The 57,259-nt window shown below is 69.4% G+C and carries 53 protein-coding genes and 2 tRNA genes (1 of these 55 cut by a window edge); 21 read left to right on the forward strand and 34 right to left on the reverse strand.

Annotation, left to right across the window (positions count from 1 at the left end):
- From VH914_20055 to valS, 3 genes are all read right to left on the reverse strand, one after another.
- A partial coding sequence (locus tag VH914_20055) for a nucleoside-diphosphate kinase (GenBank protein HEX4493508.1) occupies window positions 1–321 on the reverse strand: 321 nt, incomplete at its 3' end.
- 235 nt (window positions 322–556) lie between these two features.
- Window positions 557–1,873, reverse strand: a complete 1,317-nt coding sequence (locus tag VH914_20060) for a Mur ligase family protein (protein HEX4493509.1) — start codon at window positions 1,871–1,873, stop codon at window positions 557–559.
- 7 nt (window positions 1,874–1,880) lie between these two features.
- Window positions 1,881–4,475, reverse strand: coding sequence for a valine--tRNA ligase (gene valS, locus VH914_20065; GenBank protein HEX4493510.1), 2,595 nt, complete (start codon window positions 4,473–4,475; stop codon window positions 1,881–1,883).
- 139 nt (window positions 4,476–4,614) lie between these two features.
- On the opposite strand from valS, the gene VH914_20070 reads away from it, so the two are divergent.
- From VH914_20070 to VH914_20085, 4 genes are all read left to right on the forward strand, one after another.
- Window positions 4,615–5,994, forward strand: a complete 1,380-nt coding sequence (locus VH914_20070) for a CAP domain-containing protein (protein HEX4493511.1) — start codon at window positions 4,615–4,617, stop codon at window positions 5,992–5,994.
- Between the two features lie 71 nt (window positions 5,995–6,065).
- Entirely contained in the window at window positions 6,066–6,305 is a 240-nt protein-coding gene (locus VH914_20075; GenBank protein HEX4493512.1) for a hypothetical protein, read from the forward strand.
- Window positions 6,287–7,141: a hypothetical protein gene (locus tag VH914_20080; GenBank protein ID HEX4493513.1), complete on the forward strand. Its 855-nt coding sequence runs from the start codon at window positions 6,287–6,289 to the stop codon at window positions 7,139–7,141. The genes VH914_20075 and VH914_20080 overlap by 19 nt, the downstream gene beginning before the upstream one ends.
- Before the next feature lie 72 nt (window positions 7,142–7,213).
- Complete coding sequence (locus tag VH914_20085; protein HEX4493514.1) at window positions 7,214–7,996, forward strand: ATP-binding cassette domain-containing protein; 783 nt, start codon at window positions 7,214–7,216, stop codon at window positions 7,994–7,996.
- A 114-nt stretch (window positions 7,997–8,110) separates the two neighbouring features.
- Here the strand turns inward: VH914_20085 and clpX are convergent, their stop codons facing one another.
- The 3 genes from clpX to tig are packed head-to-tail and all read right to left on the reverse strand — an operon-like array spanning window position 8,111 to window position 11,403.
- A complete protein-coding gene (clpX, locus tag VH914_20090; protein HEX4493515.1) occupies window positions 8,111–9,364 on the reverse strand; it encodes an ATP-dependent Clp protease ATP-binding subunit ClpX in 1,254 nt (417 codons plus the stop codon).
- 30 nt (window positions 9,365–9,394) lie between these two features.
- The gene (locus VH914_20095; protein ID HEX4493516.1) at window positions 9,395–10,012 is read right to left on the reverse strand and encodes an ATP-dependent Clp protease proteolytic subunit; all 618 of its coding nucleotides are present in this window, start codon (window positions 10,010–10,012) and stop codon (window positions 9,395–9,397) included.
- Window positions 10,013–10,023: 11 nt separating this feature from the next.
- Window positions 10,024–11,403, reverse strand: coding sequence for a trigger factor (tig, locus tag VH914_20100; protein HEX4493517.1), 1,380 nt, complete (start codon window positions 11,401–11,403; stop codon window positions 10,024–10,026).
- Window positions 11,404–11,471: 68 nt separating this feature from the next.
- On the opposite strand from tig, the gene VH914_20105 reads away from it, so the two are divergent.
- Window positions 11,472–12,482 (forward strand): SDR family NAD(P)-dependent oxidoreductase, encoded by a 1,011-nt coding sequence (locus VH914_20105; GenBank protein ID HEX4493518.1) that lies wholly within the window; start codon window positions 11,472–11,474, stop codon window positions 12,480–12,482.
- Between the two features lie 84 nt (window positions 12,483–12,566).
- Here the strand turns inward: VH914_20105 and VH914_20110 are convergent, their stop codons facing one another.
- From VH914_20110 to VH914_20120, 3 genes are read right to left on the reverse strand one after another with little or no spacing between them, the layout of a single operon-like run.
- The gene (locus VH914_20110) at window positions 12,567–14,003 is read right to left on the reverse strand and encodes a leucyl aminopeptidase family protein (GenBank protein HEX4493519.1); all 1,437 of its coding nucleotides are present in this window, start codon (window positions 14,001–14,003) and stop codon (window positions 12,567–12,569) included.
- A 20-nt stretch (window positions 14,004–14,023) separates the two neighbouring features.
- Window positions 14,024–15,538 (reverse strand): alpha/beta hydrolase domain-containing protein, encoded by a 1,515-nt coding sequence (locus tag VH914_20115; protein HEX4493520.1) that lies wholly within the window; start codon window positions 15,536–15,538, stop codon window positions 14,024–14,026.
- Between the two features lie 11 nt (window positions 15,539–15,549).
- Window positions 15,550–16,434: an SDR family NAD(P)-dependent oxidoreductase gene (locus VH914_20120; protein ID HEX4493521.1), complete on the reverse strand. Its 885-nt coding sequence runs from the start codon at window positions 16,432–16,434 to the stop codon at window positions 15,550–15,552.
- 66 nt (window positions 16,435–16,500) lie between these two features.
- On the opposite strand from VH914_20120, the gene VH914_20125 reads away from it, so the two are divergent.
- Window positions 16,501–17,280 (forward strand): acetoacetate decarboxylase family protein, encoded by a 780-nt coding sequence (locus tag VH914_20125; GenBank protein ID HEX4493522.1) that lies wholly within the window; start codon window positions 16,501–16,503, stop codon window positions 17,278–17,280.
- 6 nt (window positions 17,281–17,286) lie between these two features.
- On the forward strand, window positions 17,287–18,549 hold the full coding sequence (locus VH914_20130; GenBank protein ID HEX4493523.1) for an amidohydrolase family protein: 1,263 nt from the start codon (window positions 17,287–17,289) through the stop codon (window positions 18,547–18,549).
- Between the two features lie 31 nt (window positions 18,550–18,580).
- Here VH914_20130 and VH914_20135 read toward each other — a convergent pair whose 3' ends face one another.
- The gene (locus VH914_20135) at window positions 18,581–19,825 is read right to left on the reverse strand and encodes an amidohydrolase family protein (protein HEX4493524.1); all 1,245 of its coding nucleotides are present in this window, start codon (window positions 19,823–19,825) and stop codon (window positions 18,581–18,583) included.
- Window positions 19,825–21,765, reverse strand: a complete 1,941-nt coding sequence (locus VH914_20140) for an acyltransferase family protein (GenBank protein ID HEX4493525.1) — start codon at window positions 21,763–21,765, stop codon at window positions 19,825–19,827. Before VH914_20140 ends, VH914_20135 begins: the two co-directional genes overlap by 1 nt.
- A 61-nt stretch (window positions 21,766–21,826) precedes the next feature.
- On the opposite strand from VH914_20140, the gene VH914_20145 reads away from it, so the two are divergent.
- Window positions 21,827–21,903 (forward strand) — tRNA-Pro (locus VH914_20145).
- A gap of 42 nt (window positions 21,904–21,945) precedes the next feature.
- Entirely contained in the window at window positions 21,946–22,542 is a 597-nt protein-coding gene (locus tag VH914_20150) for a hypothetical protein (protein HEX4493526.1), read from the forward strand.
- 12 nt (window positions 22,543–22,554) lie between these two features.
- Here the strand turns inward: VH914_20150 and VH914_20155 are convergent, their stop codons facing one another.
- Window positions 22,555–23,424: a phosphotransferase gene (locus tag VH914_20155; protein ID HEX4493527.1), complete on the reverse strand. Its 870-nt coding sequence runs from the start codon at window positions 23,422–23,424 to the stop codon at window positions 22,555–22,557.
- Between the two features lie 54 nt (window positions 23,425–23,478).
- Window positions 23,479–23,724, reverse strand: a complete 246-nt coding sequence (locus tag VH914_20160; GenBank protein ID HEX4493528.1) for a hypothetical protein — start codon at window positions 23,722–23,724, stop codon at window positions 23,479–23,481.
- 227 nt (window positions 23,725–23,951) lie between these two features.
- On the opposite strand from VH914_20160, the gene VH914_20165 reads away from it, so the two are divergent.
- Window positions 23,952–24,653 (forward strand): MOSC domain-containing protein, encoded by a 702-nt coding sequence (locus VH914_20165; GenBank protein ID HEX4493529.1) that lies wholly within the window; start codon window positions 23,952–23,954, stop codon window positions 24,651–24,653.
- A 31-nt stretch (window positions 24,654–24,684) separates the two neighbouring features.
- On the opposite strand, the gene VH914_20170 is transcribed toward VH914_20165, so the two are convergent.
- Window positions 24,685–25,254, reverse strand: a complete 570-nt coding sequence (locus tag VH914_20170) for a hypothetical protein (GenBank protein HEX4493530.1) — start codon at window positions 25,252–25,254, stop codon at window positions 24,685–24,687.
- A gap of 71 nt (window positions 25,255–25,325) precedes the next feature.
- Window positions 25,326–25,478: a hypothetical protein gene (locus VH914_20175; GenBank protein ID HEX4493531.1), complete on the reverse strand. Its 153-nt coding sequence runs from the start codon at window positions 25,476–25,478 to the stop codon at window positions 25,326–25,328.
- 721 nt (window positions 25,479–26,199) lie between these two features.
- Between VH914_20175 and VH914_20180 the strand changes: the two genes are divergently transcribed.
- The gene (locus tag VH914_20180) at window positions 26,200–27,177 is read left to right on the forward strand and encodes a phosphotransferase (GenBank protein ID HEX4493532.1); all 978 of its coding nucleotides are present in this window, start codon (window positions 26,200–26,202) and stop codon (window positions 27,175–27,177) included.
- Window positions 27,178–27,388: 211 nt separating this feature from the next.
- Complete coding sequence (locus tag VH914_20185) at window positions 27,389–27,841, forward strand: DUF6174 domain-containing protein (GenBank protein ID HEX4493533.1); 453 nt, start codon at window positions 27,389–27,391, stop codon at window positions 27,839–27,841.
- Between the two features lie 160 nt (window positions 27,842–28,001).
- On the opposite strand, the gene VH914_20190 is transcribed toward VH914_20185, so the two are convergent.
- Window positions 28,002–29,093, reverse strand: coding sequence for a Gfo/Idh/MocA family oxidoreductase (locus tag VH914_20190; GenBank protein HEX4493534.1), 1,092 nt, complete (start codon window positions 29,091–29,093; stop codon window positions 28,002–28,004).
- 145 nt (window positions 29,094–29,238) lie between these two features.
- On the opposite strand from VH914_20190, the gene VH914_20195 reads away from it, so the two are divergent.
- The 3 genes from VH914_20195 (at window position 29,239) to VH914_20205 (ending at window position 33,089) form a co-directional block, all read left to right on the forward strand.
- Window positions 29,239–31,449 (forward strand): IPT/TIG domain-containing protein, encoded by a 2,211-nt coding sequence (locus tag VH914_20195; protein HEX4493535.1) that lies wholly within the window; start codon window positions 29,239–29,241, stop codon window positions 31,447–31,449.
- Window positions 31,450–31,522: 73 nt separating this feature from the next.
- Window positions 31,523–31,593 (forward strand) — tRNA-Gly (locus VH914_20200).
- Window positions 31,594–32,327: 734 nt separating this feature from the next.
- Window positions 32,328–33,089, forward strand: a complete 762-nt coding sequence (locus VH914_20205; protein HEX4493536.1) for a hypothetical protein — start codon at window positions 32,328–32,330, stop codon at window positions 33,087–33,089.
- A 165-nt stretch (window positions 33,090–33,254) separates the two neighbouring features.
- Here VH914_20205 and VH914_20210 read toward each other — a convergent pair whose 3' ends face one another.
- A complete protein-coding gene (locus VH914_20210; GenBank protein HEX4493537.1) occupies window positions 33,255–33,989 on the reverse strand; it encodes a hypothetical protein in 735 nt (244 codons plus the stop codon).
- Window positions 33,990–34,366: 377 nt separating this feature from the next.
- Between VH914_20210 and VH914_20215 the strand changes: the two genes are divergently transcribed.
- Window positions 34,367–34,828, forward strand: a complete 462-nt coding sequence (locus tag VH914_20215) for an N-acetyltransferase (GenBank protein ID HEX4493538.1) — start codon at window positions 34,367–34,369, stop codon at window positions 34,826–34,828.
- Between the two features lie 122 nt (window positions 34,829–34,950).
- Window positions 34,951–35,601, forward strand: coding sequence for a hypothetical protein (locus VH914_20220; protein ID HEX4493539.1), 651 nt, complete (start codon window positions 34,951–34,953; stop codon window positions 35,599–35,601).
- Between the two features lie 10 nt (window positions 35,602–35,611).
- Here VH914_20220 and VH914_20225 read toward each other — a convergent pair whose 3' ends face one another.
- The 12 genes from VH914_20225 to VH914_20280 form a co-directional block, all read right to left on the reverse strand.
- Window positions 35,612–36,910 (reverse strand): trypsin-like peptidase domain-containing protein, encoded by a 1,299-nt coding sequence (locus VH914_20225; protein ID HEX4493540.1) that lies wholly within the window; start codon window positions 36,908–36,910, stop codon window positions 35,612–35,614.
- Window positions 36,911–37,144: 234 nt separating this feature from the next.
- Entirely contained in the window at window positions 37,145–38,425 is a 1,281-nt protein-coding gene (locus VH914_20230; GenBank protein ID HEX4493541.1) for an amidohydrolase family protein, read from the reverse strand.
- A 128-nt stretch (window positions 38,426–38,553) separates the two neighbouring features.
- The gene (locus VH914_20235) at window positions 38,554–40,002 is read right to left on the reverse strand and encodes an FAD-dependent monooxygenase (GenBank protein ID HEX4493542.1); all 1,449 of its coding nucleotides are present in this window, start codon (window positions 40,000–40,002) and stop codon (window positions 38,554–38,556) included.
- Between the two features lie 116 nt (window positions 40,003–40,118).
- Window positions 40,119–40,652, reverse strand: coding sequence for an SRPBCC family protein (locus tag VH914_20240; protein ID HEX4493543.1), 534 nt, complete (start codon window positions 40,650–40,652; stop codon window positions 40,119–40,121).
- 45 nt (window positions 40,653–40,697) lie between these two features.
- Window positions 40,698–41,054: a YciI family protein gene (locus VH914_20245; protein HEX4493544.1), complete on the reverse strand. Its 357-nt coding sequence runs from the start codon at window positions 41,052–41,054 to the stop codon at window positions 40,698–40,700.
- 77 nt (window positions 41,055–41,131) lie between these two features.
- A complete protein-coding gene (locus VH914_20250) occupies window positions 41,132–42,160 on the reverse strand; it encodes a nucleoside hydrolase (protein ID HEX4493545.1) in 1,029 nt (342 codons plus the stop codon).
- A gap of 16 nt (window positions 42,161–42,176) precedes the next feature.
- Window positions 42,177–43,448 carry an ABC transporter substrate-binding protein gene (locus VH914_20255; protein HEX4493546.1) on the reverse strand — a complete coding sequence of 424 codons (1,272 nt, stop codon included), beginning with the start codon at window positions 43,446–43,448 and terminating at the stop codon, window positions 42,177–42,179.
- On the reverse strand, window positions 43,435–44,166 hold the full coding sequence (locus VH914_20260) for an ABC transporter ATP-binding protein (GenBank protein HEX4493547.1): 732 nt from the start codon (window positions 44,164–44,166) through the stop codon (window positions 43,435–43,437). Before VH914_20260 ends, VH914_20255 begins: the two co-directional genes overlap by 14 nt.
- Entirely contained in the window at window positions 44,163–46,949 is a 2,787-nt protein-coding gene (locus VH914_20265) for a branched-chain amino acid ABC transporter permease/ATP-binding protein (GenBank protein HEX4493548.1), read from the reverse strand. Before VH914_20265 ends, VH914_20260 begins: the two co-directional genes overlap by 4 nt.
- A gap of 115 nt (window positions 46,950–47,064) precedes the next feature.
- Entirely contained in the window at window positions 47,065–48,327 is a 1,263-nt protein-coding gene (locus VH914_20270) for a cytochrome P450 (protein HEX4493549.1), read from the reverse strand.
- Window positions 48,324–49,211 carry a thioesterase family protein gene (locus tag VH914_20275; GenBank protein HEX4493550.1) on the reverse strand — a complete coding sequence of 296 codons (888 nt, stop codon included), beginning with the start codon at window positions 49,209–49,211 and terminating at the stop codon, window positions 48,324–48,326. Before VH914_20275 ends, VH914_20270 begins: the two co-directional genes overlap by 4 nt.
- Before the next feature lie 76 nt (window positions 49,212–49,287).
- Window positions 49,288–50,133, reverse strand: coding sequence for a helix-turn-helix domain-containing protein (locus VH914_20280; protein ID HEX4493551.1), 846 nt, complete (start codon window positions 50,131–50,133; stop codon window positions 49,288–49,290).
- A 132-nt stretch (window positions 50,134–50,265) separates the two neighbouring features.
- Between VH914_20280 and VH914_20285 the strand changes: the two genes are divergently transcribed.
- On the forward strand, window positions 50,266–51,189 hold the full coding sequence (locus VH914_20285) for an NADP-dependent oxidoreductase (GenBank protein HEX4493552.1): 924 nt from the start codon (window positions 50,266–50,268) through the stop codon (window positions 51,187–51,189).
- Between the two features lie 68 nt (window positions 51,190–51,257).
- On the opposite strand, the gene VH914_20290 is transcribed toward VH914_20285, so the two are convergent.
- Entirely contained in the window at window positions 51,258–52,391 is a 1,134-nt protein-coding gene (locus tag VH914_20290; GenBank protein HEX4493553.1) for a hypothetical protein, read from the reverse strand.
- 149 nt (window positions 52,392–52,540) lie between these two features.
- Here VH914_20290 and VH914_20295 point away from each other — a divergent pair, with 149 nt between their 5' ends.
- Complete coding sequence (locus tag VH914_20295) at window positions 52,541–53,182, forward strand: RNA polymerase sigma factor (protein HEX4493554.1); 642 nt, start codon at window positions 52,541–52,543, stop codon at window positions 53,180–53,182.
- Window positions 53,179–53,436: a zf-HC2 domain-containing protein gene (locus tag VH914_20300; GenBank protein ID HEX4493555.1), complete on the forward strand. Its 258-nt coding sequence runs from the start codon at window positions 53,179–53,181 to the stop codon at window positions 53,434–53,436. Before VH914_20295 ends, VH914_20300 begins: the two co-directional genes overlap by 4 nt.
- A gap of 10 nt (window positions 53,437–53,446) precedes the next feature.
- Here the strand turns inward: VH914_20300 and VH914_20305 are convergent, their stop codons facing one another.
- From VH914_20305 to VH914_20320, 4 genes are all read right to left on the reverse strand, one after another.
- On the reverse strand, window positions 53,447–54,691 hold the full coding sequence (locus tag VH914_20305; GenBank protein ID HEX4493556.1) for a diguanylate cyclase: 1,245 nt from the start codon (window positions 54,689–54,691) through the stop codon (window positions 53,447–53,449).
- A gap of 37 nt (window positions 54,692–54,728) precedes the next feature.
- Window positions 54,729–54,926, reverse strand: a complete 198-nt coding sequence (locus VH914_20310; GenBank protein HEX4493557.1) for an amidohydrolase family protein — start codon at window positions 54,924–54,926, stop codon at window positions 54,729–54,731.
- A gap of 37 nt (window positions 54,927–54,963) precedes the next feature.
- The gene (locus tag VH914_20315) at window positions 54,964–55,722 is read right to left on the reverse strand and encodes an SDR family NAD(P)-dependent oxidoreductase (GenBank protein HEX4493558.1); all 759 of its coding nucleotides are present in this window, start codon (window positions 55,720–55,722) and stop codon (window positions 54,964–54,966) included.
- A gap of 112 nt (window positions 55,723–55,834) precedes the next feature.
- Window positions 55,835–56,671, reverse strand: coding sequence for an SDR family oxidoreductase (locus VH914_20320; protein HEX4493559.1), 837 nt, complete (start codon window positions 56,669–56,671; stop codon window positions 55,835–55,837).
- Window positions 56,672–56,829: 158 nt separating this feature from the next.
- Between VH914_20320 and VH914_20325 the strand changes: the two genes are divergently transcribed.
- Window positions 56,830–57,259 carry the 5' end (the start) of a PQQ-binding-like beta-propeller repeat protein gene (locus VH914_20325; GenBank protein HEX4493560.1) on the forward strand. The gene runs 1,127 nt beyond the window's last position, so the window shows 430 of its 1,557 coding nt (coding positions 1–430); its start codon is at window positions 56,830–56,832; the stop codon falls past the right edge of the window.

The raw sequence follows: 57,259 nt of genomic DNA on the forward strand, positions 1-57,259 counted from the left end.
ATCGCCGCGAATCGTGCCCGGCGCGGCCTCGCGGGGGTTCGTCGTGCCCATCAGCGTGCGCACGACCTTCCACGCCTCGGGTCCTTCGACCACCATCGCGACCAGCGGACCACCGGTGATGAACGACACGAGGTCGCCGAAGAACGGCTTGCCCTCATGTTCGGCGTAGTGCCGCTTCGCGGTCGCTTCGTCGAGCCGGCGCAGCTCGAGCGCGCGCAGCGTGAGACCCTTCGCCTCGATGCGGCGCACGATCTCGCCGACGAGACGGCGACGCACCGCGTCGGGCTTGCAGAGAACGAGTGTCTGTTCGGTGTCGCTCATGCTGCTTCGCTTGCTCCTTCGCCCGCTTCCCGGAAGCGGCGAGCGTACGCGCACGCTCGCGGGCGAACCTCGACGCTCGCTGCGCTCGCGCCTTCGGCCGCATGGGAATGAGGTCGGCCTCGGACCTCGATCGGACGCGGGAGGCTAGTGGCGGAGCCGGCGAGCGTTCAGATCGGAGACCGGGGCATCGCGCCGCGCCGCGACGGGCGAGCATGCGACCGTGTGATCGGGCGGTTCACGGCTTCACGAAAACGCCGCGTGCGGCGCCGACCGTGTACAGCGAGCCGGTGACCACGATCTGGCCGTCCTCGGGTGTGGCCACGATCGCGGCTCCGATCGCGTCGCGCACAGTTTCGTGGATCTCGATCTGCTCCTCGTCGAAACCCAGTTCCCGCGCGGCCGTGGCGACGATCTCAGGATCGAGCGCGCGCGGGCTCGGCGGCCGGCAGCACAGCAGGAGCGACGCGTCGTCGAGCCCGAGCGCGGCGAGCATCTCGTGCGGTTCCTTCTCTGCGAGCAAGCCGACGACGAGCGTGCGCGCGGAGGCCGCGAACTCTTCGTCGAGCGCGGTGCGCAGCGCGTTCGCGCCGGCGACGTTGTGCGCGCCGTCGAGCAGCACGAGTGGACGGCGCGCGACGACCTCGAGCCGTCCGGGTGAGCGCACCGCGGCGAAGCCGTCGGCGACGACCGTCGCAGGCAGGGGCGCGCCGACGAACGCTTCGGCCGCGGCAAGCGCGATCGCCGCGTTGTCGACCTGGTGGCGTCCGTGCAAGGGCAGGAACACCTCGGGGTAGCTGCCTTCGGGCGTCGAGAGGTCGACGAGGCGACCACCCATCGCGAGCTGTTGCGCGCGCACTCCGAAGTCTCGGTCGCGCAGGATGACGCGCGCGGGTTCGCGCGCGAGGAAGTACGGGGTGAGATCGGGATCGGTCTCGCCGAGCACGAGCATCGAGCCGGGTTCGATGATGCCGGCCTTCTCCTGCGCGATGAGCTCGCGCGTCGGGCCGAGATATTCGACGTGGTCGATCGCGATGTTCGTGACGACCGCGACGCGCCCCTGCACGAGGTTCGTCGCGTCCCACGTACCGCCGACACCGACTTCGACGACCGCGACATCGACCGCGAGGTCGGCGAACCAGCGCAGCGCGGCCGCGGTGAGGATCTCGAAGTAGCTCGGCGGGTCGGACATCGACGGCTCGACCAACGCGACGAGCCGCAACAGGTCGTCGAGGTCGGCATCGCCGATCATCTCGTCGTTCCAGACGAGCCGTTCGTTGATCCGTTCGAGGTTCGGGCTCGTGTACTGCCCGACCGAGAGCCCGAGCGCCCCGAGCAACGAGCTCACCATGCGCGTCGTCGAGGTCTTGCCGTTCGTGCCCGTGACGTGGATGACCGGCAGGTCGATCTCCGGCGAGCCCAGCAGCTCGAGCAGCGCGCGGATGCGATCGAGCGTCGGTGCCGTCGCGCGCCGCACCGATACGGGCCGGCCGACGCCGGCCTCGAGGTTGACGTGGCTCGCCAGCCAGTCGCGCGGGTCGTTCGGAACGGTCACCGACGGATCACGCAGTCGGTTCGAGCGGCGCGAGCTCCACCGCGACGCCGACATCGCCGTCGCTCGCGACCGCGGTGACGAGCTCGGCGATCTTCCCGGCCTCGCGCACGTCGGAAGCCGCGGAGTGGAGCGCGGCGAGGCGCTCGGCCGTGTCGGAGACGACCGCGCGCACGACCGGCGACGCGAGCGAGCGCTTCTGGCTCGACTTCTCCTTGCGCACGTCGGAGAGCACGGCCGCCGCGACCTCGTACACGAGCACGAGGTCGTCGGTCGCGGCCACACCGTCGGGGTCGGGCCAGCTCGCGAGGTGCACCGAGCCGTCGTGCCACCACGACCACGACTCCTCGGTCACGTACGGCACGAACGGCGCGAACAAGCGCAGCAACGCCGACAGCGCGTGTCGCAACGCGTACGCCGCCGACCGACCACCCGCGTCGTCGGAGCCGCGGTACGCGCGCGCCTTCACGAGCTCGACGTAGTCGTCGCAGAACATCCAGAAGAACCGTTCGGTGCGCTCGAGCGCGCGCGCGTAGTCGTACTGCTCGAACGCGGTCGTCGCCTCGACGACGAGCGCGTCGAGCGCGACCAGCAACGAGCGGTCGAGACGATCGTCGAGGTGCGCAGGGTCGTCGAGCTGCGCGTCACCCTCCGGCGCGCTGCCGCACGTCGTGAGCACGAACTTCGACACGTTGAGGATCTTCGTCGCGAGCTTGCGCCCGACCTTCAGCTGGTTCTCGTCGAACGTGGTGTCGGTACCCGGTCGGCCCGACGCGGCCCAGTAGCGCACGCCGTCGGCGCCGTACTTGTCGAGCCATTCCATCGGTGTGACGACATTGCCCTTCGACTTCGACATCTTCTTGCGATCGGGATCGAGCACCCATCCCGAGATCGCCGCGTTCTGCCACGGCAGGCAGCCGTGCTCGAGATGCGAGCGCACGACCGTCGAGAACAACCAGGTGCGGATGATGTCGTGCGCCTGCGGACGTAGGTCCATCGGGAAGGTGCGTGCGAAGAAGTCGTCGTCCTCGACCCAGCGACACGCGATCTGCGGCGTGAGCGAGCTCGTCGCCCACGTGTCGAGCACATCGGGGTCCGCGGTGAATCCACCGGGCCGATCGCGCTGGGTCGCGATGTAGCCGGCAGGAACGTCGACCGCGGGGTCGATGGGGAGAATGTCCTCCGGTGGGAGCAATGGGGCGTCGTAATTCGGACGAAGTTCCTCATCGAGCGAATACCACACCGGGAACGGCACCCCGAAATATCGCTGTCGCGAGACCAGCCAGTCGCCGTTCAGGCCTTCGATCCACGATTCGTAGCGCTGGCGCATGTAAGACGGGTACCAGTGCAGCTCCTTGCCCCGCTCGATGAGCGCGTCGCGCAATGCCGCATCTCGCCCTCCGTTGCGGATGTACCACTGGCGCGTCGTCACGATCTCCAACGGACGCGAACCACGCTCGTAGAACTTCACCGCGTGCGTGATCGCGCGCAGGTCGCCGTCGAGCTCACCGGAGTCGCGCAGCAGCTCCGCGATGCGATTTCGGGCCTGTTTCATGGTTTTTCCGGCGATCTCCGCGTACGCGCCCACGCCCGCGTCGCTCAGCCCCGTCGGTGCGTCCGCCTTCAACCGACCGTCGCGTTCGACGATCGCGCGCACCGGCAACTGCAGCTCGCGCCACCACGTCACGTCGGTCGTGTCGCCGAACGTGCAGATCATCGCGATGCCCGAGCCCTTGTCGGGTTCTGCCAGTCGATGCGCGAGCACCGGCACGCGCGCGCCGAACAACGGCGTGGTCACCTCGGCACCGAAGAGTGGTTGGTAGCGCGCGTCGTCGGGATGCGCGACGAGCGCGACGCACGCCGCGAGCAGCTCCGGTCGCGTCGTCTCGACCATCACATCGCCCTCACCGTCCGCGCGGTGAAACGCCAGACGGTGGTATGCGCCCTCGATCTCACGATCTTCGAGCTCCGCCTGCGCGACCGCGGTGCGATCGTCGACGTCCCAGAGCGTGGGCGCTTCCGCCATGTACGCCTCTCCTCGCGCGAGCTGCCGCAGGAACGCGCGCTGCGAAGCGCGTTGCGCGACGTCACCGATCGTGACGTACGGAGGTTCGTTCCAGTCGATCGACAACCCGAGCCGGCGCCACATCGCTTCGAACTTCTTCTCGTCCTCGACGACGAGGCGCGCGCAGAGCTCGACGAAATTACGCCGAGAAATGGGCATTTCTCGGCTGTTCTTGTTTCGCTCGCCACTCTCCGGGGGAGAGAAGCTCGGTTCGTATGGGAGCTGGGGGTCGCACCGAACGCCGAAGTAGTTCTGCACGCGTCGTTCCGTTGCGAGACCGTTGTCGTCCCAGCCCATCGGATAGAAGACCGACAGCCCGCGCATGCGCCGGTATCGAGCGACCGTGTCGGTGTGGGTGAACGAGAAAACGTGACCGACATGCAGCGACCCGCTCACGGTGAGCGGAGGGGTGTCGATCGAATACACGTGCTCGCGCGGACGCGTGCGGTCGAAGCGGTAGACGCGATCGACCTCCCACCGCTCCGACCAGCGGGCTTCGAGGCCCTCGAGGCCGGGACGTTCCGGGATGGCAGCAGGCATGACGCTTCAGTCTAGAAGTGCGACTTCTTCACAAGAGGTGGTGAACACGCTGGTCGGCGGTTCCGAATTGCACGCTCCGTGGTACACGACTAGACCGAAGGGCGCCTCGGGCGGAGTGGCCGGGGACGATTTTCTCCTGATGCGTTCCCCGACACCAGCCCGCCGGGCCCGCACGTCGTTCGTCATCGCGCTCGTCGCGGCGATGCTCGGCATCTTCGCCGTCGTGTCGACGTCGGCTTCTTCGTCGACCGCGAGCAGCGCGAGCTATCTCGGTTCGGTCGCGCTCTCGCCGATCCGTCGCCCGATCACGGGCATGACGTCGACGCCGTCGGGCCGTGGCTACTGGCTCGCCGCCGACGACGGTGGCGTGTTCAGCTTCGGCGACGCGCGCTTCCACGGATCGACCGGCGGCATCCGCCTGAACCAGCCCGTCGTCGACATCGCGTCGAGCGCGAGCGGTGGCGGCTACTGGTTGGTCGCCTCCGACGGTGGCGTCTTCAGCTTCGGCGACGCGCACTTCTACGGATCGACCGGCGCCATCCGCCTCTACCGCCCGATCGTCGGCATGGCCCGCACGCCGAGCGGTCACGGCTACTGGATGGTCGCCTCCGACGGCGGCATCTTCTCCTTCGGCGACGCGCACTTCTACGGATCGACGGGCGGGCTGAAGCTCTACCGGCCGATCGTCGGCATGGCCGCGACACCGAGTGGCCACGGCTACTGGTTGGTCGCCTCCGACGGCGGCATCTTCTCGTTCGGTGACGCACGCTTCTACGGATCGACCGGTGGGCGCGCGCTCGCGTCGCCGATCGTCGGCATCAACCGATCCGCGCACGGACGCGGGTACTGGTTGGTCGCGCACAACGGCAACGTGTTCGGCTTCGGCGACGCGCGCGTGCTCGGTCAGGGCGGCGGCTCGTCGATGCTCTCGCCGACGGTTGCGACCGCGGCGTCGCCGGGCGGCGGTTACTGGCTCGGCACCGAGGACGGCGGCGTGTACACCGCGACCGCCGCGGGTCAGTGGGTCGCCGATCCGCACGACGGCGGCACGCCCGCGCAGCGGATCTCGAAGGAGCTCTACTACCGCGCGAACGAAGAACGTCGTGCGCGCGGTCTCAACCCGTTGTCGTGGGACTCGCAGCTGTCGGGCCTCGCGACGAGCTGGTCGACGACGATGGCCGGCACCGGATCCTTCTCGCACCGCAACCTCAGCGCGCTGTTCGGCTCGCCGTCGTACGCCGACCGCTATCGCACGCTCGAAGAGAACATCTTCGAGGGCAACGGCTCGTTCGGCACCGCGGGCTCCGCGCACGTCGCGCTGATGAACTCGCCGCCGCACCGCGCCGCGCTGCTCAACCCCGGGCTCACGTCGCTCGGCGTGGGCGCGTACTGCAACAGCGGCACGCTCTACGTCACCGAGGACTTCGGCACCTGGGTCGGCCGGCCCGCGCCTCCCGCGGGCGCGATCCCGCCGCTCGAGCCGTTCGTGCGCGACGACCACGCCGGGGTGCCGTGCTGAGGCGGTTCCCGCCTCGACCTGGCTCCTGATCCAGCCTCACCCCGGCTCCTCGTCGTACGTTTGCTTCGCATATGCGGCGGACGCATGACCAGGGCGGGGTGGGCGGGCGTTCGCGTGCAGATCTGAATGCCGCGCTCGCCGCGCTCGCCGCGCTCGCCGCGCTCGCGGTGCTCGCCGCGGGTTGCACGTCGCACGCGCACGCGACACCGCGCGCGGACGCGGCGCGGTTCGAGATCGCGCCGGTCACGCGCGTGACCAACCCCCGTGCCACGCACCCCAGGTGTACTCCGGCATGGAGCAGAAGTGCCTGACTCTGAGCGCGGCGATCGCGCGCACCACGGATGTCGTCGACGCGACGGTGATGTACGACTCCAGCCAAGCGAGCTGGTTCGTCGCGGTCACGCTCGACGCCGCCGCGAACGCGAGGATCGCGGCGCGGTCGCAGTCGGCGAGCGCGTCTCCGCAGTTCGCCGAGATCGCGACCCTCGTCGACGCCCGGGTCGTGCAAGTGAGCCCCCTCGTCGCGAGCGGGCAGCGTCTGCTCATCGCGTCGACGAACCGCGCCGACGCGATCGCGCGGGCGCAGCGGATCACCGGGCGCACACCGACGGTGCAGGGCGGGCCGCACGATGCCGAGCTCACGCTCGGCGATCACTGGCACGTCGCGCTCGGCGTCGACGACTGCGGCGCGTGGGTCCCGAATTGGAGCTGGGCGCCCGGGAACGTCACGAACGGGTCGGCGGTCGGCGCGGGCGCGCCCGCGCGCGCGGGCTCGAACGGCCAGGTCTACGCGGGATTGCACAGCCACGGCGACGGGCTCATCCACCTCGAGCCTTCGACGACCCAGGAGACGGGCGCGCACGCGACCCTCGGTCTCTACTTCCGCTACGGCGGCTGGCAGGTGAGTGAGGGCGCGATCGACTTCGTGAACGTGCACGAGCAGAACGGCAACTCGTGCGACGGGAAGCCCGGTGTGCTGCGGTGGTCCGTGAACGGCGTCGAGCAGCACGGCGATCCCGCGAGCTACCGGCTCCACGACGGCGACACCATCGCGCTCGTGTTCAACACGGCCGACGCCGCGCTGCCGCCGAAGTCGGCCGTGCCGTCGTACGCGACGCTGCGGCAGATCCTCGGCCTCGCGCCGTAGGACCGCGGATCGTCACGAGGCGCCGACGCGAGAGGCGGTCGCGCGATGCGCGTCGGGCAGAATGCCGGGGCGATGGACGTGGCACTGCGGCTCGACGACGTGCACCTGACGATCGGCGACACGACCGTGCTGCGCGGCGTGAGCCTCGTCGTCGAGCCCGCGCAGCGCTGGGTGATCCTCGGCGCGAACGGCGCGGGCAAGACGACGCTGCTCCGCATCGCCGCGCTCTACCAGCACCCGAGCCGCGGGACCGTCGACGTGCTCGGGCAGCGGCTCGGCCGCACCGACGTGCGCACGCTGCGCGAGCGCATCGCGTTCTCGTCCCCCGCGATCGCCGACAAGCTCGAGGCGAGCATGACCGCGACCGAAGCGGTGATGACCGCGAAGTTCGCGGCGCTCGCGCCGTGGTGGCATCGCTACGACCACGCCGACCGCGCCCGTGCGGTGTCGTTGCTCGAACGCTTCGGTTGCGGCGCGCTCGCGGAGCACCGCTTCCCCACCCTGTCGGCCGGTGAGCGTCAGCGGGTGTTGCTCGCGCGGGCGCTGATGCGTGATCCCGAGCTCCTGCTGCTCGACGAGCCGACCGCGGGCCTCGACATCGGCGGCCGCGAGCAGCTGCTCGCCGATCTCAGCGCCATCGCGTCACGACCGGGCGCCGCGCCCGTCGTCCTCGTCACGCACCACCTCGAGGAGATCCCGCCCGCATTCACGCACGCGCTCGTGCTGCGCAACGGTGTCGCCATCGGATCGGGCCCGATCGCCGACACGCTGACCGACGACGTGCTCACCGAGTGCTTCGGCGTGCGGTTGCGCGTCGAGCACGCAGCCGGCCGCTACACCGCCCGGCTCGCCTGACCCGCGCCGTCCTCGAACGGACGGCTGACGTGCCGACGTCAGCGCATCGCGCGGCTTCGGTCGATCGCTCCGTGGTACTGCGTTATCGGCGTATAGCCGAGAAACGCAGTACCACTACGCGCTGCGGCGGGATTCGTCCTCGGTGACGAGCGTCGGGCGCATGCCGCTCATGACGACCTCGCGGTCGACGACACAGCGGACGATGTCGCTGCGCGACGGCAGCTCGTACATCACCTCGAGCAACACGTCCTCGAGGATCGCCCGGAGGCCGCGCGCACCGGTGCCGCGCTTCAACGCCTCGTCGGCAACCGCGTCCAACGCGTCGTCGGTGAAGATGAGCTCGACGTCGTCGAAGTGGAAGAACTTCTGGTACTGACGCACCAGCGCGTTCTTCGGCTCGACGAGGATGCGCATCAGCGCGGCCTGGTCGAGGTTGCGCACCGCGCCGATCACCGGCAGGCGGCCGATGAACTCGGGGATGAGCCCGAACTTGAGCAGATCCTCGGGGAGCACGTTGGCGAGGATCGCACCGAGGTTCTTGTCGGCGGCGCGACGGATGTCGGCGCCGAAGCCGACGCCCCGGTTGCCGGTGCGGGCCTCGATGATGCGGTCGATGCCGGCGAAGGCGCCGCCGCAGATGAAGAGGATGTTCGTGGTGTCGATCTGGATGAACTCTTGGTGCGGGTGCTTGCGGCCACCCTGGGGCGGCACCGAGGCGGTCGTGCCCTCGAGGATCTTGAGCAGCGCCTGCTGCACGCCCTCGCCCGACACGTCGCGCGTGATCGACGGGTTCTCGGCCTTGCGCGCGATCTTGTCGATCTCGTCGATGTAGATGATGCCGGTCTCGGCCTTCTTGACGTCGTAGTCGGCGGCCTGAATGAGCTTCAGGAGGATGTTCTCGACGTCCTCGCCGACGTAACCGGCCTCGGTCAACGCGGTCGCGTCCGCGATCGCGAACGGCACCTTCAGCATGCGCGCGAGCGTCTGCGCGAGCAGCGTCTTGCCGCAGCCGGTCGGACCGATGAGGAGGATGTTCGACTTCTGCAGCTCGACGTCGGGATCGCCGTAGGCGCCGGCCTGCACCCGCTTGTAGTGGTTGTAGACCGCGACCGACAGGATCTTCTTCGCCTGCTCCTGCCCGATGATGTAGTCGTTCAGGTAGTCGTAGATCTCACGCGGCTTCGGGAGGTCGTCGAAGCGGACCTCGGTCGACTGCGAGAGCTCCTCTTCGATGATCTCGTTGCAGAGATCGATGCACTCGTCGCAGATGTAGACGCCGGGACCGGCGATGAGCTTCTTGACCTGCTTCTGGCTCTTCCCGCAGAACGAGCACTTCAGCAGGTCGCCGCCGTCTCCGAACTTCGCCACGACGAGTGCCTCCTCCCCGACTTCTCGAACTTATTTGTCGGTGCCCTCGGCGGTCGGTACGGCCGCCAGCTCACGGTTGCTGATGACCTCGTCGACGAGGCCGTAGACCTTCGCCTCTTCGGCACTCATGATGAAGTCGCGGTCGGTGTCCTTGCTGACCCGCTCGACCGTCTGTCCGCTGTGGAACGCGAGCATCTCGTCGAGGAGCTCGCGCATGCGCACGATCTCCTTGGCCTGGATCTCGATGTCGACGGCCTGACCGGCCGCGCCACCGTGGGGCTGGTGGATGAGCACGCGGGCGTGCGGCAGCACGAAGCGCTTGCCCGCGGTGCCCGACGCGAGCAGCACGGCCGCGGCCGACGCGGCCTGGCCCACGCAGATCGTCGAGACGTCGCAGCGGATGTACTGCATCGTGTCGTAGATCGCGAACAGGCCGGTGATCTCGCCGCCCGGCGAGTTGATGTACATCATCACGTCCTTGTCCGGGTCCTCCGACTCGAGGTGGAGGAGCTGGGCGATGATGATGTTGCTCACCGTGTCGTCGAGGGGCGTGCCGAGGAAGATGATGCGGTCCTTCAGCAGGCGCGAGAAGATGTCGCGCGTCTCCCGACCCCGAGGCGTGTCCTCGGTCACGTAGGGCATGTACAGGTTCTGGGAGCTCACGCTTCCGGACTCTCCTCGATTGCGGACGGTTCGACGGCTTCGGCCTCGGATGGCGTCGTCTCCGGCAGGCTCAGATCGATGGCGTTGCCCGACTCGTCGACGACTTTCGCGTGCTCGACCAGGAACTCGAGTGCCTTCCCGCGGGCGATTTCAGAGCGTACCGCCTCCAGGACCCCTCGCTGTTCGAGGTCGCGACGCACCTTCGCCGCCTTCTGGTTGTTGCGTTCGGCGATCCGGGCGACCTCGGTGTCGAGCTCGTCGTCGCTCGCCTCGATCGCCTCCTGCGCGACGACCGCGCGCAGTGCGAGGTCGGCGAGCACGGCCCGCCCGGCGCCCTCGCGCATCTCGTCGACGAAGTCCTTGACCTCGCGTCCCGTCGCCGCGAGGTACTGCTCGATCGTGAGCCCGCGGTGCTGCAGCTGGTGCAGCAGATCGTGCATGCGCTGCTCGAGCTCGCTCTCGACGAGCGGCGCGGGCGGCAGCAGCGGCACGAGGTCGGCGGCCGCCTGCAACACGCGATCGCGCACCGCCATCTGCGCCTGCATGCGCGCAACCAGCTCGATGCGCTTGCGGACGTCGGTGCGGAGCTCGTCGACGGTCTCGAACTCGCTCACCTCGGTGACCCACGCGTCGGTCACCTCGGGCATGACCTTCTTCTTCGACTCCTTGACGATCACGCGGAACGTCGCGGCCTTGCCACCGAGCTCGCCGAAGCGCTCGGGCAGATCGTCGGTGAACTCGAGGATCGAGCCGGGCTTCGAGCCGTGCAGCTGCGCGTCGAGCGACGGCACGACGTTGTCGCTGCCGACCTCGTAGAGGAAGTCGCTGACGACGAGCCCGTCGACTTCTTCTCCGTCGATCGCGCCGCGGATGTCGATCGTCGCGTAGTCGCCGTCGGTGAGCGGGTCCTCGGAGTCGGCGAGCTCCGCGGAGCGCTCGCGCAGCAGGTCGACCTGACGGTCGACGTCCTCGTCGGTCGCGTCCTCCCACGGAAGCGTGATCGTGAGCTCGTCGTAACCGACCAGCTTCACGACCGGACGAATCTCGACGACCGCGTCGAACTCGACGTCGCCCTCTTCACGGCCCGCGGTGATCTCGATCGACGGCGCCGCGATCGGGTCGACGCCTTCGCTCTCGACCGCGTCGGCGTAGTAGTTCGGCAGCGAGTCCTGCAGCGCCTGGCGGCGCGCGGCCTCGGTGCCGAGCCGGGCCTCGAGCAGACGGCGGGGCGCCTTGCCCGGACGGAAGCCGGGGATGCGCACCTCATGGGCGAGTGTGCGGAAGGCCGCGTCCAGCGCGCGCTCGAACTCGTCGGCCGGCACCGCCACGTGCAGCTTGACCTTGTTCTCCTCGAGCGGCTCGACCGTCGTCTGCATGAGGGGGAGGAGTGTAATGGGCGGGGTCGCCCATCCCCGTCTCGTTCCGCCTCGTTACCGTTCCGGTCATGGAGCAGACGAGCGCACGGTGGCTGGAGGGGCGGGTCGCGATCGTGACCGGTGGTGGTCGGGGCATCGGTCGCGCCTATTGCGAACGGCTCGCGGCGTACGGCGCGCGCGTCGTCGTGAACGACTCGGGTGGCGCGACCGACGGCGCGGTGACCGACGAGGATCCCGCGGCCGACGTCGTGAACGCGATTCGCAGCGCGGGCGGTGAAGCCGTCGCGTTGCGCGGCGACATCTCGTCGACCGCGGTCGGACGCGACCTCTGCGATCTCGCGATCGACACGTGGGGACGACTCGACATCGTGATCAACAACGCGGGGATCGGTCGTCCACGCATGGTGTTCAACCTCGCCGAGGAGGAATGGGACGACGTCGTGCGCGTGCACCTCAAAGGCACGTTCGCGGTCTCGCAGCCCGCGTGCCGATGGTGGCGCGCGCAGGCGAAGGAGCGCGGCTCGTCGTACGGCCGCGTGATCAACACCGCGACCGGTCTCCTGCTCTACGGCGGCGCGGGCCAGTCGAACTACGTGGCCGCCAAGGCGGGCATCGCCGCGTTCACGGAAGCGGTCGCGACCGAGATGGCACCGTACGGTGTGACCGCGAACGCGATCATGCCGTCGGCGGCCACGCGTCTCGCGCGCATCGGCTGGCGCATGGAGCGCAACGCGGCCGCTCGCGAAAGGGAAGCGGCAGAGCCCGCGAGCGAAGCGAGCGCGACCATTGGCACCGATCCGACCGATCCGGTGCACGTGGCGGAGTTCGGTTGCTTCCTCGCGTCCGAGGCGGCGGCGTGGATCAGCGGGCAGACGTTCCAGATCCGCGGTGCGACGATCGAGCACGTCGGCTCGTGGCGCGTCGAGCGCACGATCACGCGCGACGGACGCGGCTGGAGCGCACCGGAGTTGGCAGAGGAGCTGCCGCGCGCGTTCGGCGCCGGCGCGAAGCGATCGGATCCCCCGCCGAAGCAGTGGAGCGAGAGCTATCACGCGACGCGGGAAGGCTCGGCGTTGTGAGCGCCCACCACAAGCCCGACGCGGGCAACGCGAGCCGCGCGCAGGCGTAGGCGCGGCACGAGGTCACCGGCCGCGGGCGGTGCGCTACCAGGCGGCGAGGAGCTCGAGCAGGGTGCGGACGCCGGCGCCGGTGGCGCCCTTCGTGAGCTCGCCGTCGTCCTTGCTCGACCAGCCGGTCTCGCCGATGTCGAGATGCACCCACGGGATGCCGTTGACGAACTCGCGCAGGAAGAGGCCCGCGAGCAGCGAGTCGGCCTGATCGGGATCGCCGATGTTGCGGAGGTCGGCGACGGGCGAGTCGATGTTCTCGCGGTACTGCTCGGGCAACGGGAGCGGCCACGCGAGCTCGCCCGCGCGCGCCGCCGCGTCGAGCACGCGCGCGACCAGCGCGTCGTCGTTGCCCATCACCGCGGTGAACAGTGGACCGAGCGTGCGATAACCGGTGAGCGTCGCGATGTCGAACATCGCGACCGGCTCGCGCTCCGCGCCGAGCGAGAGCCCGTCGGCGAGCACGAGTCGACCCTCGGCGTCGGTGTCGAGGATCTCCACCGTCTTGCCGTTGCGCGCGACGACGACCTCACCGGGTCGCGTCGCGTCCGGACCGGGAAGGTTGTCGGTCGCGGCGACGATGCCGACCACGCGCACGCGCGGCGCGATCGCGGGCAGGGCGCCGAGCACCGCGAGGACCGCCGCTCCCCCGCCCATGTCGCCCTTCATCTCGTACATGTGCTCGGGACGCTTCAACGAGAGCCCGCCCGAGTCGAACGTGATGCCCTTGCCGACGACGACGATCGTCTCGGGATCGTCGACGCCCGGCGGCGTGTACTCGATTTGGATGAGGCGCGCGGGCTCGCGCGATCCCGCGTTCACCGCGCGCAGGCAACCGAGACGCTCGCGCTCGATGTCGTGCTCGTCCCAGACCGTGACGTGTAGATCGTGCGCGGCCGCGACCTCGGTCGCGATCTCCGCGAGTCGCGGCGCACCGAGGCGCGCGGGTGTCTCGTCGGCGAGATCGCGCGTGAAGGCGACCGCGCTCGCGACGATCGCGCCGAGCGCGACACCGCGATCGGCCGCGGGATCGGCGACGACGACCTCGCAGCGGCTCAGCGTGAGGGCATCGGCCTGCGACTTGTGCCCGGCAAAGCGGTGCACACCGAGCACGACGCCCTCGGCGACCGCGCGCGCCGCGGCCTCGGCGCCGAGCGCGTCGACCGCGACGGCACCGGGCTCGACCGCGATCGTCGCCGCGTGCTGCAACGCGCGACCGAGCGCGCCCGCCGCGCGCCGCACGACGCGCGCGCCGAGCGCGTGCCGCGCACCGAGTCCGGCGACCACGAACGGTCGCCCGCTCCCGTCGACACCGGTCAGCAGCTCGCCGGCCTTGCCGCGAAAGCCCGACACCTCGGCGAACCGCTCGGTGAACGGCGCCGGCAACGCGTCGAGCTCGCCCGCGATCGCGAACGCGCCGCGCGCGTCGACCGCGGCGGAGATCTCGTCGGCACGAACGAGGTCGATGGCCACCGTGACGTCTCCCTTCGGCTTCAGCTTGGGATCGGGGCCGCGTTCGCCGCCGCTTCGATCGCCTCGGCGTCGACATTGGTGAGGAGATGAAGCGTCTTCGCCTCCTGCGTCGCCTTGCCGATGTCGAGGACGTAGCGCTGGTGCGTCGGATAGATCTGTCGCAGATGCGCGGGCGTGAACGGTGTGGTGCTCCCGAACAGCGAGCAGATGACGCTCACACCCGGCTTCAACGTGCCGTCGAGCGTCGAGATCGGCACGACGACCGCGGGCAGCCGCACACCACCGCGCGCGTTGCCGACCGCGTCGCGCACGATCGTCGACGCCGTCGTGTCGATCGGCGCGGGATGCGGCGGCTGCACGTGGTTCGTGACCCAGAGATTCAGCGCGGCGAACGCGGCGTCGAGGCCGTAGTTCTCGGGACCGTCGTTGATCACCCCGCACAGCGACGTGAAGTCCGGAGCCTTCTCGCCCGGCGACCACACGTGACCCGACGCGATGCCGTAGTCGAGCGTGGTCTGGTCGGCGTGCGAGGTGCCGGCGAGCTCCCACGTCACGAAGCGGTTCGTGTCGGGCTGGCGCGCCTTCGCGAACCCGAGCCCGAACAGATCGGTCTCGGTCTCGACGGTCATCACCGGCCACGGCTCGTCGCCGCGGATGTGCACGACGTCGGGCACTGAGTCCTTCGCCGCGGCGTTGACCGGCTCACCGTCGTTGCCGCGGCTGTGGATCATGAAACCTTGGAACAACTTCGACACCGGCGCGATCGCGTTCACGTAGGTGACCATGCGCGACGCCGACTGCGACTCGCCGGTGGCGATCAGTCGGGAGGGATGCAGCGTTCCGAGCGGGTTCACGCCCTTCGGTCGCCAGATCGCCTGCGCGGCCTGCGAGAAGATGTCGTAGGAGTAGTCGTCGCCGGGATGCGAGAGCGACGCGTACCTCTTCGGGTTCTGCATCTTCAACGAGACCGGGTTGTAGCCGGGGATCGGGATCGTGAACCCGCCGGTTCCGGTGATGCCGAGTGCCTGCGCGGAGACGCCGACGTACGCGAAGCCGTCGTGGAGGAGCTCGGTGTGCGCGAAGCCGAAGTCGGGGTCGGAGTCGCGTCCGGCCGTCTCGTTGAACCACTCGAGCACGACCGTGCCGTTGAAGCGCGCGGGATCCGTCGGCACGCGCACGACCATCCGCGACTTGTACGCGGCGGTGGTCGTCGGCGCGACCGTCCACTTGCCGTCCTCACCCCAGGTGCCCTTGGGCCCGTACGCGGTCGCGGTGCCCGAGAAGAAGTACTCGTGTTCGGAATAGCCGTACTGCTTCGCGAAGCCGGTCGGCATCGCGTTCACGGGGATGTCGGGAGTCCCGCCGGTCACGGGTCCGGCAACGGTCGGCCGCGCGACCGGCGACGCGGGCGGGGCGACGAGCTCGCCGGTCTTCGGTGTCAGGCCCTTGGGAAGCGTCGTCGCGGTGTGGTGCGACGACGAACAGCCCGCGGCGACGATGGCGCCCACCAACATCACCGACGCGAACCTGCGCATACCGTTCGTCCTCACTGACCCGTGGTCGGATTCCAGTTGCGGAAGTAGTCGGGATTGCGGCGCGCCTTCATCGCGGCGTAGCGCGCGTCGAGCGGCTCGTCACTGCTCGGGTTGATCCAGAACGTGTCGGATCGCACCGCGTCGAGCACGCGCTGCGCGACCTCTTCGAGCGGTGTGAAGGGCAACGGCGTGCCCGCCGCTTCCATCTGACTCTCGAACTCGTCGAGCGTCGGGTAGGGCGTCGTGCGTTGCTGCTCGCGCGTGTACTCGGCCGGGCGCGTCTTCCACGCGTCCCACAAGTGCGTGCGCAACCAGTTCGGTCCCGGATAGAGCACGGAGCACGACACGCGCGTGTCCTGCGTCTTCAGCTGGTAGTAGAGGAGCTCGGTCAGCGTGGTCACCGCACTCTTCGACATCGCGTAGATCGGCGCGTCGCCCATCGGCGCGATGCCGCCGTTGCCCGACGACGTGTTGACGATGTGGCCTTCGTCGCCCTGCTCCAACATGATCGGCACGAACGCGCGCAGGCCCCACGCGATGCCGAGCACGTTGACGTCGAGGCACCAGCGCCAGTCGACGGGCTCGTACTCCCAGAGCATCGTCTGACCGCCGGGTCCGATTCCCGCGTTGTTGCAGAGCAGGTGCACCGCGCCGAACGTCGCGAGCGTCTCGCGCGCGAGCCCTTGCACCGACTCCGGCTTCGTGACGTCGGTGACGCAACCCGCAGCGTCGAGGCCGTCGGCCCGCAGCGCGGCGACCGTGTCGGCGAGTGGATCGGGCTGGATGTCGGCGAGCATCACCTTCATCCCCGACTGCGCGAAGTGGCGCGCCATCGCGAGGCCGATGCCGGAGGCACTGCCGGTGACGACCGCGGTCTTGCCTTCGATGTCGCGCATGGTCCCCCTGCGCAGGAGCCGAGTGGCGTGGAACACTACCGAGAGCATCGAACGCGAGGGGACGTCATGCCGACGATTCGCTACGGAGCTCGACCACCCGAAGCGCAACGCAACCGCGAAGTCGAAGCGGTCAGCGCGCCGATCTGGTCGACGGCGGTCACCGTCGTGTGGGAGACGGATCCCGACGTGATCCGCGCGGTGTTGCCCGCCCCGCTCGAGCCGTCGGATCCGCTCGCCCGCGTGCGTTTCGCGGTCGTCGACATGGGCACCGGGATTCCGACGTTCGGTGCGGGCTGGTTCGGCGTGCGCGCACGGCACGGTTCGAAGGAAGGCGAGTACGCGCTGTTCATGCCGATGACGACGGAGCAGGCGACGGTCGGTGGACGCGAGACGTTCGGCGAACCCAAGAAGATCGGCCGCGTCGCGATCGAGATCCACGGCAACGAGGTGCACGCGTGGTTCGACCGCATGGGCTTCCCGCTCGCAGAGGTGAAGGGCCAGCTTCGCGAGTCGATCGACATCGCGCCGAAGGACAAGACCGACTTCTACTTCAAGTGCAGTCCGTCGCCCGACGGCAAGGGCTTCGACACCGAACCCGCGCTCGTGCACGTCGCGCGGCACGAGGAAGCACGCGACGGCCGTCGCCTCGACGGCACGCTCACACTGCACGACTCACCGCTCGACCCGATCGCCGACATCCCCGTCAACCGGATCGTGTCGATGGAGTTCGCGCAGATCACCACGAACCAGCACGGCGAGGTCGTCGAGCGCGTACCCGCGGATTGGTTGCTGCCGTTCGTCCACCAGCGCTTCGACGACCTGTCGGTGCTCGGCAAGAAGGACTGAGCGCCGATGAAACCGGACGAGCGCTACACGATCATCTCCGCCGACGCGCACGCGGGTCTGCCGTGCGAGGAGTACCGGCCGTTCCTCGACGCGCGCTACTTCGACGCGTTCGACGACTACCTCGCGGAACGGCACGCGCAACGCGACCAGCAGATGAAGCTCAACTACGACTACATCACGAGCTGGGAGACGACGAACGAAGAGGGACTGCGCGGCGCGTACGACGCCGAGCAGCGCGACAAGGAGCTCGACGCCGACGGCGTCGCGGCCGAGGTGCTCTTCGCCGACGCCGACGCGATCACGGGCATGGAGTCACCGCCGTTCGGCGCGGGGCTCTCGGCGGGAACGATCGAGGATCCCGAGCTCGCGTTCGCGGGCGCCCGCGCGCACAACCGCTTCCTCGTCGACCTGTGCGCGACCAGCCCGGAGCGGCGCGGCGGCATCGGGCTCGTGCCGATCTGTCACGACATCACCCGCGCCGTCGCGGAGGTCGAGTGGCTCGCGGGCACGCCCGGTATCCGCGGCGTGATGGTGCCGACGATGTGGCGCGATCGGCTGCCGTACAACCATCCCGACTACGACCCGGTGTGGGCCGCGTGCGAGGCCGCGAGTCTCCCGGTGCACGTGCACTCCGGTGAAGCGCCGCGCGAGGAGATGAACGACTTCATCGGCATCTACCTCGCCGAGGTGGTGTGGTGGACGCACCGCCCGATCGCGCACCTGCTCTTCGGCGGGGTGTTCGAGCGCTTCCCCGGGTTGAAGTTCGTCGTCACGGAAGGCGCCGCGTACTGGGTGCCCGACATGAAGTGGAAGTGGGACCAGTACCTCGGCGGCGGTCACACGACGAAGAAGATGGCCGCCATGATGAAGGGCATCATCTCGAAGCTGCCGTCGGAGTACTTCGGCGAGAACATCTTCGTCGGCGCGTCGACGATGTCGAAGGAAGAGATCCGGCGCCGGCACTCCATCGGGTGCGACGTCGCGATGTGGGGCACCGATTACCCGCACCCGGAAGGCACGTGGCCGAACACGATCGCGCGGTTGCGCAGCGACTTCGGCGACGTGCCCGTCGAGGACGCGCAGCTCATGCTCGGCGCGACCGCGGCGCGTTGCTACGGCTTCGACCTCGACGCGTTGCAACCGATCGCCTCGCGCATCGGACCCACGCCGAACGACCTCGGTCAGGACGTCACGCTCGTCACCACCGACGAGGAACGCCGGCGCGCGGAGTGGTGGAAGGACGAGTACCAGGTCCGCTGGAACGGTTGACGCGTGCCGGGCGCCGTGCCCGGCGCTCGCGTCACCAGGCCTTGACGACCTGGTCCTTGTCGAAGGCGTTGCACGTCGAGTCGGCCGGGTAGTCGATCGGGTCGAGCGGCACCCGCACGTCGCCGACCGTCGGACCGATGCGGTCGCCGATCGCGCGCAGCCGGTCGAGATCGAAGTGGTAGACCGACGCGGGCGTCGTCTCGACCATCCGCCGCGTCTCCTCGGGCGGGCAGGCCGCGAACGCGACCCGCAGCGCCTCGGTCGTGTACGGGTAGCTGCCTTCGGAGTGCGGGTAGTCGGCGCCCCACATGATGCGGTCGACGCCGACCTCGTAGCGCAGCGAGCTCTCCGACGAGCGCAGGAAGCTCGCGCCGACCCAGAAGTTGCGCGCGAAGTACTCGCTCGGTGTGAGCGACATGTTCTTCGCGACCGCGCCGAAGAACACGGCCTCGGCCGCGCCGCCGTGGACCATGCGGCGGTGGAACCAGTCGAGCGTCTCCATGCCGCGCGGGATCCAACCGGTCCCCTGCTCGGTGAGCGCGATGCGCAGATTCGGATGGCGCTCGAGCACACCGCCGAAGATGAGGTGCCAGACCGCGCGGTGCGCGAACCACGCGATCTCGATGAGCATGATCGCGCGCGCGGCTTCGTGCTCACCGAAGTCCGGGAGCCCGCTGCCCGCGTGCACATTCAACACGACACCGAGCTCCTCGCAGAGATCCCACAGTGGTTCGTAGACGGGATCCCACAGCGGCGCGAGCGCGCTGTTCGGCGCGACCGACGGCAGCATGATGCCGCCGCACACGTCGATGTTCTCCTTCGCCCAACGCACCTCCGCGAGCGCGTCGTCGAGATCGTTCAGGAAGATCTGCGCGACGCCCGCGCGCCGACCGGGCGCGGCCGCGCAGAAGTCGGCGAGCCAGCGATTGTGCGCCTGCACGCCCGCGAGGCGTCGCTCGTAGTCGTCGACGGTCGGCTCGAGCGCGACGAGGTTTCCTTGCGCGAAGAACGGCGGCACCGTGTTCGGGAACAGCACCTCCGCGACGACGCCCTGCGACTCCGTCTCCTGGAGCCGGCGATCACTGTCCCAGTTGCGATACGCGGTCGGTGCCTGCAGATCGGCGAACGGGTTGACGTACGCCGCGGCCCACGCGTCGAACTCGTCGTGCCACCGCGCCGGGAGATAGTGCTTGTAGCCGTTGATGTCGGCGCCCGCGTGGCCGTCGACGGAGACGATCGTGTAGCGACTCTCGGGCGTCAGCACACGATCGGCCATCACCCAATTCTGGTCGCAGGGCCGGGGGGCGTCCATACGGCCGAGCGCTCGGCTCGCGGCGGCTTCGCCTGATCGAGCAGCCAACGGGCGATGAGCTGACCGCCGGGTCCGCTGTAGTGCAGGCCGTCGGGACGCAGGGTCACACCGTGCAGCTTCGTGCGGCACGTGCCGTCGGGGCAGACGTAGTGGAAGAGGTCGATGAGCGAGGCGCCCGTCGCGCGCGCCGCGCGCGCGAGCAGCCGGTTGTTGCAGTCGGTGCCGCGGTCGGTGCCGGCGAACTCGTTGGCGGCATACGCCGTCGTCGTCACCGCGACCCGCGAGCCGTCCTTGCCAAGGGTGCGGATCTCACTGATGACGTCGCGCTCGAACAGCGAGTCGTACGGCTCACTGCAGGGACGGATCCAGCGGCCGCCGTACGTCACGCGAGTCGCGGGACTGGCAAGGACGAGGAACGCCAGGTTCGGCCGGAACGCGTCGACGACGCTCGACTGCCAGCTCGCGTTGCAGACGCCGGCCGGGCGGGTGTGGTCGCCCCCGCCGGAGAGGTCGAACTGCTCGTACCCGACGCCGGACGGATAGACGCACCCGCTGAGGCCTTCGTTGAAGACCGCGACCGGAGAGGTCGGCGTGACGTGTCCCATCTCGCGCCCCAGGAAGTCGGCGACCGAGTCACCGACGACCATCACGCGTTGCGCGTCGACGGGCGCGGCGCGATGCGCGACCGTCGCGAAGTACGTCCACTGTTGCGGCGTCCAGACGACGATCTTCGGCGTGGCCTCGGCCCCGCTCGTCGTGGTGACGACGGCCGCGACGAGCGCGACGGCGACGACGGGCACGAGCGCGCGGAGCTGGCGCGCGCTGAATGCGCCGTGGCGGATCGGCTGCTCGACGAGCCAGTACGACGCGATGGCGATCGCGAGCGTCACGGCCGTCTGCAGGAGGAACAGCGGCCAACCACCGACGTGGGCACGTCGCGAGCTCAGGATCACGTCGACGGGCCAGTGGTAGAGGTAGACGCCGTAGCTGATCAGCCCGAGCGCGCAGAGCGGACCGAACGACAGCACGCGCGCGAGCGGACCGCGTTCGGGATGCACCGCCGCTGCGATCACCACGGTCGCCGCGAGACCGCAGGCAAGAAAGCCGCCTCGGTAGAGGTTCGACGACTCGCCGTGCAGCGTCGCCCACGCGATCGCGAGGAAGATCGCGGCCGCGACGCCGGCGACCTCGAGCGCGATGCGCGCGCGGCGGGTCGCGACCGGGCCGTAGACGCTGAGCGTGGCCGCGAGCGCGACACCCAGGAGGATCGCCGCCGCGCGCGTGTCGGTGCCGTAGTACACGCGGTTCGAGTTCGTGCGGTGGTACAGCGCGACCATCAGCACGCTCGAGATCGCGGCGAGCGCGAGCGCGGTCACCAGCACGGCCTTCGGCGCGTTGCGCCGGAACCGCAGGAGCAGGCCGACGAACACGAGCGGCCACAGAATGTAGAACTGCTCCTCGATCGCCAGGCTCCACGTGTGGTCGAGCGGCGACGGCGCGTTGAAGAGCGCGAAGTAGCTCGTGTGCGCGAAGACGTCGTGCCAGTTCGCGACGTAGCCGAGCGTGGCGAGCGCGTCGCCCCGGATCTGCGCAAGCTCCGTTGGCTTCGCCCAGACCACGGCGTACACGGCGACGCCGACGATCAACACCGCGAGCGCCGGCAGCAGCCGGCGGGCCCGGCGGGCCCAGAACGCGCGCATCCGGACGCGGCCGGTGTGCGCCGACTCGGCGAGCAGGAGCGACGTGATCAGGAAACCGGACAGCGTGAAGAAGAAGTCGACGCCGAGGTAACCGCCGACCAGGTGGCCGCCGTGGAACAGCACGACACCCGCGACCGCCAGCCCACGCGCGCCGTCCAACGCCGACACGCGCGCGATCCCCGCCGCCCCTTCGCCCGCCGCCACCGGATGGATGCTACCGGCGCCGAGATCGCGGCTCCCTCGGAGGAAAATAGGATTCGTCGGCCGGGGTGTAGCGCAGTTGGCTAGCGCACGTGCTTTGGGAGCACGAGGTCGCGGGTTCGAGTCCCGCCACCCCGACCATTGTCCGCGAACGCATCGTCGCCGATCTGCGTCGGAGAGCATGTGAGACGCGCAGCAGCCTCCACCGTGATCGTCGGTCTCTCGATGCTGCTCGGCGCGTGCGGCGCCGGAACCGCACCCGTCGCGGCGGTTCACGCGGCGACGCGATCGACGGCGCCGAAAGTCCTCGCGGAAACGACATCGACGACCGCGACCGCGACCACGACGACGACCGCGCGGTGCGGTCGCGCCGCGCTCGACTGCCCGCGGTCGTATCCCGCGCCGCCGCCGGTTCCGTGTCCGCCGCACCCGACCACCCCGACGATGAACGGCAGCTTCTGCGGTCCGATCCCGCCCCCGGGGAACGGGCTCGGGCCGAACGGCGAATGCACCGGCGCGGAGACGGCGCCGCCCTGCGGAACGGGAGTCGTCGTCGGCCGGTACTACGCCTACACGCTCCCCGGAACCTGCGACGGAGTCATCGTGTTCGACGGGCGGCGGTGGGACTCGGAGCTTCCACCCGATCGTCGGGTGCCCGACATGAACGTGTGGATGCGACTCGGCGGGGCGTCGGGGGCCGGCTTCATCAGCCCGAACGGCGCGGTCGGATTCCGTCCCGACTCCGGCGCGCCCCCTCCGAGTTGTGACGCCGCCGGCTGACGCGTCGAGTCGCTACGAATCGTCGGGCGGACGCATCACGACGTCGAGTGCGGGCCACGGCGGACCCTCGCGGAGCGCGCCGAGAAGCGCGCGCCGCGCTCGTTCTCCGTCCGGGAACTGGTCGGTTCGGTCGCAACGCCAGGCGGCAACCATCGCGAGGACGAGAAGCCGACAGTCGGCGAGCAGTTCTCGGTCGGCGCCCGCATACCGATCGACGACGGCTTCGGGAACGTGCGCGAGGTCGAACTCGACCGGTCCGCGACAGCACGTCTCGAGATCGATGAAGCGCAGCCCGTTCTTCGTGTTCAGCACGTTGCCGGGGTGCGGTTCGCCGTGGAGCAGTTGCTCTCTCGCGCTGCGCTGACCGATCGCGCGTGTCGCGCTTCGCAACGCGCGGCCGAGGAGATCGCGGTCGGGGTCGATGAGCGAGGGCGTGAGGTCGCGTTGCGCGACAAGGTGTTGTGCTTCCGCGACTCGGTCGGTGAAATGCGGGGCTTCCACAGCGAGCGTGCGCATCCCGGCATGCAGACGCTCGAGCGAGCTCGCGTAGTCGCCCGGTGAGACGGTTCGCGATTCCACCGTTTCGTAGTAGGTCCAGAACGTGATCGCGAAGCCGTCGCGCTCATAGACCCGTGGCGGCACGCGGGGCTCGAGCCCCGCCACGGGGCATTCGGCCTCGGCGAGCCGTTGCGCGAGATCGATCTCGAACCGGGCGACCTCTTGCCCGATGTGCGCGACGCGCGCGAAGACGTCGCACGGTCGAAGACGGAGCGCGAGGTTGTTCGAGTTGTGCACGACATGCGCGTCGTCGACCGCCAGCTTCAGCTCTGCGGCGATCGACACCGCCGCACGCATCGCGCGGGTGATCGCTTCCGTCTGCACCGCTCCAGGTTGCCCGATTGGACGCGGAGACGGCCGCCGTCGCGTCTCGAAGCGTCACTCCCAGATGCGTTCCGGTTGACACTCGATGGTCAACGCGGCGTCGAGGTCGACCGGAGGTGTGTTCGCAAGCCGGAGGACCATGACGCCGCGTTGGTCCGGCGTCGGGATCACTCCGTCGTCGCTGCGCCCGGCGAGTGGCCCGCGCCACTCTTCCCATCCGAGGTGCGCGTAGAACGACGTTCGGTCGGTCTGTAGGCATCCGATCTCGTAGTCGCCGATCGTCTCGGCGAGGCGTTGCATGGTCGCGCCGCCGTAGCCCTGGTTCTGGTGCGACGGCAGGGTCGAGACCGCGTCGACGTCGAGACGACCGCGTGGCTCACGAGTGCGTCGCCGCGGCGAGCTCCTCGCTCGTGGAGATCCGGACCGAAGACCGGCGCGCGCCATCGTCGCCACGGCTCACGCGCACAGATTGCCGGATCGAGCGCCCACGCGGTAGCGCCCGCCGTTGATCGGCGACCGGTCGGGGAATGGCGGCGTCGATCGACGGGTTGCGGCGCCCGATGATCGAGGTCGTCGCAGTGAACGTCGGGACGCCCGAGGTCCTGTTCAGTGGGCCGGACGGCGAGCGGGTCTACAGCTCGATCGCGAAACGAGCGGTGCCGTTCGGGACCGCATTGTGGCTTTCGTCCGGGAACCTCGCGGGCGACGCGCAGGCCGACCTGGCGGTACACGGTGGTCCCGACAAGGCGGTGTACGCCTATCCGAGCGAGCATCTCGCGGGGTGGACGGAGGAGCTGGGCGGCCCGCTCGGTGCCGCGGCATTCGGCGAGAACCTCTCGACGCTCGGGGTCGTCGAAGTCGACGTGCGCATCGGCGACGTGTGGAAGTGGGGCGACGCGTTCCTCCAAGTCAGTCAGCCCCGCTGGCCGTGCTTCAAGCTCGCGCTCCATCGCCGACGCCGCGACGTACAACAACGGATGCGGACGTCGGGCCGCACCGGCTGGTATCTGCGCGTGGTGCAGCCCGGCGAGGTCGTCGCGGGATCGGCGATCGAGATCTCACATCGCGATCCCGCCGGTCTCACCGTGGAGGACGCACACCTTGCGATGGGCGACCGCCACCTCGACCACCGCGCACGGACCGAGGCGCTCGCCGAGCACGACGCACTCGCGGAGCAGTGGCGCGAACCGCTCCAAGCGCGACTCGACGAATCGACAGCACGCTCCTGAACGAAAGCCACTCGCAACCGCAGATCGGTAGCTACGCGCTCCGGGCTGCGTGGCCGAACAGGCTCGGGAGAATGCGTCGGTGCAGGAGTCCGGCGACGCTCCAGATCGCTCGGGCGCCGGGTCGGGTGAACTCGAGGTTGCTTCCGGCTGTCGCCGACGACTCACCGGCGGTGAACGTGAGCCGACAGCGACCGAGCATTCCGGAGTCGACGGCGAGGACGACAACATCGGCGTCGCTTCGCACGACGCGCCAACCTGCAACATGATCCGCCGACCTGCCGCGCGCCAGGTGAAGCCCGAGGACATAGCGCCAGCCGAACGTGACGAACCACCGCAGTGCAGCCGGACCTTGCTCGAGCGTCTGCCGCGCCCAGGCTTCCGGCGGTCGCGCGCTCACGCGCTCGACAATGAAGCCGTCTGCGTAGTCGGACCGGAAGTCCTCGCCGGCCACGACCACTGGCACCTGAGGCGCGGTCGCGCGTGCCCTGATCGCCACGACACCAGCCTCGCACCGCCAATGCCGTCGGCTCGAAAGCACACCAACGGCGCCGGGCGTCGCGCGTTTCTCTTCGGGGCGCGGCGCTCCCTGATCGCGCAGCATCCGTCGGAAGCCCGCGAGCGCTGCGGTCGGCGCACGGAACGGCAGGTAGGTGTGCTCTCGTCTGCCGCGGATCAGCGCACGGAGACGACGAAAAGCACGACGAACAGCGTCGCCACTCCCACGAGCGACACCCGGAAGATCAGCCGGCCGCGACGCGTGATCGGCGCGTCCCGCGTGCCATCCGACGATGGGAAGAGCCGTGCCGTCCAGTGCAACCGCCCCATCGAACGAACCGTAGCGCGCGACCTCTCGACCGAACCTGCAATCGCAGTACCCCTTTTTCGTGCGCCGCTTCGAGGTGAACCCACCGTCCCTGCGGCGCGGGAACGCGGAGCACCGCGCCATCGGGGATCTCGATCAGACGATCGGGACGCGATGCGAAGTGCTGCACCACGCATGCCCGCTTGCCCTCTTCAACTCGCGATCGACGCGACCAGACGCCTCGCATCGGCGTATGACGGCAGAGACGCGATCGTCCATCGGTAGAGACGACCAGACGACGAACTCGCGCCCGAAGCCATCGGCAGTTATGCACTGTCGGCAGCGGTCGGATCCACCCCGGCTAGATGCACGAGGCCTCGTTCACCGTGCGAGTCAACCAACGCGAACCGCGTGAACGTCTCGTCGTCGGTTGCATTTTGCTCGGCCCAGGCGAGCACGTCCGCGACATCCGCGCGGCAGATCCGGCGCGGCGCGGTGGCGCCGTGATCCGGCGATCCGGGTCGCTCGGTGTGGCCGCTTGCCGCGGATAGGGGATGGCAGCACGCGGCGTCAGGTTGAGGGCGAGCGTTCAATCGGGGACGCGTGCAGACCGGCTCGCGCCTTTTACCGGCTGTAGGTATCCCATCGATCTGAACCGCGGCCGCCCATTACGGTCCTGGCCGTGACGACGTCGATGGGCGACGCCCGCGGGCACGTCGTCTCCGGCGGCTCGTTGTCCGAGCGATGAAAGAGCCCGAGACGGAGACACACTGGCTCGACGAGCACCGCGACCCGACCGAGGCTGCCGTCGTCCGGTCCTTGGCCGCACAAGTCGTCGCGCAGCACGGCGGCGATCTGAACCGGATGCGTCGGGCTCTCGGGATGTCGAACGCGACCTGGGTCGGGGGCGGCCTGGCCATACGGATTGCGAACACGCCACTCGTCGACGCCATGGCCGCCGAGGTCGCACTCGTGCGAGCTCTCCCGCCCGAAGTCGGACACCCGAGGATCCTCGGGGCGGGCACGACCGGGGGTCACGACTGGATCGTCACCGAGGAGGTCCACGGCCAGAACCTGCACGAGGAGTGGTCCACGCTGACACTCGAGGAGCGGCGACGAGCCATCCGCCAGCTGTGGGCACGCGTACGGGTCGTGCACGACGCGACCCCCTCGCTCCGTCTGCTCGTCGGATCGGAATCGGGCTTCATACCAACGCCGGATGACGCCACGGCCGCGGCCGTTCGCGTCAGTGCTGCGTTGGGTCTGACCGACGTGCAGCGGTCGCGGCTCCACGAGATCATCGGCGCCTACTACCGAGCCGCGCCGGTCGTCGAGCAGGTCGTCAACCACGGCGACCTCGCGCTGATGAACGCCCTGTGGGACGGCGAGGTCGTCGCGCTCCTCGACTTCGAGTTCGCCGTGCTCGGCCCGGTCGAGATCGACCTGTGTCGGCTGGTGTGCGAGGCCCTCGTGTCCGAGGACGGACACAGCACCGACCCGGATGCCGTCGGTGTCGCGTTCGCGATCGCAGCTCGCGACGGGGATCCAGTGCACGGTCGCGCGCTGCTCCACGGCGCGGCGGTGCTCGACCAGCTCCGCGACCTCGAAATCTGGCTCGCCCGCGCCCGGACCGAAGACCGGTTCGAAGACTGGCGCCCGGACCGGCTGCTCACCGGCCTCCTCGACGCGGACGGCGGCTACCTCGCACCCGCGCTCACCTGAGTTGCGGAGGCGGCGCCCCCTCTGGCTCAGAGTCGCACCGCTTCGAGCCCCGAGCCCAGGGGTTGTCTCGATCGTCGAGCCTGAGCGCGGTGGCGGCGAGGCGACGCGAAGCAGAGGTCGCCCGTCTGAGCGTGTCTGGAACCGCAGCAAGCGAGTGCGAGAAGGTGCGCTTCCATGGAACCAACCGGTGGGGCGCGTCGTCCGAGTGCACATGCGTCGAATCTCGTTGGTCGTCGTCGTCGCCGCGCTCGTCGGCGCGGGCGGTTGGTACGTCGGTCACGCGGTCTCGCGATGCCCTGGTTGTCACACGCTCGATGCGCACCAGGCGACGTGGCGGTCGCAACACCTCGTCGACTACTCGTACGTCTACGAGGAAGGCGGCATGGCCTGTTGCGATCGCGTGCGTGTGACCGTGCACGCGGGGCGCGTCACGCACACCGAGGTGCTGCACGAGCTCTATCCGCGCGCGAAAAAGCCGACGGTCGACGACGTGTTCTCGGCGGCGCGGCACGAGATGCACGTGGCCGACGGCGTGACCGTGCAGTACGACAACCGGTACGGCTTCCCGATGTCGGTGAACGTCGATCCGAACGATCACGCGATGGACGACGAATGGGGCTTCCGGATCGAGCAGTTCCGTCGGCTGACGCCGGCGAACGCCTGAGCCGGCGCGCCGAGAGTCGGCACACCGGCCTCGCACCTCTTCCTGGTATGCCGTTCCCTCGCCACACGCGCGAATCGCGCGTACCAGGCCGCGGGCACGTACCAGTCGGCCGAACGGCGACCGGTCGCACGACGCGCGCGAGCTCGGATCGCGCGTCGGCTCAGCGCAGCGACGCGGGATCGACTCCCGTGCCGCCGGCTTCGCTGCTCGCGTACGCCGCGAGCGCGAAGCGCAACACGTCGACCGCCTCCGCACCACCCCACAGCAACGGACCCTCGCCGGTGTGCAACCACCGGAGCCAGTGACGACCTGAATCGCGGAAGCTGCTCGCCCAGTCGTCGTCGAGCGCGTGGTACGAGCGCATCTCACCGTCGGCATAGACGTCGAGGCTCGGCTGCTGGATGCCGCGGCCGGTGCAACGGTTGACGCGCGCGTATCCCTGCCGACCCGTCACCTCCCAACGCTCGTCGTTCGTGTAGTAGTCGGAGCGCAGGTACATGTCGGTTGCGATCGTGATGTCCCACACGCCGCGCACGCCGTTCGCGTGCTCCCACAGGATCGTCGTCGGCGCGTCGATCGCGAATCCGGGCACCACTTCCGTCGCGCCGATCCACGCGCGCACCTCGCGCAGCGGACCGAAGAGCCACAGCGCGGTCGCAAGCTTGTGCCAGCCGTCGTCGAACACGAGGACCCCGCGCCCGTCACGCATCTGGCGGACCTGCCACTCGTAGCTGCTCATCGGCACGTCCCAGCCGCCGCGGCCGCTGCCGACCATCTTCATGTGGTAGCCGCTCACGGTGCCGAGCTCGCCCGACTCGACCGTTGCCTTCAGCTTCCGCAGCGGCTCGTAGAAGAGGTAGTTCTCCATCACGCGCAGCACGCGGTCGTTGGAGGCGGCCGCGTCGAGCATGCGCTGCGCGCTCGCGAGGTCGTTGCACATCGGCTTCTGCAGGTTGACGTGCCAGCCCGCGTCGAGCAGCTCGATCACGCCGTCGACGTGCAGCGGGATCGGGAGCAGGCATTCGACCGCGTCGACCTCGAGACCACTTGCGATCAGCTCGGCGACCGATGCGAACGTGCGCGCCGCGGTCCAGTCGGCCTGCCGCTGCGAGCGCCGCTCCTCGCTCGGGTCGACGAGCGCGACCACCTCGACGTCCGGGTTGTCGAGGTAGGCGCGCACGTTCAGGTCGTAGATGCGACCGAGCCCGATGAACGCAGCGCGCACCGGACGGTCGTAGGGCGTGAAGCTCATGTGCGGAAATATGCCGCGCCCGGCGCCCGCCTGACCAAACGCGTGATCAGGTCACCGTGAACTGCGCCGCGCGCTTGACAAGTGCACGTCCGCGCAAGACGCTTCGTCGTTTCTCCGACACGGTGGGCTCCAGCAAGGACGGACGATGAGCACACGGACGCGTCGATCGGGTCGGCTGATGTTCTGGACGACACTCGCGAGCCTCAGCACCATCGCGGTGGTGATCGCGCCGGTCGCCGCGGCGAGCGCCGCCGCGAGCTCCGCGGTCTCTGCTCTGACGGTCACGATCTCGCACCCGAGCGCCGCGGCCGGCGCGCTCACGACGTACGCGGTGCACTTGAAGACGTCGGCGTCCGGCGGCCTGTCGGGCGACGCGGGCGACACCATCACGGTGACGTTGCCCGCCGGCACGTCGCTCACCGGCTTCCACGGCGGCGCGCTCCTCGACGGTACGACACAACTCGGGGGCTGCCTCGTCGACGCTCCGACGGTCGTCAGCTGTTACGTCTACAGCGGTTCGAACGTGCCCGGGGGCGACAGCATCACCCTGGATATGAACGGCGTCACGAATCCGACCGCGCCCAAGACGACGTACAAGCTCACCGTCAGCACCACGTCCGACACGACGAAGGTCACGTCGCCCGCGTACACCGTCGTCGCCGCACACGCCCTGTCGAATCTCACGGCCACGAACGCGGCGCCGACGACCGCGGCCGGCGCGCTCACGACCTACCGCGCCACGTTCAAGACTTCGGCGACGGGCGGGATGGCCGGCGACACGGGCAGCATCATCGCGATCACGCTGCCGCCCGGCACCACGGTCGCCGCGTTCCACGGCGGCGCGATTCTCGACGGCGCGACGCAGGTCGGCGGATGCCTCGTTCCCGACACCACGAAGCCCGTCGTCGACTGCTACGTCTACAGCGGCGCGACGACCGCCGCGGGCGACACCCTCACGACCGTCCTCAACGGCATCACCAATCCGACCGCACCCAAGACGACGTACAAGCTCACGGTCAGTACCACGTCGGACCCGACGACGATCACGTCACCGAGCTACAGCGTGGTCGCGGCGCACGACCTCGCGAACCTCACGGTCGCGATCGCAGCGCCGTCGTCGTCGGCGAAGGCGCTCACGACGTACGCGGTCGCGTTCAAGGCGTCGGCGACGGGCGGGATGGCCGGCGACACCGGCAGCCTCATCAACATCACCCTGCCGTCGGGCACGTCGATCGCCGACTTCCTCGACGGCGCCGTGATCGACGGCGCGACGCAGGTCGGCGGCTGCCTCGTTCCCGACACCACGAAGCCCGTCGTCCAGTGCTACATCTACGCCGGCGCGACGACCGCGGCCGGCGACTCGATCACGGCCGACCTCAACGGCGTGACCAACCCGACGACCGCGAAGGCGTACAAGCTCACGGTCAGCACGACATCCGACGACACAGCGATCACGTCGCCGAGCTACACGGTCACCGCGATCTCGGGCATCACGACCGCGAGCGTCGCCCCGAGCTCGACGGTGACGAAGGCCTCGAACGTCACGTACGTCGAGTCGTTCAAGGCGACGACCGGGCTCGCCGGCACGACGGGCAGCACCGTGACGGTCGCGCTCCCGGCGGGCACGGGCGTGACCGGTTTGGCGCCGGCCAGCGGGATCTTTCACGGCTCCACACAGACCGGCGGCTGCCAGGTCGACCACGCGACGGTCGTGGTGTGCGAGGTGTACAGCGGCACGACCGTCGCCGCGGGCGCGACGGTCACCGTCAAGCTCGTCGGGCTGAAGAACCCGGCGACGAGCGGCCCCTACACCGCGAAGCTCTCGACCAGCTCCGACACGATCGTCCGGTCGATCACGTACTGCATCGTCGCCGCGGGCGTGCCGTGCATCGCGAACGTCAAGCCCGCGAGCGGCGCGGTCGGAGCCGCGGTCACGATCACGGGATTGAACCTCGCGCACGCGACCGCGGTGAAGTTCCACGGCGTCGCCGCGACGATCACGACCGATTCGGCCACGACGATCACGACGAAGGTGCCCGCGGGCGCGAGCACGGGGACGATCACGGTCACCACCGCGGGCGGTGTCGCGACGAGCCCGACCGCCTTCACGGTGATCCCGCCGCCGAGCATCACGAGCTTCGCTCCGCATTCGGGCCGCGTCGGCACTCCGGTGACGATCTCCGGACACGACCTCGAGAACGCGTCGAGCGTCACGTTCAACGGTGTCACCGCGTTGATACAGACCGACTCGGCCACGACGATCACGACGAAGGTGCCCGCGGGCGCGACGACCGGGAAGATCAGTGTCCGCACGCCCGGCGGAACGGCGACGACCGCCAAGTTCACGGTGACTTGACGGGGTTTCCAAGATCTCGCGCGCACACCGACGGCGGCGGAGACACGAGCACCGCGGGTTACGCTGCCCTGCCGCGGGTGTAGCTCAATGGCAGAGCCCCAGCCTTCCAAGCTGGTCATGCGGGTTCGATTCCCGTCACCCGCTCTTGCGATAGTGCCCGGTTTCATTGATATTTTCGAAGCGGGCATTCAGCGGACGGTTGGCCATCCCGCGCCAACCCGGCCAAGTTTCGCGAGAGTGCTGAAGGGTCTCTGACGCGCGACGGCCCCGCGAAGGACTGAAGCCGAGGTCGGGCTTCGGGTCGGAACGCCCGCGCCGTAGTTCCAGATCACAGGCTCGCGCGGCAGGTTCATCGAGCAGACGGCCGACCCGACGTCGGGTACGCAACCGTGACGCAGAACTGCGCGAACGCGTGATGAAACGGTCGGTGGCCCGGCGCATTCTTGGTCACAGGTCTCGGATAGTCCGAGGACAACCTCGAATCGGATGTTGAGGTCGACCATGCGTGTCTTCCTGTTTGTCGTCGTCACGGTGGCCGCCGTGCGCGCGGCTCTCACTGTGGCACGCGCCATTTCAGGCGCCCGTCTCAACCACGCGCTCCGCGCTCTGGCCCCGACGGCGGAGGATGTCGCAGCAGTCATGTCGGAGACTCGTGCCGACGCTCCGCCGATGACATATGCCGCCGCGGGGAGGTCATGGGAGCCGAAACCATCACCCGGCGGTTCGAGGATCCTTCCGACGACAGCGTGACCGCCGGCAGAGCGAACGCCACATCACACGTCGCCACTCGCGGTCGGAAGAGTCACAGGCCGCGCTCAGAGTCCTCACATCCCTGGGGCTCACAGTCTCAGAGTTGCACGAGTAGGAAGAAATCCACCATGAACGATCTCGAACGGACCAGTTCTCACGAGGCGGTCGCCACGCCTCGGCCGCGGCGACCGTTGTCGAACCCAAGGCGCGGATGGATCGCCGCTGCGTCGATGTGTGCCGTGGTCGCGCTGCTCGCCGGTTGCGCCACGTCCTCTTCGGCGAATGCAACGGCTCCCTCGACAACCGCGACGTCGTCCGCGACCCCGGCGGGTGGCCGGGCATCCAACGCTCGGTCTGGACCGGCCGCCGGCGGAGCATCCGGCACCGTCGACACCGTGACCGCGTCGGGCTTCACCATGACGACATCCGCCGGTCAGAAGGTCACGGTGAACGAGGCATCCCAGACGACATATCAGAACGGGACGACTTCAACGGCGGCGGACGCCGTTGCGACGGGCGAAAGCGTCGTTGTGCTCGGGACGACCAGCGGAACAACCATTGCGGCGACACAGGTCGCCGTCGAACCGACGAACGGTGGTGGAGCGGCCGCTTCCACTTCGGCAGGGGTCATCCCGTTCCAGCGCGGCGCGACGACCACGTCAAAGCAGGTCGGTCGGATCCCCGCGGGTTACACCGAGGGGTCGGGGACGATCGTCAGCGGAACCACAGCGAACAAGGCGACGGAAGCCGCCCTGTCCGCCTACCCCGGTGGCGTCGTCGACCGGGTTGTGAAGCTGAGCAACGGCGAGTACGAGGTGCACTACATCGGCGTCAACTGGCCGCACCACATCTTCGTCGACCAAGACTTCAACGTCGTCGGCGCCAATTAGCCGTGACAAGGCGGGACGTTGGCCCTGGCGTCATGGTGTTGGGTGATCCTCCGACGGATCGAGCCTGCGACGAGGCAAGGAACGGGCCTTGCGGCTCCTGCACTTCTCGATGACAGCGACCTGTTGCACCACGACCGCACGTGAGCGCCGCTGGGCCCGCGGTGATCAGAGGGCTGCGCCGGTGTGTGACTCCGAGGGCTGAGACTCCGGCGCTCGCGGTTCGGACCACAACGCGTAACCCAGCCACGCGAGAGCCAATCCCACCGGTATCGCGATTTTCGGTTGAGACGCGCGAGGCAGCAACGCGGCCACGGGCGACAACGCGGTCCCAACCGCGAGCAGCGCGCCTCCCCAGCGAGGGAGGATGCCGGCGCGGAACGTCGCGATACCGAACAGCAGGCCGCCGACGATGTAGACGGGTCCCGACAGCGTCCACAATGTCGGCAGGGCGGCGAGGTTGATCTTGCTCCCGCCACCGTTGAACATTGCCATCCAGCTCTGCACGAACGCCGGCTGCGTGGTCGCGACACGGGGCAGGATGAAGGCTTCGACGAAGCTGAAGCCCATGATGATCATGAGCCAGAGGTTCAACGCGACGTAGCCGACGAGACCGAGCCCGCCCGTTCGTTCGGCTTGCCGGGCGTAGAGACCCGCCAGGCCGAGTACTCCGAAGAAGCACATGGCGCAGGCGAGAACGTGCACGACCGCCCAACGGGTACTGGTGACGGCCGCGACGACGTTCGGCGGATGGAAGATCCCGACCAGCACGTAGCAGACTCCGGCGAGCAGGGCCGACACGCCTGCCCAGCGGATGAGATCGACACGGGCGATCTTGATCTCTCGACCGACCGTCGCCTGTGACTTGCCCGTCGGGCTCTGCTTCTCGAACGACAACGTCATGCTCGCTCCTCTACATCGCGTACATCGCGGTCGACGGCGGGCTCGGCGCGCGCATGCGGCGTCGCAGTGCCGACGCGATCGGGATCACCACGACGACGGTGATCAGAGACGGAGGCCGGCGTTCTCCGCGAGGACGCGCGCCGCCGGCGCCCTCCGAGAACCCCCACCGTGGCTCCTCACGTCGAGACGACTGAGAGCCACATCCCCGCTCGACCGGGACGGTGTCCGAGCGCACAACGTGCGATCGTCTGCGACGGTACCGGAGGTTCACTCCCACCACCAGGAGCTCGCGCGCGCGAGCCGGTCGTTCGTCGGCAGCGGGGCGTGACCGCATGATGTCGTAGCGACGCGGGCAGAGCAGGCAAGCTGTGCTCTCCATGTCGTCGAATGCTTTCGTCCCACCGGAGTTCGCGGTTCCGACCGAGGCGCACTTCGGTGATCATCTCCATCTGGTTCCGCTCGGCCCGCAACACAACGACGCCGACTACGCGGCGTGGACATCGAGCATCGACCACATCCGGGCCACGCCGGGATTCCGCAAGGGCTCGTGGCCGCGTCCGATGTCACCCTCGGAGAATCTGGGAGATCTCGAGCGGCACGCCGACGATTTCCGACTTCGTCGAGGCTTCACCTACACCGTCCTCGATGCCGACGACGCGGTGATCGGATGTCTCTACATCTATCCCTCGAAGGACGAACGCGTCGACGCCGCGGTGCAGTCATGGGTTCGTGCCGACCGAAGCGAGCTCGATCGACCGCTCTACGACGCGGTGAGCTCTTGGCTCCGCAGTGATTGGCCGTTCGACGTCGTCGCGTACCGCGAACGCACCGCGGAGTAGTCCGCCGACGACCGGCGACGAGCACCGCGCGCACGACGGACGGTCTCTACAATCCCGCGGCAATCAGGCGTGTCGGTCGGGGCAGTGTCACGCGCCGCGCTTCGTCATTCATGGAGGAAGACATGCGCAAGCCAAGTGCCAAGGTGTTCGTCGTCGCGCTGGTGGGCGCCGCGGTGTTCGGGTCCTTCGTTGCGGGTCGGCTGAACCCCGCGGCCGCCGCTGCTCACGGAGCGTCGCGCGCCCTGTCGGTGACGCCCGGATGGGAGTGCGTGCCCTCGGCCGTGGGGCAACCCGTCCTCTCGGGCGGGACCGCAGCGACGCCGTCGTGCGGCGCCGGGTCGACGCCCGTGCTCGCGCCCACGTTCGTGTCTTCGGGCGTCGGTGGGAAGCCCACCGTGCAGTTCTCGGCGGTGAACGTGCAGATCCTCTCGGGGTCGGGTTCGACCGGCGGACCCGTCAACGGTGAGGGCAATCTCATCGTGGGCTACGGCGAGAACCCGGGCGGGCGCCGGCAGACCGGTTCGAACAACCTGATCGTCGGTTCCGCCAACGGGTGGACGAGTTTCGGCACGATTGTCGGCGGCTACTCCGATCAAACGACCGGTCCGTACGCGTCCGTGGTCGGAACCAAGAACACGGCCTCCGGGCATTCGAGCTTCGTTGCCGGACAGCAGAACAAAGCCTCGGGACGGTCGTCGTCGGTGCTCGGCGGTGACGGCAACGCCGCCACGGCGAACTGCCAGTCGATCCCCGCGGCGCCGGGAGTCTGCTGAGCGAGCTCGATCAGGCGACGCCGTCGGTGAGCGCGACCGTCGCGTGGTGGCTGACGCCGTTCGCGTCCTGCCACTGCACGGTGACGTGATCACCGACGTGCGTCGCGTCCATCGCGACGTTCAACGCGCTGACCGAACCGACATCCGTGCCGTTCAGCGCGGTGATCGTGTCGCCCGCGGTGATGCCGGCCTCCGCGGCAGCCGAACCCGACTCGACCTCGGCGACGTATGCGCCGCCGCCGTTTCCGGTCTGCACGCCGACGCCGAGAATTCCGTGCTCGCCGAGGTGGACGGTGGAGCTCGTGTTTCCGGCCTCGATCTCGTGCACGACCGAGAGCGCGCTCTCGATCGGGATCGCGTACGCCTCGCCGGACGTGCTGTACGACACCGTGCCGTTGCCGGCCCACGCAGCCGTGGTCATCGCCACGACGCGACCACTCGTGTCGGCCACCGCGCCGCCGGAGTCACCCGACACCGCGGGCGCGGACATCTCGATGAGACCATTCAACGTCTCGGCGTCGTAGCCGGTCTCGTCGGACGCGGTGATCGTCCGGTTCGTCGCCGTGACCGCGCCCTCGACGACCGACGGCGTACCGCCCTGGCCGTACGCGTTCCCGATCACGACGATGCTCTGTCCGGTGCCGACATCGGAGGCGCCGCTCGTCGTGATCGTGGTGAGTCCCGACACGTCGGCGACCTTCAACAGTGCGACGTCGCGCGACGCGTCGTATCCGACCACCGTGGCCGAGTACGACTTGCCGGTGGTGACGAGCTGCACATGGACGCTCGTCGCGCCGGAGATGACGTGATAGTTCGTGAGGATCTCGCCGTCGGACGTGATGACCATGCCCGTCCCCAGCGCTTCGCCGTCGGCGAGCGTCGAGGTGACGTCGACGATCGCGGGGTCGACCTTCGACGCAACCTTCGCCGCGGCCGCCGATGCCGTGCTCGACGAACCCGAGCTCGAAGTGCTCGAGGACCCGGTTCCGGTCGCAGACCCGAACCCGCCGAAGTTGCCTCCGAACGATGAACCGCCGCCGTTCGTGTTGTTGAACGCGGGGACGGCAACCGACGACGAGCCACTCGCGCTCGTCGCGCTCGTCGGCTTGCGCCGGCCGACCAGATAGCCGGTACCCGACGCGACGAACACCAGGACTGCGACCACCGCGGCGAAGGCGCCGGACGCGCCGAGCGAGCGCGAGCGCGCCGTCGACGGGGGCGGCGCATCCGCGGTCGTGCCGTCGTTCGCGCTGACTTCGTCGGCGCTGGCTTCGTCGGCGCCGGCTTCGTTCGCACTGACTTCGTTCACACTGGCTTCGTTCGGGGCTTCGTTCGAATCCATGAGGCTGTCCTTTCGATGTGCGGACAGCATCGCCACCGCACATCAGCGTCAGCCCCGAGGAAGTTGTGAACTGTGCGAGAGTCCGATCACCGCCGACCGTCACGGTCGCGGCGCGACCGAACTCGCGACGGCGACCGCGTCGAGAGTGCGCGCCCGCCCCTTCCGCGAACGAGGACGACGCGGGTCAGGACAACCCGTCGCCTACAGCGCGGCCGAGTCCATGTCGGCGGACATCCCCTTCTCGTCCCCCGCGACGTAGCCGCGCGCGAGACCCTGGCTCGGGTTCTCCGGCATGGTGCGCAGCGGCTCCGCGAGCTCGGCGACCGTCGGGCCGACTTCGGCGGCGAGTCCGACGAGCGCGTCGAGGTCGAAGTCGTAGAGCTCCGCCGCGTTCGTGGCGAGGATCTTGTGCTTCACGTCGGGGGCGAGCTGGTAGAAGCGTGAACGGATGGCCTCGCGCGAGTGCGGGAACGTGCCCTCGTCGTGCGGGTAGTCGCTGCCCCACATGAAGCGGTCCTGACCGACGAACTCCATCGCCCGCGCGTCGGCCATACCGGGCTGGCTCACACCCATCCAGCAGCTCTGGTGGAACGCCTCGGTACCGAGGAGCTGACCGGTGCGCTCTTCGTCGGTGTAGCGGATCTCACCGACGGAGCCACCGCCGCGAATCGACTTCAGCATCGCGTCGAGGTGCGCGAGCAGCCCGGGCAACCACGCGCAGCCGTTCTCGGTCATCACGAACTTCAGGCGCGGGAAGCGGTCGAACACACCCGACAGCACGAGCTGCACGAACGGGCGCTGCGAGTAGAAGCCCGCTTCCATGATGTAGAGCAACATCGACACGGGGTACTTGCCGTAGTCGGGCACGCCGGTGCCGCCGTGCGCGTTGACCGGGATCTCGAGGTCTTCGAGCACCTTCCAGAGACGGTCGTACGCGGGGTCGTAGAGCGGCTTCACCCACTTCACGTCGGGCGGGATCGCGGGCAGGAGGACGCCGCCGCGCAGACCGTTCTCCTTGATCCAGATCGCGTCCTCGATCGCGTCGTCGATGTCGTTGAGGAAGATCTGACCGACACCGGCGCGGCGCTCGGGAAACTCCGCGCACCAGGCCTTCAGCCACCGGTTGTGCGCGCGGATCCCTGCGAGGCGGTGGTCGTACTCCTCCGGCGGAGGCGGCGGCGCGAACAGCACGAAGCTCGGGAAGAACGGCGGCACCGTGTTCGGGAACACGACTTCGCCGACGATCCCGTCGGCCTCCTGCTGGGAGTTGCGCATCTCGCTGTCCCAGTTGCGGAGCCGCCGGTTGTCGCCGGGGGCGAGGTCCTTGTACGGGTTCTTGTACTTGTTGCGCCAGGCGTCGAAGTCCTCGAGGTACGCGGAGTCGAGGTACTCGCGGTACGTGGCGTGCGAGGCACCCGCGTGGCAGTCCGACGAGATGATCGTGAAGTGGTCGTCGGGCGCGGTCGGCGCGGCGATCGTCATGTGTCGAGACCTTCCGTCAAGTCTTCAAGTTCTCTTTCACGTTCTCTTTCACGTTCAGTGCGCTCGGCGGGCCAGAGTAGGCGCCGGATCGGCGACCGGGTCGAGTCCGCCGAGCTCCTGGCCACCTCCTACCCGAACCAGGTCGTGAGCGCGCACGGCAGCCCGGGATCGCCGAGATCACCCGCGAACGCGACGTAGCCGTCCGGCCGGATCAGCACCGCCGCGGGCGCCGCGACCTCACCGAGCACCGGCAGCTGCCACGCGCCGTCGTACGTCGCATCGACGACGCGGACGCGCGGCCACGGCGAGCTGTCGAAGCCACCCGATGCCGCGAGATCGAGCAGCACGGGCCGCGCGTCGTGCAGGAGGCTGAACACGCGCGTCGCGCCGCCGGCCCTTTGCAGGTCGAGGTCGGGCATGCGCCGGCCGACCAGCGGGTGCCCGTCACCGAGGTCGTAGTGGATGTCGAGACCGGAGAGCATTCCCGCGAGGTGCCGGCGCGGCTCGTCCAGGCCCAGTACCTCCCCCAATACGGCGCGCAGCGCGTCGTGACGATCGTCGGGCGTGCCGATCGCGATCATCGCCATCGTGCTCTGCAACACGCGCGCACCGACGGGATGCCGTTCGGCGTGGTACGTGTCGAGCAACGCGTCGGAAGCTGCGCCGTCGATCACTTGCGCGAGCTTCCAGCCCAGGTTCACCGCGTCCTGCACACCGACGTTCAGGCCCTGACCGCCCTGCGGCGGATGCACGTGCGCGGCGTCGCCCGCGAGCAGCACGCGATCGCGGCGGTACGACGCGGCCTGGCGGGTCAGGTCGGTGAAGCGCGAGATCCACGTGGGGCTGTGCACGCGAAAGTCGGTGCCGTACGCGGCGACGAGCGCGACGCGCAGATCCGGCAGTGTCGGATCGGCGTCGTGCTCGACCCGCTTCTCCTTGAGCACGACGCCGTACGGACTACCGCCGTTCACGCGGTCGACGGGACCGATTCCTCCGCCCTCGCGGCGCACGCCGATCTCGGGCTCGTCGTCCATCTCGACCTCGGCGATCATCCAGCTCGTCGTCGGATCCCACCCGACGAAGTCGATCCCCGCGGCCTTGCGGACCACGCTGCGACCGCCGTCGCAGCCGACGAGGAACGTACTCCGCAGCGCCGTGCCATCGGACAGCTCCACGTCGACGCCGTCGGCGTCCTGCGCGCAGCCCGTCACCTCGCGCTCGCGCAGGAACGGGACTCCGAGCTCGACCACCCAGGCCGCGAGGATGGGCTCGAAGTCGCGCTGCCAGAGCCCGAGCAGATAGTTGTGGCGCGTCGGGAAGTCGGTGATGTCGAGCGCGACGCCCGCGAAGCCGACCTTCGGATATTGCTGACCCGCGGCGACGAACCGTTCCGCGATCCCCCGCTGATCGAGCACTTCGATCGTGCGCGCGTGCAGGCCGCCGGCGCGCGATCCGTCGAGCTCCTGCGTCGCGCGTCGTTCGACGACGACCACGTCGACACCGGCGAGCGCCAGCTCCCCCGCCAACATGAGTCCGGTCGGGCCACCACCGGCGATCACCACTGCGTGCTCCGTCATCGGCGCTCCTCGCGAATCGACTCCACGAACGCGCCATGGTCAGCACGCGCGAGCCGCTTGCGGCAAGCCCCCTCGCGCCCGTTACGCTTGTGGTGGCGGGCGATCAGCTCGGTCGATCAGGCCGACTTCGAGCTCCGCGCCGCCAGGCCCTGTTCGATGCCCGCCTTCACGAGGCGGTCGTTGTCCTTCGACAGGTAGCGGTGCACACGCGCCTCGAGCAGCCACCGCATGACCGGGTTGAACACGTGATAACGCTCGGTGAAGTACACGCGCGTGCGCCCGTCGGGGAGGCGCTCGAGCCGGTGCTCACCTTCGGCGCGCGACCACAACGGCTTCCCGATCGCGAAGTACTTCGCCGACTCGTTCGGCACCACGTCGGTCACGTGCTCCCACGACTGCGCGACGCCTCCGCTGAAGAGGTACTTCGGCACGCGGAAGAAGCAGTGCCGAACGAGGCCGCTCCCGTCCTCGTCGCCCTCGTGCACGATCTCGATCGTCACCGCGCCGTGCCGGATCGTGCGCACGATCGGACCGAACTCGCCCACCGCGCGCGCCTCGTCGGCGCGACGCGCGGGTGGACGTCGATGCATCACCGCCCAGATCTCCTCGGGTGACGCGTCGATCTCGAACGAGTACTTGTGTTCCTGCACGCCGGGGACGTTACGCGGCGGCGCGCAACCGCCGCGGCCGACCGCCTACCAGTACGTTGCGACGGGACGGATCTCGACCGCGCCGCCGTGGCGCGCCGCGGGGATGCGCGCCGCGAGCTCGACCGCGGCGTCGAGGTCGTCGGCTTCGAACACCACGTAGCCGCCCGCGCCTTCACTCGGGTACGGCCCCTCGCGGCGCACGGCCTTGCCGTCCTTCACCTGCACGGTCGTCGCGTCCGCGGCCAGGCCGAGCGGAAGGCCCGGCTCGACGCCCGGCGTCTGGTTGAGCGCGGCGTAGTCGCGGTAGATCGCCTTCTGCTCGTCGTCGGACAACGTCGCCCACGCTTCGGGATCGGTCGGGAGCGGGGTCGTGCCCTGATAGATGATCAGCACGTACTGCATGGTTCCTCCGGTTCGTCGGTTCGCCCCCATGACCCGGCGGACGCGACGAACGTGACCGACTCACGCGCGTCGGGAGATCAGGCCGCCTTCGCGCCCACGGCCAGGAGCGGATCGATGAACGCGTTCAGAGCGTTCTGCTCGGCGAGGTGCACGTAGACGTCGTCGGGTCGTGTCGACTGCGCCTGCCAGCTCAGCCCGCCCTTCGCGTTGAGCACCGCCGCACCGCCCCGACCCAGCTGCGTGAAGACGCGAGGAACCGCTCCGATCGCGTAGAGCAGGGTGGGCGCGTCCCAGTCGCCGTCGCGCGGCGCGCCGCAGCCGAACAGCTGCTGATAGACGACGCGCATCGGGTTGTTCGCGGGCGCGGCCGTGCACAACGACGAACCGACGCGGGTTCCGATGCCGTCGAGACCGTCGACCCACGCGATCGGCGTCGGCCATCCGCGCCCGCCGACAACGACACGCGCGGCCGCGAGGTCGAGCTTCTGGTTCGTGGCGGGCGCGCCGCCGCCGGGGAAGAACCCGTCCTCGATCACGAGTCGCTCGACCTTCTGCACCACCAACGCGCGCGCCGAGGTGAGCAGACCGGCGAGGTTCGTGTACGCGCCGAGCGCGACGACCGTGACGCTGTGGTCCGGTTGCGCGGCGAGCAATCGACGGTAGAGCGCGACCGCGTCGGGCACGTCGGCGCTGTCGCGAATCGTGTGCGGCAGCCGTGCCGCGACCGCGTCGCTGTAGCCGTGCGGCGCGGTGTCGGCCGCGCTGTGCGCGACCGCGCCGAGCGGGATCGCCGCGTGCCCGTACGCGGTGTCGATCGCGTCGATCGCCGCGACCGCGACGGGGTTGCGGATGTCGGACCCGATGCCGAGCACGTTCACCTTGCCCTGCTGCATCAACACGTTCGCGAGGCCGAGCGCGGTCGCGTCGTCCCACCAGCGCGAGAGGTCGGTGTCGATGATCACCGCGGGACCCGACGCGCGCGGCCCGGCGCTCGTGGTCGTCGTCACGCGCGGCGGTCGCGGGCCGGACGACGACGATCCCGACGTGCAGCCGGCCAGCGCCACCGCGACGACGAGCGTCACCACGACGGCCACGCGCGACTGCACGTCGCGATCCTGACACTCAGCCGCCGGCACCGCTCAGGTCCGGCGGCTTCAGAATGTCGATGAACCCGTCGCTCAGGACCTTGTACTTACCGTCCTCGATCTGCAGCACCGCGACCTTGCGGGTGAACACCCGGAACGACGCGAGGTCGGGCACCTCGGGGATCGCGTTCTTGCGGAAGTCGTAGGGCGCCATCTCCGGTCGATCGACGGGATGGTTCACGACCGCGTCGACCACGCTCGCGGAATCGAGCGACTGGATCACCGACGGACCCGCGGCGAGGAGCGCGCCCTCGAGCTTCTTCACGTTCGACCACGACGTCACCGTGCTGAAGTCGACGTTGGGATCGTCAGGGTTCTTGCCGTCGGCTTCCATGTCGGCGCGGAACTCCTGGATGCCCTTGTTCGCCGTGTCGGTCGGCGGCAACGTCTCGCTCACGACGAGCACGCCGTTCGCGGCGTCGCCCATGTCCTTGAGGTTCTCGGGCGTGATCACGCCACCGGGCACCACGAGGTCGTGGTTCTCCGGCGTGATCCCTTCCTGCGCGAGCGCGTTCACGACGACGACGGGGTTGAGCGGCAGCATGCCGACCGCGTCGTCGTTCTTCTGCGACACCTCGGCCGCGATCGGCGCGAAGTCGGTTGTGTCCTGCGGGTAGTAGATCGGGTCGACGTGGACCTTGAGCAGCTTGGCCATCTTCACGATGAGGTTGCCCGCGAACTGCAGCGTGGGCGTGTCGGGCAGCATCAACACCGACGACTTCTTGCCGCGCGCCTTGATCGCCGACGTGCCCGAGATGCCGAGCGCGATGCCGTTGACCGACGAGTACGCGTCCTTGTTCGTGAGCTCGAAGGGCGACGTGCCGTTCACGAAGACCGCGGGCAGCTTCGACGCGGTGACACCGTCGTCGAAGCTGCCGATCGAGCCGAGGATCGCGAGCGAGCCGTCGGACCCGGCCTTGCGCCCGCACGCGAGGTTCGCGTTCGTGTCGTCCTTGTCGTCACAGATCGTCACCTGCAGCGGACGGCCGAGCGCGCAACTGCGGTTCACCGCGTCGACACCGGCCTGAAGCCCGGCCTTCGAGCGGTCACCGCCGGTGCCGAGCGGTCCCGACAACGCGATGATCGACGTGAACTTGAGCGGCGCACCGGGACACGGCTTCGACGTCGCGGTGGTGCCCGACGCGCCGTTCGACCCGCCCTTCGAGCCGCTGCTGCCACACGCGGCCGCGCAGAGCGCGAACGCCGTGATCACGCACGCGCCGGTGCGTGCCCTGCTACGTCGCTTCATGAGCTCGCTCCCCCGAATGGCCGTTGTCGGATGTGCCCGAACGCAGGTACGCGTCCTGGATGTCGTCGAGACGCGCGACGAGATCGCTCGCCTTGCCCTCGAGCGCGATCGTTCCCCTCGTCATCACGAGCACACGGTCGGCGACCTGCAGCGCCTTGTGGATGTGCTGCTCGACGAGCAAGACCGCCATGCCCTCGTCGGCGGCCGCGCGCACCGCACGCAGCAACCGGTCGACGATCATCGGCGCGAGCCCGAGCGACAGCTCGTCGACGAGGAGCACGCGGCACTCGCGCGCGAGACAGCGCGCGAGTGCGAGCATCTGCTGCTGGCCGCCCGAGAGCAGTCCGACGCGCCGGTCGAGGTGCGGTTCGAGCTCGGGGAACAACTCGAGCGCGCGCCCGAGGTCACCGCGGCTGACGCGCAGGTTCTCGCGCGTCGTGAGGCGCATGAGAACCGAACGCTCCTGCGACACCACACCGAGCCCTTTGCGCGCGCGCAGGTGCAGTGGTGCATCGGTGCGCGTGCCGAACATGCGCACGTCGCCGCCCAGCGCGCGCAGCTCACCCGACAGGGTCGAGATCGTCGTCGTCTTGCCGGCACCGTTCGGCCCGAGCAGCGCGACGACCTCACCGGCATCGACGTGGAGATGGAGGTCGCGCACGATCTCGACCTTGCCGTAGCCGGCGCGCAGGCCGTCGGCCTCGAGGACCGCGGTCACGACGCACTCCCTCCCGCGGGCTGGAGGCTCGCGACCTCTTCGGTGCCGAGGTACGCCTCGATGACGCGCGCGTCGTGACTGATCGCGTCGGGCGTGCCCTCCGCGATCGTGCGGCCGAAGTCGAGCGCGACGATGCGATCGCACGTCTGCAGGATCAGCGGCACGTCGTGCTCGACCACGAGCACACCGATCCCCCGCTTGCGCGCCATCGCTCGGATGGTGCGCCCGAGCTCGGCCGACTCGTTGGTGTCGAGGCCGGCGGCGGGCTCGTCGAGCAGCAGCACGGCGGGCTCGGTGACGAGCGCGCGCGCGATGCCGACGAGTCGCGACACACCGTGCGGCAGCGACGACGGGCGGACGTCGAGCACGGCGTCGAGTTGGAAGTCGGCGACGACCTCGTGCACGAGCGCGGTCGGTCCGGGCCGACCGGGGTGCACGAGATCGATGAGGTACCGGCGGCGCGATTGGTCGTCGGCGGCGACGAGCAGGTTCTCACGCACGCTCATCTCCTCGAACAGCTCGACCGCCTGCCACGACCGCACGATCCCGGCGCGTGCGCGGCGCTCGACCGACCAGCGGTCGATGCTCGCGTCGCCGAAGCGCACCGAGCCGCCCGACGGCGCGGTGAACCCGGTGATCACGTCGAGGATCGTCGTCTTCCCCGCGCCGTTCGGTCCGATGAGTCCCACAACTTCGCCGGGTTCGATCGCGAAGCTCACGCGGTCGACCGCGACGACGCCACCGAAGTTCACGACGAGGTCGTGCACGGCGAGCGTCACCGCGTCGCGGTGTGGGCGCGGCGGCGCGAGCGGCGGGTCGCTCGTCGCGCGCGGGAACCGCAGCCCTTCGTAGACGCGCCGCAGCGTCGACGAGCGCTCCTCCGCCTGCTGCACCCCGCGCGACCAGAGCGCGGAGACGCCGTCGGGCGCCTGCCGCAGCACCGAGATCGCGCCGAGACCCGAGATCACCGCGAGCCACGAGATGATGTCGGTACCGGACGGCACGATCTTCTGGAAGATGACGTTGCCGAGCGCCGTGGGCGCGCCGGTCGCGCTGGCGATGCCAGAGACCCACGCGAGGCCACCGACGACCGCGTACTGGATCAGCAATACCGAGCCGAACACGTCGTACTGCCCGAGCTCGACGTTCGTCTGCCGCATCGACAGCAACACGCCGCCGAGCGCCGCCATCGCCGCCGCGACCGCGAAGGCATACACCTTCGCGGCAACGACGTTGACACCGAGCGACGCGGCCGCGCGCTCGTTGCTCCGCACCGCGAGCAGGCGCGCGCCGGCGCGGCCGCGGCGCAGATTCGCGACGACGAGCGCGGTGAGCACCAGGAACACGAGGACGAGCGCTCCGTAGCGCTCGGGGTGACCGAGCGGGTCGAGGTCGATGCCCGCGAACGACACCTTCTTGATGGGCAGCCCCACGACACCGCCGGTGACCGCGCTGTTCGTGAAGACGAGCGCGCTGAACATCAGTGCGATCGCGAGCGTCGCGACCGCGAGGCTCGTGCCGCGCGTCCGGATCGCGGGCAACGCGACGACGACACCGACGATCGTGGTACCGACGACCGCGGCCACGAGCGCGGCCTCGAACGGCCAGTGGTCGGCCGACACGAGCCGCGCCGCCATCCACGCGCCCATCCCCGCGAGCGCGAACTGGCACAGCGAGAGCTGCCCCGCGAAGCCGGCGACGACGACGACCGAGCAGAGGATGATCGCGATCGCGAAGGTCGTGATGAGCGCGTCGTCCCACGTACGCACGCCGAGCAGCAGCACGACCGACATCACGACGCCCGCGACCGCCGGGATGAGCGGCACGGTGCCGTTGCCGGGCAGCGGCAGGCGCGCCAGAGTCTCCCCCCGCTGCAGTCGCGACCTTCCGGTCGCGATCATGAACACGAGGATGATTGCGAGCGGCACCGCCTGCACGAGCCCGGTGAGCGACGCCGCGTTCATGTGGAACGCGTTCGCGATGTCGGGCTGGAACAGGCCGATCTCGCTCTGCACGATGCCGATGCCGAGCGCAGCGAGCACCGTGATGCCGAACGAAGAGAAGCGCCCCACCAGTGCGGCTGCGAGTGCGGGCAGGATCGTGAGCGATAGCACGGCCGCGTTCAGCGTGATGATCGGCGCGAGCAGGATCGCCGCGAGCGCCGACAAGCCGCCCGCGATCGCGAAGTTCGCCATCTCGATGCGGTCGGCCGACCAACCCGAGCTCGCGGCGACTCGCCGGTTCTCCGCGACCGCCGACGTGACGAGACCGAAGAGCGTGCCCGAGTAGATGAAGCGCAGCACGACCGCGCACACGAGCGCGACGCCGATGAGCATCAACCGATCGCGACCGATCATGAGGCTGCCGAAGAGCGTGACGTTCTTCGACGGCAGCAACGACCGCGGCTGGCTGAACGCGAGGCCCCACCGCAGCACCATGAACGACTGGAACACGCTGAAGAGACCGAGCGTCGCGATGAGTCGCGCGAGCTGCGACGCGTCGCGCAGCAACGCCATCACGAGGTACGTGAGCAGCCCGAGCGCGACGCCGAGCAACAGCCCGAGCGTGACCGCGAGCCACGTCGGCCAGCCGCCGTCGCGCAGGTTGTAACAGATGTACGCGGCGATGCCGCCGAGCGCGCCGGCGCTGAAGTTGAGGACGCCGGACGTGCGGTAGACGAGGACGATGCCGAGCGCGACCAGCGCGGTCAGCGATCCGGTCGCGGCGCCGAGCAGCACGAACCGCAACGTCGACTGGCTCCACAGCGCCGTTGCGATCGCCATCTACGACGCGCGCTCCTCGCTCCCCCAGGGACGTGCCGCCGGGCCGAAAACATATCGTTGCTATTGCTCGGTGGCCAGGCTCTCCCGACGAATCGCCGCCGGTCGCGTCACATTGTCAATTCTGTTGACGAGCGGTGGGTGTGAACCGGACGGGCAGACGCTTCACGCCGCCGACGAGCGGGATGCCCATCGCGTCGAGCGGCACCAGCTCGCCTGCGACGTCGATGTCGGGCAGGCGCGTGAGCAGTTGACGGAAGGCGACTGCGACCTCGCGCCGGGCGAGGTGCGCACCGAGGCAGAAGTGCGGCCCCGGGCCACCGAAGCCGACGTGCGGATTCGGGTTGCGCACCACGTCGAAGCGCTCCGGTTCGTCGAACACGCGCGGGTCGCGGTTTGCGACGCCGTACAACAGCACGACCTTGTCGCCCGCCGCGAACTCGTGGTCGCCGACGCGCGTGGCCTTCGTCGCGGTGCGCCGCATGAACGTGACCGGCGACGCGACGCGCACGATCTCCTCGACCGCGCTCGCGGTGACGCCCTCGAGATCGTTCTGCCACAACCGGCGTTGGTCGGGGTTCTGCGCGAGCAGGTGCATGCCACGACTGATCGCCGTGCGCGTCGTGTCGTTGCCCGCGACCGCGAGCAGGATGAAGAACGGCGCGATCTCGTGCGGCGCCAGGATGTCCTCGTCGTTCTCCGCGTTCACGAGCGCCGACGTGAGGTCGTCGCGCGGCCGCTGGCGGCGCTCGTCGGCGAGCTCGTTCATCAACGTCGTGAGCTGGATGCCGGCTTCGAACATCGCGGTCATCGGCTCGCGACCGCCGAGCATGTCGGGGTCGCCGGCTCCGAGGATGACGTTCGTCGCCTCGAGCACCGTGCGGAACTCACTGCGCGGGATGCCCATCATGTCGCAGATGACGAGCAGCGGGAACGGCTGCGAGAGCGCCTCGACGAGGTCGACCTCGCCCTGCTCGCACATGCCGTCGATCACCTCGCGGCAGATCGTCTCGACCGAGTCGAGCACGGTCGCGAGCTGCCGGGGCGTGAACGACCGCGACACGATGCCGCGCTGGCGCGCGTGGCGCGGGTCGTCCATGTTGATGAACGAGCCGAAGAACTCGAGCGCCTCGGCCGGCAGGTCCGGGATCGAGACCGCGCCTTGTCCCGAGCAGAAGTCTTCCGGGCGGCGGCTGATCTCGACGACATCCGAGTAGCGCGTCGTCACGACGAACGTCTCGGTGAGACCCGACATCGGGTTGTCGAACGACGCGGGCAGAAACGCGTCGATGTCGCGGAGCTCCGCGAAGCGCGCCATGCGGTCCTCGAGCGGCTGGCGCCAGAACTGCGGGTCGACGAGCTCGGCAAATTCTTCGGTCACGATCCCCTCCTCGTCGCTTCGACGATCGATCGCCGCCACTCCTCCATCGCGGGATCGTCGGCGCTGTCGAACACGTGCGTCATGCTCGCGGTCTGGCTGCCGGTCGCGAGCAGCACACCGTCGCGCGACCACGCGGTGAACGATCCGTGCCCGTAACCATGCGACGCGACCTCGCCGCGCAGGTGCAGCAGCACCCACTCGACCGGCGGAACGCTCGCGAACCGCAGCGCGTTGTCGAGGCTGAAGCCTCCGCCGAGCTTGCCCGCGGCGCGCGCGATCGCACCCGGGATCATGTCGGCGACGAAGGCGACACCCGCGGCGGTCATCGTGCGAACCGGCGGCGTCAGGCGTGCCCAGAGCGCCATCGCGTGCGACTGCGGATCCTCGAGCGTCGCCTCACGGAACTCGAGATTGCGGTTGAAGCCGCGTTCGGCGAGCTCGGCGATCGCCGGTCCGCGATGCAACGGCGCGCTGGCTTCCGGCGCCGAGACACGCGGCATGTCGTCGTACTGCCCGGTGAGCCCGTTCGGGCGCGCGTGCGCGGTCGCACCGAGCGCCGTGAAGATGACGCGGTCGTCGACTCGCGCGACCACCTGCACCTGCGCGATGCGCTTGCCCGCGGCGACCGTGTCGGCGACGAGGTCGATGCGCTCACCGAGGTTCGCGTAGGCCACGAACTGCGTCGCCACCCACACCGCGTCGCGCTGGGTCGCGGCCTCCATGAGCATCACCGACGCGGCCGCGCCGGTCCCGCCGTAGAGCACGCCGTCGTGGCGCGTGAGATCCGGCGTGAGGATGAAGTGCGCGTGGCTGCGGTCCGCGCCGAACACGAACGGGATCAGCGCGAGGTCCGCGTCGTGCGGGTAGGTGTCGGCCGCGCGCATCGGCTGGGGAACGTAGCAAGGTTACGTTCGCGGCGTCAGCTTTCCCACGGGGATCGGTCACACGCCGGCGCCGCTGTCAGGATGATTGACGCTCACCGCGCTCGCGCAGCACCTGACGCACGCGCTCGTGCGAGAGCCCGGCCGCCGCGCCCACCTGCCGCAGGCTGTGACCCGCCTCGACCGCGTCGACGAGGCTGTCGTGCAGCGAGCGCTGCGCCCGCTCCGCCGTCGTCGCCCGCGCCCGCACGCGCGCCAGCGCGGCCGGTCGGGTCTCGTCACCGTCTCCGCCCGCCGACTGCATCACGAGATCGGTGAATCGACCGAAGGCTTCGTCGGATGGCGGCGGCTCGTCGAGCGCCGCGAACACCATGCGGCCGAACGTGAGCAGCGCGAACAGACGCGCGAGCTCGTCGGTGCGGAGCGCGGGATCGATGACGCCGAGCGCGACACCCTTGTCGTTCGCCTCCTTCATCGCGTCGAGGTAGGTCTCGAGGCCGCGACGCAAGATGCGCTTCACGTGCGGATCGCGACGCGCGACGACGATCACGTCGAGCAGCAGGAGCATGCCGCGGTCCGGCGGGGTCGCGAGACCGTGGCTCATGATGCGCGACGCCTCGCTCCACGGCAGCGCGGCGAGACCCGCGATCGAGTCGACGACATCGGCCGCAGGCGTGAGCCCGACCGTCGCGAGCAGCAGGTCGAGCTTGCCCGCGAAATGCGCGTACAACGCACCGGTCGTCACGCCGGCGCGCTCCGCGATTCCCGCGACCGTCGCCTCCTCGTAGCCGCGCGTCGAGAACTCCTCGAACGCCGCGTCGACGAGCGCAGCGCGCGAGTTCGCGCGCGGACTCTCACTCGCGCGCGACGCGCGGCGGAGGAGATCGAGGTCGCCGCCCGCTTCCGTCGCCTCGACGTCGGCCATCCGCGGCAGCGTACCGGTGCTGCGGTGACCAGGCCCCGGGACCCGAGCTCTACGGTCGATGTCGATTCCGCGGTCGCCCGTTCGTCGAATGGGTACGCGAAACGTGATCCCCCCAGTCACAAGGAGGCCGCCATGAAGGCTGTTCGCATCCGGGAACCCAAGGGGCTCGAAGGAATCGAAGGTCTCGAGTACGAGGACGCGCCCGATCCCCAAGCCATGATCGGCGACGCGCTCGTGGAGGTTCGAGCCGCGAGCTTCACGCCGACGGAGCTGTTGTGGCCGCTCGCGAACGACCGCATGGGCCACCCGCGCGGCGCGCGGATCCCCGCGCACGAAGGGTCGGGCGTCGTGGTCGCGCTCGGCTACGGCGCCGCGGGCTTCGACGTCGGCGACGAGGTGTTCGGCCTCATCGACGGCTACCGCGACGGATGGGCAGCCGAGTACGTCGCCATCGAGGTGCGCAGCCTGGCGAAGAAGCCGGCGACGATCGACTTCGTGCAAGCCGCCGCGATCCCGCAGGCCGCGCTCACGTCGTGGCAGGCACTGTTCGACCATGGCCATCTCGAGCGCGGGCAGACGGTCGTGATCCACGGCGCCGGCGGCGGCGTCGGGACGATGGCGGTACCGCTCGCACACTGGGCGGGCGCGCATGTCATCGGCACCGGCCGCGCCGACGCGCGTGACCGTGTGCTCGCGCTCGGTGCCGACGAGTACGTCGACGTCGAGCAGGACGACTGGGACAAGGCCATTCCCCCGGTCGAGCTCGTGTACGACATCATCGGCGGCGACGTGCTCGCGCGTTCCGCCGCGCTCGTGAAGCCGGGCGGCGCGCTCGTTTCGATCATGGTGGAGTCGTCGACCGATCGCACCGACATCCGCACGGTGAGCTTCGTCCGCGACGCGAGCGGCGCGCAGTTGCGCGAGATCGCGCGCCTCGTCGACGACGGCACGCTGCGCGCCGAGGTCGGCGCGGTCTACCCGCTCTCCGACACGCGCGGCGCGTTCATGGACAAGTCCACGAAGCACATCCCCGGCAAGGTCGTGCTCACACCGTGAGCGACCGAGGGCTCGCGACCGCACCTGCCGGTCGCGAGCCCTCGGGTAGAAGCAGTTCGCCGCGAACGTCAGACGGCGACGATGCCCTCGCCGCCGACCGCGCTGGCAACGGTGACGCTGCCCACGCTCGTGAGCGATCCGTCGCTGCCCACGTGGAAGCCGTCGACGATCCCGCTCGCGCCGGTCTGCACGTACAGGTAGCGACCAGCCGCGCTCGCGGCGGCGTCGACCGTGCCCGCGTCGGTCGTCGTGGCACCGAGCAGCGTGAGCGCGCCATTCGCTGCGGGTTGGACACGGCTGATGGAGCCGCTCCCCGCGTTCGACGCGAACAGGTAGCCCTGCGCGCCGGCGATCCAACACGTTGCGGCCTGACCGGTCGCGACCGAGTCGAGCGCGTGGATCGTGCCGTCGTGGTTCAGCTCGAACGACGCGACCGCGTTCGTGCCCGCCTCGGCAAGCACGAGATGACGCGAGTGGTCGAACGCGATCGCGAACGGCACCGCGCCCGGCAGCGCGTTCACGGTCGGCGCCGACAGCTCACCGAAGTAGCCGACGCGGAACACGTCGACGTCGTTGCCGTTCGCCTTCGTCGTGACGACGAGCTGCTGGCCCGACGGCGAGAACGCGACCTGACCCGGCGTGTTCACGAACTCCGGTGACGCGGTGGAGTCGAGTCCGAGGTCCGCGCGCGCGTGCCGCAACGGAATCAGACGACCGTTGCGGAGCCCGTAGCCCTGCACGACGCCACCGTCGCGCGCGTTCAACACGTACACGAGGTCGTCGTGCACCGCGACGCTCACGGGGAACTGGCCGCCCGACGCGATCACCTGCCGCCGCGTCAGGTGGTCACCGGACGCCGAGAACACCGAGACGCTGTCGCTGCCCGCGTTCACGGCGAAGAGCAGGCCGTGATCGCGGTCGTAGGTCAGGGAGCCTTGCGACGCGAGGTGGTCGACGACCGATCCGTCGAGCACTCCGCCGCGTCCGCCGGTCGAGTAGGTGCCGGCGAGCGTCAAGGCACCGTTCGCGCCGCGGTGATAGGCGACGACGTGATTGCCGGCCGGATCGTCGGTCTGCACGAAGACGGCATGGTCGGCGCCGGTCGCCGGCGCGTGGGCCGCGACCGCCGCGAATGCGGGCGCGGGCAATGCGAACGCCGCGCCGAGCGCGACGGTCGCGAGGATGCGGAACGGAGATCTCATGCATTTCCTCCGGGATCGATGACAAGTGGTTCTCCGTTCAGTGGGCCGGACCGCTCCCGCGTTACAGAAAAGATTTGGCAATCTCGTGTAACGAAAGACCGCGCCCGCCCGACTGAGACGCATGACGCGAGCGGCCTACGCTCACCACCGTGCCCGGAGCGGACTTCACGGACGACGTCGTCCTCACGAAGGCGCTCACCGCGCGCGACGGCGACGCGTTCGCGTATCTCGTCGATCACTACCACTCGGCACTCGTGCGGCTCGCGCAGCAGTACGTTCCGAGTCGCGCGATCGCCGACGAGGTGGTGCAGGAGACGTGGCTCGCGATCATCCAGGGCATCGACGGTTTCGAACACCGCGCGAGCCTCAAGACGTGGATGTTCAAGATCCTCGTGAACATCGCACGCTCGCACGGCGCGAAGGAGCACCGCACGATCCCGTTCGCGACGAACGCGACGTCGGCCGACGAGCCGGCGGTCGATCCGCACCGGTTCCGGCGCTTCACGCTTCACGGGCGCGGGCAGTGGAAGGAACCTCCGTGCCCGTGGCCCGGGCCCGAGCAACGCGCGATCGACGGCGACACGGCGGCGACCATCCACGATGCGATCGAGCGGTTGCCACCGGACCAGCGCGAGGTCGTGACGATGCGTGACGTGCTCGGTTGGTCCGCCGCCGAGGTGTGCGACGCGCTCGCGATCACCGACGGCAACCAGCGCGTGCTGCTGCACCGCGGCCGTTCGAAGGTGCGCGCCACGCTCGAACGCCGCAACGACGAAGGTCGCGACCGATGAGCGCCGCGTCCGCCTACGTGTGCCGGCAGTTCGTCGAGGACGTCACCGCGTACCTCGAAGGCACGCTTCCCGACGACGTGACGCGGCTCGTCGAGGAGCATCTCGCCGACTGCCCGCACTGCCGTGAGTACCTCGCCCAGATGCGCCGCACGATCGCGTTGACGCACGAGATCGGCGAACGCGACATCGACCGCATGCCCGCCGAGTTGCGCGACCGGCTCCGCCGCGCGTTCGACGAGCCGGCGCCGGAGTGACTCGCAGTCTCTAGCGCGTCCCGACGAGCTCGTCGCGCGTGCGCTCGGCCTGCTTCTTGGCGTACATCAGCGCGTCGGCGCGTTCGATGAGCGTGTCGGCCGGGATCGGCTCGGCCGTCCACGACGAGCCGACGCTTGCGTGCAGCTCGATCACGGCACCGTTGATGTCGACGGGACCTTCGAGCGCGAGCCGGATCCGGCGCGCGATGCGCTGCGCGTGCTGCTCGTCGGTGACTCCCGGGCACAGCACCAGGAACTCGTCGCCACCGAAGCGACCAACGCGGTCCTGCTGGCGGATCGCGGTGTGGAGCCGCTGCGCGGCACAGCGTAGGAACGCGTCGCCGGTCGCGTGCCCGAAGCGGTCGTTCACGAACTTGAAGCGGTCGAGGTCGACGAAGACGACCGCGGTGCCCTCGGGCCTCGGTGTCGCGAGCTCGTCCTCGAGCATCTGCAGCACGGTCCCCCGATTGAGGCAGCCGGTCAGCGCGTCGATCGACGCGCGCACCTCGAGCTCGCGCCGGAGCAGCACGCGGTCGGTCACGTCGTTCACGCAGCCGACCGCGCCGACCGGCGCACCGGTCGAATCGGTGAGCGGACGCAACGACACCACGCACACGCGCTCGCACGGAACCCCGTCGGCGCGCGGCACGTCGAGTCGGAGCTCCACGTCGTCGGCGCGTTCGCCGGCGAGCGTCGCGGCCGCCGCGCGCGCGAGCAGCGCGCGGTCCTCGGGGACCACGTTCGCGAACTGACCGTCGATCCGCGCCGCCGGCGCGGTACCGAGGATCTCGAAGAGTTGGTCGTTCGTGAACACGATCGTGCCCGCACGATCGAACTGGAAGATGCCGACCGGCAGCGCGTCCGAGAGCCGGCTCAGCAGCTCTTCACGCGCGCGCAGCTCCTCCTCGATCCCGACCTGCTCGACGCTGACGCGTTGCATCGTGGTGTGAATGGTCTGGCCGTCGAGCTCGCACCGGTTCGTGACCTCGACCCAGACCCACCGGCCGTCGGCGCTCTGATAGCGACCGCGCCAGAGCCAGGTCTCGTCGGGTGCGGTGATCATGTCCATCCACGCGGCGACGGCCGGGCCCTGGTCCTCGGGATGAATGAGCCGCGTCGACGGCTGCCCCACCAGCTGGTCGGGCTGCCAGCCGAGCAGGTCGACGACCGATTCCTCGACCCACGTCACGAGCCCCGCGGCGTCCCGCGTCATGGCGACGACCAAGCCGTCGGGCTCCGATTCGACCTCCGACATCGAGAAAGAAGTCGGCCGCCGGAGGCACCGGCTTGAGCTACCAGAAGTTGTAGAGGGGGCGGGCGTTGAGCTCGCCGATCTGGCGGGCGTCGTCGTCGGGGATGTCGAGCACGGCGTCGGCCAGGACCCTGCGGCGCTCCGGCCAGTTCGAGTCGTTGGGAGGGAAGTCGCACTCCCACATGCACTTGTCGAGCCCGATGAGATGCCGGTTCAGCACGGCGTAGCGGTCGGCCACCCCGCCGTCCTGGAGGGCGAGCGTGCGAGCCCGACCATCATTTCGGGGCGAATCGCTGGCCGCCGTCGAGGCGGATGCACGAGCCGTTGAGCATGGGCGTCTCGACGATCGCGACGACGAGCCGCCCGTACTCGTCCGGGCGCCCCATGCGCTTGGGGAACGCGGCGTCCTTCGTGAGCACGTTTGCGAACTCGTCGGGGATGCCCTCGGTGAGGCCCGTGCTGAACAGGCTCGGCGCGATCGCGAGCGTGCGGATGCCGAGGCTTCCGAGATCGCGCGCCATCGTGAAGACCATGCCCGCGATGCCGGCCTTCGCGGCCGTGTACGCGACCTGGCCGATCTGGCCCTCGAACGCCGCGATCGACGCGGTGTCGACGATCACGCCGCGCTCTTCGTCCTCGGGCTCGTTCGTCGACATGTGCCATGCCTGCAACCGGTTCAGGTTGAACGTTGCGACGAGGTTCAGGTTGATGACCTTCTGGAAGTCGGCGAGCGGGTGCGGCGCGTCGCGACCGACGGTGCGCATGCCGATGCCGCCGCCCGCAGTGTTCACCGCGATGTGCAAGCCGCCGAGCGCGTCGACCGCTTCGCTCAGTGCGAGCTCCGCGCCTTCGAAGTCGGTGACGTCGACCGGATGGAACGTGCCGCCGAGCTCCTTCGCGACCTCGGCACCGGCCGACGCGGGCAGGTCCATGATCGCGATCGACGCGCCGCGCGCGTGCAGCATCTCGGCCGATGCCTTCGCCATCCCCGACGCGCCGCCGACGACGACCGCTTTCTTACCGTTGATGTCCATTGGGTCTCTCCCCGGTCAAGGATTCGCAGGAACGGCGAGCGAAGCGAGTGCGACCATCAGCTCAGAGATTCGGTCCCGCAGGAACGGCGAGCGAAGCGAGTGCGACCATCAGCTACAGCGCGCCGTAGCGACCGAGCAGGAAGTGCACGGCCGGTGTGGCGTCGGGGAACGAACCGGTGATGCCCGAGGCGAAGTAGCCCGCGTCGGTGATCAACGTCTGCCCCGCGATCGCGGAGGCCGCGTCGCTGCAGAGGAACAGCAGCGTGTTCGCCTGCTCGAGCGGAGTTGCGGCTTCGACGCCGACCGCTTCGCGGTAGTCGGCTCCGAAGCCGAGCCACATGTCCTTGTTCGCCTGTGCGAGCGGCGTGTCGGTCGGACCGGGACAGATCGCGTTGATGCGGATGCCCTGCTTGAGGAACGCCATCGCTTCGCGCGCGACGTAGGCGCAGATCGCCTGCTTGCTCCACATGTAGTCGGCCTTGCCGTGATCGATCGCCCACTGCGACGCGGCGTCGAAGTCCTCCACATCGAGGTACTCCTTCACCAGGTCGAGGTTCGCTTCCCAACCGAGCCCGGCCGCGGAGGAGATGAAGCCGATCGAAGAGCCGCGCGGCAACCAGTTGCGCTCGAGCAACCGGTTGATCAGGTAGCGGTGACCGATGAAGTTGATCTTCTCGATGCCGGGCGTGCCGTCGGCGACGCCCGCACACGAGAACACCGCGTCGAAGGGTCCACTGATCTCGCCGAGCGCGCCGTCGATCGACGCCTGGTCGGCGAGGTTCACCTTGACCTTCTTCGCGCCCTCGAGCTCGATGTCGGCGAAGTCCATGCCGATGACCTCGGCACCCGCGTCGAGCGCGACCGCAGCCGTCGCCGCACCCATCCCGCTTGCCGCGCCCACCACGAGCACTCGCTTCCCGTCGTAGCGGAACGCGTCGAACAGACCCATTGCAATCTCCTCCTGCTTCGCGTCGCGCCGTGCGACCGATCGGGAGTCTGCACCACCCGCGCGGCCCCGCGCCCGTTCGCCGTTCGCGACTCGTGTCGCATCGGCACCCGGATCGGCGAACGCACGGGCATCCAAAACGCCGTACCCTCCCCTGCCTCATGCGGAGAATCGGTGGCCTGGCCTGCGCGCTCGTCATCGCGGTGGTCGCGGCGTCGTGCAGCAGCACCGGGTCGCACGCAACCAGCGGGGCGACCGCGTCCACGGCGCCACCGCTGACCGTGCAGCCGACCAGCGGTGTCGCGGGCATTCCGAGCGAGGTGAGCGCGAACGCGGACGACTGGCCGCTCCCCGGCCGCGACTACTCGAACTCGCGCGCCACGAACGCGAGCGCGATCACGAGTGCGAACGTCGCGCAGCTGAAGCCGCGTTGGACCGCGACACCGAGCGGCATCGGCGCGCTCTCGACCGCGCCGATCGTCACGAAGGACACGATCTACCTGCAGGGCGGCACGGGCGAGATCGTCGCGATCGATCGCGCGACCGGCCACACGCGCTGGACGCGCGCGACGGGCTTCAACATCGGACCGT

The sequence above is a fragment of the Acidimicrobiia bacterium genome, from assembly GCA_036271555.1.
Lineage (GTDB): Bacteria > Actinomycetota > Acidimicrobiia > IMCC26256 > PALSA-610 > DATBAK01.

Excerpts from the sequence above, each read along its gene's own strand:
- VH914_20085 (HEX4493514.1), top strand. The coding sequence starts at position 7,214 with ATGGACGTGGCACTGCGGCTCGACGACGTGCACCTGACGATCGGCGAC.
- VH914_20180 (HEX4493532.1), top strand. The coding sequence starts at position 26,200 with ATGAAAGAGCCCGAGACGGAGACACACTGGCTCGACGAGCACCGCGAC.
- VH914_20135 (HEX4493524.1), bottom strand. The coding sequence starts at position 19,825 with ATGGCCGATCGTGTGCTGACGCCCGAGAGTCGCTACACGATCGTCTCC.
- VH914_20290 (HEX4493553.1), bottom strand. The coding sequence starts at position 52,391 with ATGAGATCTCCGTTCCGCATCCTCGCGACCGTCGCGCTCGGCGCGGCG.
- VH914_20115 (HEX4493520.1), bottom strand. The coding sequence starts at position 15,538 with ATGCGCAGGTTCGCGTCGGTGATGTTGGTGGGCGCCATCGTCGCCGCG.
- VH914_20170 (HEX4493530.1), bottom strand. The coding sequence starts at position 25,254 with ATGCTGCGCGATCAGGGAGCGCCGCGCCCCGAAGAGAAACGCGCGACG.
- VH914_20305 (HEX4493556.1), bottom strand. The coding sequence starts at position 54,691 with ATGTCGGAGGTCGAATCGGAGCCCGACGGCTTGGTCGTCGCCATGACG.
- VH914_20230 (HEX4493541.1), bottom strand. The coding sequence starts at position 38,425 with ATGACGATCGCCGCGCCGACCGCGCCCGACGACCACTTCACGATCATC.
- VH914_20130 (HEX4493523.1), top strand. The coding sequence starts at position 17,287 with ATGAAACCGGACGAGCGCTACACGATCATCTCCGCCGACGCGCACGCG.
- VH914_20285 (HEX4493552.1), top strand. The coding sequence starts at position 50,266 with ATGAAGGCTGTTCGCATCCGGGAACCCAAGGGGCTCGAAGGAATCGAA.
- VH914_20175 (HEX4493531.1), bottom strand. The coding sequence starts at position 25,478 with ATGGGGCGGTTGCACTGGACGGCACGGCTCTTCCCATCGTCGGATGGC.
- VH914_20105 (HEX4493518.1), top strand. The coding sequence starts at position 11,472 with ATGGAGCAGACGAGCGCACGGTGGCTGGAGGGGCGGGTCGCGATCGTG.
- VH914_20280 (HEX4493551.1), bottom strand. The coding sequence starts at position 50,133 with ATGGCCGACGTCGAGGCGACGGAAGCGGGCGGCGACCTCGATCTCCTC.
- VH914_20165 (HEX4493529.1), top strand. The coding sequence starts at position 23,952 with ATGGCGGCGTCGATCGACGGGTTGCGGCGCCCGATGATCGAGGTCGTC.
- VH914_20215 (HEX4493538.1), top strand. The coding sequence starts at position 34,367 with ATGTCGTCGAATGCTTTCGTCCCACCGGAGTTCGCGGTTCCGACCGAG.
- VH914_20255 (HEX4493546.1), bottom strand. The coding sequence starts at position 43,448 with ATGAAGCGACGTAGCAGGGCACGCACCGGCGCGTGCGTGATCACGGCG.
- VH914_20210 (HEX4493537.1), bottom strand. The coding sequence starts at position 33,989 with ATGACGTTGTCGTTCGAGAAGCAGAGCCCGACGGGCAAGTCACAGGCG.
- VH914_20320 (HEX4493559.1), bottom strand. The coding sequence starts at position 56,671 with ATGGGTCTGTTCGACGCGTTCCGCTACGACGGGAAGCGAGTGCTCGTG.
- VH914_20125 (HEX4493522.1), top strand. The coding sequence starts at position 16,501 with ATGCCGACGATTCGCTACGGAGCTCGACCACCCGAAGCGCAACGCAAC.
- VH914_20315 (HEX4493558.1), bottom strand. The coding sequence starts at position 55,722 with ATGGACATCAACGGTAAGAAAGCGGTCGTCGTCGGCGGCGCGTCGGGG.
- VH914_20185 (HEX4493533.1), top strand. The coding sequence starts at position 27,389 with ATGCGTCGAATCTCGTTGGTCGTCGTCGTCGCCGCGCTCGTCGGCGCG.
- tig (HEX4493517.1), bottom strand. The coding sequence starts at position 11,403 with ATGCAGACGACGGTCGAGCCGCTCGAGGAGAACAAGGTCAAGCTGCAC.
- VH914_20195 (HEX4493535.1), top strand. The coding sequence starts at position 29,239 with ATGAGCACACGGACGCGTCGATCGGGTCGGCTGATGTTCTGGACGACA.
- VH914_20235 (HEX4493542.1), bottom strand. The coding sequence starts at position 40,002 with ATGACGGAGCACGCAGTGGTGATCGCCGGTGGTGGCCCGACCGGACTC.
- VH914_20080 (HEX4493513.1), top strand. The coding sequence starts at position 6,287 with ATGGAGCAGAAGTGCCTGACTCTGAGCGCGGCGATCGCGCGCACCACG.
- valS (HEX4493510.1), bottom strand. The coding sequence starts at position 4,475 with ATGCCTGCTGCCATCCCGGAACGTCCCGGCCTCGAGGGCCTCGAAGCC.
- VH914_20245 (HEX4493544.1), bottom strand. The coding sequence starts at position 41,054 with ATGCAGTACGTGCTGATCATCTATCAGGGCACGACCCCGCTCCCGACC.
- VH914_20205 (HEX4493536.1), top strand. The coding sequence starts at position 32,328 with ATGAACGATCTCGAACGGACCAGTTCTCACGAGGCGGTCGCCACGCCT.
- VH914_20265 (HEX4493548.1), bottom strand. The coding sequence starts at position 46,949 with ATGGCGATCGCAACGGCGCTGTGGAGCCAGTCGACGTTGCGGTTCGTG.
- VH914_20220 (HEX4493539.1), top strand. The coding sequence starts at position 34,951 with ATGCGCAAGCCAAGTGCCAAGGTGTTCGTCGTCGCGCTGGTGGGCGCC.
- VH914_20190 (HEX4493534.1), bottom strand. The coding sequence starts at position 29,093 with ATGAGCTTCACGCCCTACGACCGTCCGGTGCGCGCTGCGTTCATCGGG.
- VH914_20275 (HEX4493550.1), bottom strand. The coding sequence starts at position 49,211 with ATGCGCGCGGCCGACACCTACCCGCACGACGCGGACCTCGCGCTGATC.
- VH914_20300 (HEX4493555.1), top strand. The coding sequence starts at position 53,179 with ATGAGCGCCGCGTCCGCCTACGTGTGCCGGCAGTTCGTCGAGGACGTC.
- VH914_20075 (HEX4493512.1), top strand. The coding sequence starts at position 6,066 with ATGCGGCGGACGCATGACCAGGGCGGGGTGGGCGGGCGTTCGCGTGCA.
- VH914_20160 (HEX4493528.1), bottom strand. The coding sequence starts at position 23,724 with ATGCAACGCCTCGCCGAGACGATCGGCGACTACGAGATCGGATGCCTA.
- VH914_20070 (HEX4493511.1), top strand. The coding sequence starts at position 4,615 with ATGCGTTCCCCGACACCAGCCCGCCGGGCCCGCACGTCGTTCGTCATC.
- VH914_20120 (HEX4493521.1), bottom strand. The coding sequence starts at position 16,434 with ATGCGCGACATCGAAGGCAAGACCGCGGTCGTCACCGGCAGTGCCTCC.